The sequence below is a fragment of the Streptomyces sp. NPDC034043 genome, assembly GCF_055575675.1.
In genome coordinates this window covers 484,653-539,302 of record NZ_JBVISF010000005.1, presented here as the reverse complement: position 1 = coordinate 539,302, position 54,650 = coordinate 484,653, and the positions used below count along the sequence as shown (strand labels likewise).

Genomic DNA, 54,650 nt, shown 5'->3' with positions numbered 1-54,650 from the left:
CGCCTGGCTGCCGCGCGTCGTGCCCCGTTTCATTACCTGGACGACGATATCCCGGCGGGATCCCTAGGATGGCGGCCATGAGCATCGTGAAGATCAACGCACTGACCGTCCCGGACGAGCAGCGGGAGCTGCTGGAGCAGCGGTTCGCCTCGCGGGCGGGCGCCGTGGAGGGTTCGGACGGGTTCGAATGGTTCGAGCTGCTGCGGCCGATCGAGGGCACGGACCAGTACCTCGTCTACACCCGGTGGCGGTCGGAGGAGGACTTCCAGGCGTGGATGGAGGGTCCGATGAAGGCCGCGCACCAGGGTGGGGGCGCGGGCGGGGCCGGCGGTGAGCGGCCGAAGCCGGCTGCTTCCGGATCGCAGGTGTGGTCGTTCGAGGTCGTGCAGCAGGCGGCGCCGAAGAAGGCCTGACGGCCCCTTGGGGCGAGGGGCACGGAGGGACCCGGCGCGCCCGTCGGGGGCGTCGGGCCGGGGCCCCTCGGCGCCCGGGGCCCTCTGGTCCGGCTCGTTCGTGGCCGGGACCACCGGCCTCGGCCCGGCGCCTGACGCCTGACGCCCGACGCCCGACGCCCGGCGCTCCTGGTCGGTCAGCTCCAGAAGGCATCGCTCTCGTCGATGTCCTGGGTGCACTGGTCGATGTCGGTGATCTTGCCGCCGACGATGGTGAAGAAGAGCCCCTCGTGGATCTCGATGCCCCGGTCGCCGCGGTCGCCCTGGGCGAGGTGCACGGAGATCGCGTGGCCGCGGCCGTCCACCATGACGTTCTCCAGGCGGACCCGGAGGGTGCCGTTGGTCTCCTCGCCGAGGCGGCGGTAGAGCTCGAGGACGGCTTCCCGGCCCTTGTGGTGCCCGGAGAGCACGTTGTTGCCGGGCACGTGGTGGATGACGTCGGCCGTCATCAGCGTGCCCAGGGTCTCCATGTCGCCCTTGCCGAAGGCCTCGTAGCCGCGGCGGATCAGGGCACAGTCCGGATGCTCCGACATGACGGTTCAACCCTCCGCTTGTGCGATTTACACCTTTCCTCATCATCAGCCCGTGCCTGTGGATATTCCACGCGGGAGGTTCGGCGGGCGCTGCACAATGACGCCATGGACAGGAATTCGATCACCACGGCAGGCAGCACGACAGACGCCACGACAGGCGCCACGGCCACCGTGAACGGCAGGTGGGAGGTGGTCGCGGAGCCCTTCGCCACCCCGGACGCCACGGCGCTGCGCCGCGCCTATTACGCGGAGGTCGCCGGGCGGTACTGGGAGCGCTCCGTCACCGAGGCCGAGATCGACCAGGGGATGCTGGACGACCCGGCGGACGGGCTCGTGCCGCCAACGGGCCAGTTCGTGGTCGGCCGGCTCGACGGGCGGCCCCTGGCGTGCGGCGGAATACGCCTGCTCGACCCCGCCACCGCCGAGCTCACCAGGGTGTACGTGGACCAGCGCGCCCGCGGCACCGGCGGCGGGGCGGCCCTGCTCGCCGCCCTGGAGAAGGCCGCCCACGAACTGGGCGCCACGCGCGTGCGCCTGGACACCCGCTCGGACCTGGTGGAGGCCCGCGCCCTGTACGCGCGCCACGGGTACCAGGAGATACCCGCGTACAACTCCGGGCCGTACGCCGAGCACTGGTTCGAGAAGAACCTCGACGACGGCGGGACCGCCGCCGTCTCCTCCTAGGCGGGGGCGTGGTCCCGGCGCGGAAGCGCGTCGTAGGGCTCCTCGGAGTCGGATCCGCAGAGCTCCCGGTTGAGCTCCTCGACCAGCTTGACGAGGTCGGTGGGCCGGTCGGGCCCCCACCAGTCGCCGAGCAGCTCGGCGAGTGATTCCTGCCGCGCCTGCGCCAGCCGGGCCGCCACCTCCCTGCCCCGGTCGGTGAAGACGAGCTGGAGCCCTTCCCTGGTGGCGAGAGCGCGTTCCTCGATCTGGCGGGCCGCCTCCGTGATGGTCTTGAGCGGGACGGCGGTGCGTTCCGCGAGCACGGCCGGCTCGACGGAGCCGTACTTGTTGATCCGCAGCAGCAGCCAGCTCGCGGCGGGCAGCAGGTCGTAGCCCGCCTTCGCGGTGATCTTCTCGTAGACGTGGCGGCGGCCTTCGCGCGTGCCGAGCACGGACAGCGCGCGGGCGACCTCCTCGTGCGAGGAACGGTGCACGGGGTTGGACGCCAGGGTCTCCGTCACATCGGGTGCGGTGACGGACGCGCGCAGCTTGTCCTCCTTCAGGAACCAGGAGACGAGGAAGGCGAGCAGCACCACGGGCACCGCGTAGAGGAAGACGTCGGTGATGGCGGAGGAGTAGGCGTCCAGCACCCGCGGGCGCAGCTCGGGCGGGAGGGCGCCGATGGCCCGGGGGTCGGCCTCAAGCCGTGCCGGGGTCGCGGTGGGCGGCAGCGGGACCCCCGCGAGGGTGTCGGACAGTTTGTCGTCGAGCCGGTTGGTGAAGACCGTGCCGAAGACGGCGACGCCGAAGGAGGCGCCGATGGAGCGGAAGAAGGTGGCGCCGGAGGTGGCGACACCGAGGTCGGCGTAGCTGACCGCGTTCTGCACGACGAGGACGAGCACCTGCATGACCAGTCCGAGGCCGATGCCGAAGACGAAGAAGTAGACGCTCGTCTCCCAGTCGGAGCTGGTGCGGTTCAGCTGGTGCAGGAGCAGGAGGCCGAGGGCGGTGACGGCGGTACCGGTGATGGGGAAGACCTTCCAGCGGCCGGTGCGGCTGACGATCTGTCCGGAGGCGGTGGAGGCGATCAGCAGGCCGAGCACCATCGGCAGCATATGGACGCCCGACATGGTCGGTGATACGCCCCGGACCACCTGGAGGAAGGTCGGCAGGTAGACCATCGCCCCGAACATCGCGAAGCCGATGACGAAGCTGATCACCGAGCAGAGGGTGAAGGTGCGGATCCGGAACAGGCCGAGCGGCAGGACCGGTTCCGCGGCCCGCCGCTCGACGAAGAGGAACGCGACGAGGAGGACGGCGCCGAGGACCGCGAGTCCGATGATCCGGGCCGAGCCCCAGCCCCAGGTGCCGCCGAGCGAGGCGACGAGCACGAGGCAGGTGGCGACGGAGGCGATGAGGAAGGTGCCGAGGTAGTCGATGGTGGGCCGGGAGGAGCGCACCGGGATGTGCAGGGCGGCGGCGATGACGAGGAGCGCGACGAGACCGATGGGGAGGTTGATGTAGAAGACCCAGCGCCAGGAGAGGTGGTCGACGAACAGGCCGCCCAGCAGGGGCCCGAGGACGCTGGTCGCACCGAAGACGGCGCCGAAGAGGCCCTGGTACTTGCCGCGCTCGCGGGGCGGGACGATGTCGCCGACGATCGCCATCGACAGCACCATCAGTCCGCCGCCGCCGAGGCCCTGGATGGCGCGGTAGCCGATGAGCTGGGGCATGTCCTGGGCGAGGCCGCAGAGGGCGGATCCGATCAGGAAGATGACGATGGCGGCCTGGAAGAGCTTCTTGCGTCCGTACTGGTCGCCGAGCTTGCCCCACAGCGGTGTGGCGGCGGTGGCGGCCAGCATGTAGGCGGTGACCACCCAGGACAGGTGCTCCATGCCGCCGAGGTCGCTGACGATCGTGGGGAGCGCGGTGGAGACGATGGTCTGGTCGAGTGCGGAGATCAGCAGGCCCAGCAGCAGGGCCCCGATCGAGACGAGCACCTCGCGTGAGGCGTGTTCGGCGGCGGGCTTCGGGCCCCTGGCCGACGCGGTCACATCCTGAGCCATCGACTCCTCCTCTCCTCAGGCCGGATCAACATCTCCATCCTGAGCGGTGTGTCCCGTTATGGCCTCTCGGAAGGGTTGGGTGGGGCCGGAGGGGTCTGCATAATCGCTGGCAATGTCCAGGGGAGGGGTACCAGTGAGCACAGAGCGCTGTCCGGAGTGCGGCGCCGTGGGCGTCGGCTGTGAGTGCGCGCGGGGCGTGGGCTTCAACCCGCTGCGCATTCGGCCGTACGTGGCCATGCCGGGGGCCGACCAGACCCCGCCGTCCCCCCAACCGGTCTTCGGCGCCATGGCCCAACCGGACCCGGACCGGGGCGGGGTAGTGGGCGCGGACAGCGGCACGCACCCGGGCACGGACCCCGGCACGCCCTACCCGGCCGTCCCCCCGGCTGCCCAGGAACCCCCGGCGCCCGCTCCCACACCCGGCTTCCTCGCGAGCGTGCCGGGGGCCCGGCCGGGTGATGCCGGGACCGGCGCCGGCTCGACGGGCGCTCCCATGGACCCGCCCGGTGTTCCGTATGCGACCGAGGCGACTCCGTGGCCCGCCTACACCGCCGGGGAGGGCCCGGTGGCCCAGGGACCGGACATCGCACCGCACGGGCACGCCGCCGGGGGCGACGAGGCCGCGACGGCCATGCTGCCGCCCGTCCCCGCCGGACCCGGTCCCGTGGAGGGGACGGGCACCCCGCCGTACGGGACACCCGTGGCCGGACCCGTACCGCCGGCGGAGCAGACGGTGCAGCTCCGGGCCGTCCCCCTGCGAGGGCCCGACGGCCGCCCCGCCGAGCGGGCCCGCTCCCGGCGGCTGCCGCTGCTGGCCGCTACGGGTGCGGCGGTGGCCGTCGGCGCGGTGGCGGTGGCCCTCGTACTGTTCACGGGGTCCGGGGAGCACGACGCGGCGCTGGTGGACCCGAAGCCGTCGTCACCCGTCACCGAGTCCGCCCCGGCCGTGCCGTCCGAGGCGCCCTCAGGCCCGACGGCGAGCCACTCCGCCTCGGCCCCGCCTTCCCCGTCGGCGAGCGCCTCCCGCTCGGCGTCCGCGTCCGCTTCCCCGAGCGCGTCCCGTTCGGCGTCGCCCTCCCCCACCGCGACCCGCTCCCCGAGCCCCTCGGCCCCGGCGAAGTCGGCGAAGCCCGCCACGTTGCGTCCCGGCGACTCGGGCCCCGAGGTGGAAAAACTCCAGCGGCTGCTGTGGGAGCAGGGGCTGTACCGGGGCAGGTTCGACGGCCGGTACGGCCGCGGCGTGGAGCGGGCGGTGGCGGACTTCCAGCTGGAGAACGGGATCTACGAGGACGATTTCGGCGTCTACGGCCCGGCGACCCGCAGCGCCTTGGAGGGATAAGTCACTCGGCCGTCGGTGGCGCGCACCCCGCCAGGTTTTGTATCGTGAAGAAACAAAGTGGTTCCGTCCGCAATCCCTGACCGGTGGACGGAACCACTTGTTCTCTTTAACCACCCGTCTGGAGCCCCGCCGATGCCGGCCAGCACCACCACCGCCACCGCCGTCCTCACCGCCAGGGCGCTGCTCCTGGACATGGACGGGACCATCGTCAATTCCGACGCGGTGGTCGAGCGGTGCTGGCGCGAGTGGGCACTGTCGCACGGGCTGGATCCGCAGGAGGCCATGAAGGTGGTCCACGGCCGGCAGGGCTACGCCACGATGGCGATCCTGCTGCCCGAGCGCCCGATGGAGCTCAACCACGCCGAGAACGCGGTGATGCTGGCGCGGGAGACCGCCGACACCGACGGCGTGGTCCCCGTCGCGGGCGCCCCCGACTTCATGGCGTCGCTGGCGGGCCTGCCGCACGCCCTCGTCACCTCGGCCGACGCCGCCCTGGCCGAGGCCCGGATGACGGCCGCCGCGCTTCCGATGCCGGCCGTTCGGGTCACCGCCGAGTCGGTCGGGGCGAGCAAGCCCGACCCCGAGGGCTTCCTCAAGGGCGCCGCCGAGCTGGGTGTGGACCCGGCCGACTGCGTGGTCTTCGAGGACTCCGGGGCCGGTATCGCGGCAGGCCTGGCGGCCGGCATGCGCGTGATCGGTGTCGGCCCCCGTGCCGCCGCGCACGGCCCGACGGCCCACGTCCCCGACCTGACCTCGGTCCGCGTCGGCCCCGCCGGGGACGGCACGGTCCGCCTCACCCTCACGCTGCCCGTATGACCCTCACGCGCCGCCCGCTCCCGCCACGCGTCCGGCGCAGGTAGTAGGCCCGGGTCACCACCGCCAGGAGCGGCCCCCAGGCGAGTATCGGGGCGTAGCAGGCCCACTGGGCCCACGCGGCCGGGCCGCTGGTCGCGAAGGTCTCGCCGGTGTCGTTCAGCGGGGGGACGAAGCCGAACAGCTGGTTGAGAGTGGCGTACGCGGCGAGCGCCGTGACCAGGAAGGCGCCGACGGAAGCGCAGGTCACCACCGTGCGGAGCGGCACCGTCCGGCCTCCTGTGAAAGGCACCCAACGGGGCAGCCGCTCACCCCAGGGGGCGACCAGCCCCAGGGTGAGGAGCGCCAGGCACTCGGCGACCAGCGAGAGCGAGAGCACGTACCACCGCTCCCCGGGCAGCCATACGTGCCCGGGGTCCCAGTCGGGCCAGCCGGCGACGAGCGCTATCCGCCACAGCCCCGAGGGCAGGGCGCACAGGGGGACGGCGTAGGCCGCCCATCTGATGTGGCGGGGCACGCCGTGGAGGCTCCGGGGGTGGCCGGCGGTCATCGTCGTTCCTCTCGCTCGCTCTGGTACCGCCATGCTCGTCCCCGCGTAAAGGTCCCCACATCCCCCGCCAGTGGGGGCCCTCTCCCCCACGCGGGGGAGCCCGGAGGACAAGGGGTCGCGGCCGGATCGGCCCGGATCAGCCCGCGATCGCCTCGTACAGCGAGAAGCAGGCCAGTGCCGCCATGACCACCGCGGCGATCCTGGTGATGAGCCGCAGCGGTACGTACTTCATCAGCGTGCGCCCGCCCAGGATTCCGATGCCCGCGACCGCCCAGAGCGCCAGCACCGCGCCGAGGCCCACGGAGAGCGGGTCGTCGTACCGCGCGGCGAGGTTCGCCGTCATGATCTGGGTCAGGTCACCGAACTCGGCCACCAGGATCAGCATGAAGCCGGCCCCCGAGACCTTCCAGAAGGACTGGTCCGCCGGCGGCTTGACCTCCTCGTCTTCGTCGTTCTTCTTCAGGAGCAGCATGGCCGCGCCCGCGAGGAAGAGGAGACCGACGACGGCCTGGACGAGCCGGTGCGGGAGGAGCGTGAGGACGCTGCCCGCGGCGATGGCGAGGGCGACGTGCACGGCGAAGGCGGCGGCGACACCCGCGAAGACGTAGGAGGCGCGGTAGCGGGTGCCGAGCATCAGGCCGGCGAGGGCCGTCTTGTCGGGGAGTTCGGCCAGGAAGACGACGCCGAAGGCGATCGCGAGGACGCTGAAGCTGAACACGGGGTGGGAACCTCGATCGGTCGGTCGGGCAGGACGCCGTCGGACCGAGAGACCTGGGTTCTTCAGGGGTCGCTTCGGCTCGGCGGCGCCCTGGGAGGTGTGATCACGTCACGCGCCACGCATCAGCATGCGTCGCGCGTGCCACGTCACATGGACAGGGCACTGCGGCCGAAGGTCTCGCTGGCCGGCCGCTGACGCGGTCTGCCTCCGGGCGCCGGCTGGGTGACCCAGCAGTATGTCGACGGTCCGGCGAAGAGCTACTCCCCTTCTGCTCCGTCCAGGGTACGCGACGGCACCGACGGGGCCACGGCGTCCCGTATGTGAGTTTGACCCCACTCGCCCCCGCTTCAGACCCCGCTCCGAGCACCGGAATCCCAACTTCCCCTTGAGTGGGGGACGTTGTCGCCCTTGATGTGACGTGCCCATGTCGGCAATCTGTCACCTGGTGCCCGTCCCCGCGACATCTGGCGCCGCCACCATGGCCGCGCCCCGCCGGGGCCGCACGGCCACACCCCCCGCACCCAGGGAGCCCTCCATGGCCCTCATATCCGCCCCCACGCCCTCCGTCTACGCGCGTCGCATCGGGCGCGCGGCCGTCCTCGCGTCCGCCGTCGCCCTGGCCTCCCTCACCTCGCTCGTGAACGCTCCGGCCGCCCTGGCCGCTCCGCCCACCCCCATCACCGCCGCCGAGGCCCGCTCCTACCTGGCCACCGTCAACCCGGCGGCCGAGGGCTCCCTCACGGGCTACAGCCGCTCCCTGTTCCCGCACTGGAGCACGGTCTCCGGAACCTGCAACACCCGCGAGACCGTCCTCAAGCGCGACGGCGTGAACGTCGTGACCGACTCCTCCTGCGCCTCCGTGAGCGGCAGCTGGTACTCGGAATACGACGGCGCCACCTGGACCGCCGCTTCCGACATCGACATCGACCACATGGTCCCGCTCGCCGAGGCCTGGCGCTCCGGGGCCAGCTCCTGGACCACCACGAAGCGCCAGCAGTTCGCCAACGACCTCACGCGGCCGCAGCTCATCGCCGTCACCGACAACGTCAACCAGGCCAAGGGCGACCTCGACCCCGGCAAGTGGCTGCCGCCGCGCACCGAGTACCGCTGCACCTACGCCCGCATGTGGGTCCAGGTGAAGCAGCACTGGGGCCTGCGCATGGACTCCGGGGAGAAGACCGCCCTGGTGAACCTCCTGAACGGCTGCTGACCCGAAGCCCCGCCCGGTCCTGCCCCGGTCGCCGCCCGGCCCTCTCCTGGCCCCCTCGGGGAAGTCCCGGGGTTTTCACCCTCCCTATCCCCCGCCAGGGGGAGGCCCAGCCCCCTCCCGCCCCTTACCGTGATCGAAAGGGCTGCCGAGGAGGGGGAGTTGGATGGCCGGGCTGCGACTGGGACCACTGCTGCGCTACGTCGACTGGGACGCGGGCGATTCCGCCACGATATGGGTCGAGGCGGACCGCCCGTGCACGGCCGAGGTGCGGTGCGCCGACGGATCCGGCGGCAGCATCCGCACCTTCCAGGTAGCCGGCCACCACTACGCACTGGTACCGGTCACCGGCCTGACCCCGGGCACGACCACGGCGTACGAGGTGCTGCTCGACGGGCGCCTCGTCTGGCCGGCGGACGGCGACGGTTTCCCTCCGAGCACCATCAGCACCCCCGCCGTGGGGGGCGGCCCCGGGCGGCCCGCCCCCGGGCTGCGCGTCACCTTCGGCTCCTGCCGTCAGGCGGCCCCGCCCGCCGGCCGGCGCGGGCCGCACGGAGCCGACGCCCTCGACACGCTCGCGGCGCGGCTGGCCCACCACCCCCATGAGGTACGGCCGGACGTCCTGCTGCTGCTCGGCGACCAGGTGTACGCGGACCAACTCTCGCGCGAGACCCGCGAATGGCTCGCCGCCCGCCGCGACCTGCGGGAGGCACCCGGCGGGCAGGTCGCGGACTACGAGGAGTACACCCGGCTGTACTACGAGTCCTGGCTCGACCCGGAGATCCGCTGGCTCCTGTCGACGGTCCCCAGCCTGCACATATTCGACGACCACGACGTCATAGACGACTGGAACACCAGCGCGGCCTGGCTGGCGGAGATGCGGTCCACTCCGTGGTGGTCGGAGCGGGTGCTCAGCGGGCTGATGTCGTACTGGGTGTACCAGCACCTGGGCAACCTCTCCCCCGCCGAACTCGCCGAGGACACGGTGTACACGGCCGTACGTTCCACCCCGGACGGCACCGACGCGCTGCGCGCCTTCGCGGCCTCGGCGGACGCCGACCCGGCTTCGGCGCGCTGGAGTTACCGGCGGGACTTCGGCCGGTCGAGGCTGCTGATGGTGGACACCCGGGCGGCCCGGGTACTCGCCGAGGACGGACGGGCCATGCTCGACCCGGGGGAGCAGCTGTGGCTCCGGGAGAACGCGCTGGACGGCCACGGGAATTACGACCATCTGCTGATCGGGTCCTCGCTGCCGTGGCTGCTGCCGCCGCTGATCCATGACGCGGAAGTGTGGAACGCCGCGCTCTGCCGGGGGGAGCGCGGGGCGCGGTGGGCGCGCGTCGGGGAGGACCTGCGGCGGCGCAGCGATCTGGAGCACTGGGCGGCGTTCCCCGCGTCGTTCGCGGCGCTGAGCGACCTGATCGAGGAGGTGGGCACGGGCCCGAGGGCCCCGGCGACGGTTGCCGTCCTGTCCGGGGACGTCCATCACGCGTACGTGGCCGAGCCCCGAATACCGAGCACGGCCCGGGTGTTCCAGCTGACCTGTTCCCCCGTGCACAACTCCATCCACCGGGTGGTGAAGTGGGGGTTCCGGCTGGGCTGGTCGCGGCTGGGCCGGTGGCTGGGGCGCGGCTTCTCCCGGCACGGCCGGACGGGCAGGCCGCCGGTGAGCTGGCGCCGTACGGGTGGACCGTGGTTCGGCAACCAGCTGATGACGGTGGCCCTGGCGGGCCGCAGCGCCCGGCTGCGGCTGGACCAGGCCCGGTCGGGGCGGGCCGGGGCCCGGCTGGTGACGGTGCTGGACCGGGAACTCACCGCGGCGGAGTAGGCCAGGGCTTCCCCGGGCCGGCGCCGGGCGTACGCTGTATGGCTGTCAGCCGCCCCTGCCGCTCCCCGCGACGACGCGGCGCTTCGGACTGGGGAGTCCCGCTTTGCTTGAGACTCTGGGGTCGTTGACCACGAGCCCCTGGATCTACGCCGTGGTGGCGGTGTCGGTGGTGCTCGACGTGTTCCTGCCGGTGCTGCCGAGCGGGATGCTGGTGATCACCGCCGCGGCGGCCGCGGCCACGGGTTCACCCGCCCAGGCCCCCGACATCAGGCTCCTGCTGGTGGTCGCGGCCACAGCCTCCGTACTGGGCGACGCGGCGGCGTACCGGCTGGCCCGGCGCGGCGGGGACCGGCTGGACCGGGCCATCGCCCGCTCCCGCCGGCTGACCCGCGCCCAGGAACGCCTGGGCACCGCCCTGGCCAGGGGCGGCGGCGCCCTGGTGGTCATCGCCCGCTTCGCCCCGGCCGGCCGCTCGGTCGTCTCGCTGGGCGCGGGCCGGACGCGGCGCAAGGCGTCGGAGTTCCTGCCCTGGTCGGTGCTGGCGGGCATCAGCTGGGCGAGCTACAGCGTGTCGCTGGGCTACTTCGGCACCCAGTGGCTGGGCACGGCCTGGCTCGGCACCGCGGTCTCCCTGGCCGCCCTCTTCGCGGCGGGCTCCCTGGCCGCCTACCTCGTACGCCGCCGCCCCTCCCCCTCCCCAGCCCCGGCCTGACCCACCCCTTCCGGCTCGCCCGACCCGTACAGAACCGGGGGCGGCTCTGCCTCGCGCGCCGCTCGCTCCCGCAACGGCACCCGAGCAGACGTTGACAGGGATGCGCCACCCCCCGAAAGGAGCAGGCCGGTCACCCGTTCACCCGGCAGGGATCGCCGCCTCCCTCAGGGGCTTCTAGCGTCCAGAAGACGGCGCAACCCATCCGCGTCCCGACCCTGGCCGCGCCGTTTCGACGAGCCCGAGGAGTGCCCTCCATGTCCCCCACGCGCACGCGCAACCGGAGCCGCCTGACCGGGATCGCCGCCGCGACACTCGTCGTCGCGGCCGTCGCACCCGCCACGCTCGCCTCCGCCGCCCCCTCCGCCACCGTCTCCCCGAGCACCGTCGCCCCCGGCGGCCGCGTCAGTCTCAACGTCGACGGCTGCGACACCTCCACCGCCAGGGCCTCGTCCCGCGCTTTCGGCGACGTCTCGCTGGCTCCGGGCAGCCGGAACGCGAACAACCTCTCCGGCACGGCCACCGTCTACCGCGACGCCGCCACCGGCTCCTACCCCGTCACCTTCGAGTGCGGCGGAGCCGGGGGCCGCCGCGTCACGGTCACCCTCCACGTCAGCCCCGGCGCAGCCCGTGGCGGCCTCGGCGGCAGCGTCGAGTCCATGAGCCCGGGCCAGATCGCCCTGGGCGGCACCCTGGCGGCCGGCGCGCTCGGCACCGGCATCTGGCTGCTGCGGCGCCGCTGGGCCCACACGGGCTGACGGCCCGGTCAGACGGCGGCGGCCGTCCGGCCCCGGACCTGCACGCCGTCGAGCAGCGCGGCGGTCGCCTCCGCGACGGCGTCCACGGCGGCGTCGAACACCTCCTGGTTGTGCGCGGCCGGGGCACGGAACCCGGACACCTTCCGTACGTACTGGAGCGCGGCCGCGCGGATCTCCTCCTCGGTGGCCTTCTCGGGGATGGCGGGCGGGCGCAGGGTCTTAATGGAGCGGCACATACCTCCACTATGGCGCGGCCGGCGGCAGCTCGGCCCCGGAAAGCTTCATGATGAGCCCGGCCTGGAGCCTTCCGCGAAGCTCCGGGTCGGAGACCTCCTCCAGGAGCCCTATGGCCTGCTGGGTGCTCTCGGCGGCCCGCCGGTCCTCGCGCAGGGACGCGGTCTGGGCGGCCATGTGCCGCAGGGCCAGGTCGGCGCGCCGGTGGAACAGCTGCCCGACGAGGGTGACGACCAGGCCGGCGGAACTGGTGACGACCCCGATGTACGCGTCCCCCGTGCTCTCCGCCTTCCACACCGCGAGCCCGACCCCGAGGAGCAGCACGGCCGCGCCGACCCCGGCGAACCGCTGGCTGGTGGCGAAGCTGCTGCGCGCCTGCGTCAGGCCGTACGCGTAGTACTCCACGAGGATCGGCGTGAAGTCGTCATGCTGGTCCCCCAGCTCGGCCGTCGCCCCCTGATGCGCCCCGGCGTCCACCAGCCGCGGATCCCCCACCTCCCGCGGCCCCTCGCCCAGCCGCGCGAGCAGCCGCTTCCGCTCGGCGTCCCGCTCCCGCTCGAACCGGCCCTGCGCCATCAGGGCGACCACCAGCAGCCCGAGCCCCACCACCCCGAGCCCCGCGACCCAGACCCAATCCGCTCCCCCAGCCACACCTTCCAGATCCCCGCGTCACCGCGCGGGAAACCGGCCCGGAACCTAGACTGACGAACGCCCGGACCGTTCGGCACCAGGGACCCCGAGGGAGCCACACCATGGCCAAGCGAGGAAACAAGAAGCGCGCCCGCAAGAAGAAGAAGGCCAACCACGGCAAGCGCCCCAACGCCTGAACCCCAGACATGCAGAAGACCCCCCACCGTGACCGGCGGGGGGTCTTCGTCACGTGTGGGCGTGGACGGTTTCGAACCGCCGACATCTGCTTTGTAAGAGCAGCGCTCTACCCCTGAGCTACACACCCGTGGACGAGTGGACAGCCTACATGCAGGGCGGACCCCCCACGCAATCCCGTTCCCGTGGGGGAGAATGGACCGGGGCATGGGCGGACGCGGCACGGGAGAGGGATTGTGACGACGGCATCCCGGCGGTGGTTCGGTGGGCGGGACGAGAGTCGGCGGGCGGATGCGCAGGCGGCGAAGGACGCCGCGGCGGCCGCGTTCTACGAGCTGGACACCGCGCAGCGGGATCTGCGGATCTCCATCGAGACCATCGCCGCCGCCGACGGGTCTCCCGCGGCGCGGCAGGCGACCGAGGGGTTCGCCGCGCTCGGGCGGCGGATCGACGAGGTGAGCCGCGCGTACATCGAGGCCGTCGACGCGCACGACCTGGACCGGGTCGACCTGGAGGGCTCCGTCGCGCACCAGGCGCGGCAGCAGCTGACCCGGGCGCGGGACGAGCTGGTGCGGGTCAAGGGGGAGCTGGAGCGGTTCGCGCAGGGGCTGCAGCCGCTGCTGGACAAGGCGGAGACGCAGCTGGCCCGGGTCGCGCCCGCGCGGGAGCGGGCGAAGGCGGCGCTGCTGGCGGCGAGTGACGCGCTGGACGCGGTACGGGCCCAGGGGATGCGGGCCGACGACCTCGCGGCGCGGCTGGCGGCGCTGGGGCCGGAGCTGACGAAGCTGAACCAGGGGGCGGCCCGGCACGGGGTGCAGGAGACCGTGCAGCGTGCCGACCGGATCCTGCGGGACGCGGAGACCGTACGGGCGGAGGCGGTGCGGCTGCCGGAGCGGGCCGCGGAGATCGACCGGCGGCTGGTGAGCCTGCGGACCCGGGCGCAGGCGCTGCGCAACCGGGCGGACCGCGTGGATCCGGTGCTCAGCGAGCTGAGGCGCCGCTTCAGCGCGGCCTGCTGGCAGGACCTCCAGCACGTCCCCGATCAGGCGGTACGCGATGTCGCGCGGGCCGAGGACCGGCTCGGGGAGGCCGCCCGGGCGCGGGACGAACAGCGCTGGGGCGACGTATCGGCACTGGTCGGGGCGGTACGGGCCGCGCTGGACGCCACCGACGAGGCGGTGTCGGCCGCGCAGGACCGGCTCACGCGGCTGGAGGCGGTGGCGCGGGATCCCAAGGCGGAGGCGGAGCGGACCCGGTTCGCGATCCGGGACGCGCAGCGGCTGGCGATGGCCGGCCGGAGCGTGCCCGATCCGCGGCACGCGCGCCCGCTGGACGAGGCGGTGGCACGGATGGAGCGGGCGCTGGCCGGGCTGGAGGGTCGGCACCCGGACTACTGGCACTTCCTGCAGGAGATGGAGCAGGTCCGGGTGGCGGTGGGCCGGGTGGTGACGGACATCCGCGACCAGCGCGGGACCGGGTAGCCCGCCACCGGCCGGGCCCGCGGATGGTGGGCGACGGGCCGTGGAGAGCGGCGGCGCGGCGGGCGCACACGCCCGGGCTCGTGCCCAGGACCATCCCTGGATGGCGACGGCGCGGCGGGCGCACACGCCCGGGCTCGTGCCCAGGACCATCCGTGGTTGGCCGGGGCCGGGCGGCGGTCTGCAGGGCCGACACCGGGCCCGCGGCCGCGGTCGCCCCCGGGTTGCGGACGGGGCAGCACCTCCGGGTGCGCGCCGGAACAGCCGGCGGAAGCGCCACCAGCCGGGCCCGTGACCCCCGCGGTTGTCCGGGCGGGGGTGGCGGCGGATGCTGGAACGGAGCAGAGGAGGGCGTTATGGCCGCCCGCATGTTCCACCGGCCCCGCACCCGCTACGCGCCGCCGCCCCTACCCCCCGTACGTCACGAGCCCTACGTGGCGCACGCGGCGTACGGGTGCACGGAGCCCCACGAGCACTACGCGCCCTACGTGCCCCACGAGCCGTACGGGCCGCCGCCCGGACCTCAGGGCCCGCGTCTGGTGGAGCGCCTGCTGCACCCCGTCAATGCCCGGCTCGACGAGCACTTGCCCGCCGACCACAAGCTCAGCCAGGTCTACCGGGTCGGCGCGGGCCTGACCGGCCTCCTGCTGATCGCCTTCGGGATCCTCGGGCTGATCGACCGGATCGGCTTCTTCGACACCGGTGGCGACACGGTGCTGGCCCTGAACACCAACGGCGCGCTGAGCGTCCTGTCGATCTGCATCGGCGCGCTGCTGTTCGCCGGAATGGTGATCGGCGGAACTTTCGCCTCCACCCTGAACATCGTGCTCGGGCTGGCCTTCATCGCGAGCGGCTTCGTCAACCTGGCCCTGCTGGACTCCAGCCTGAACTTCCTGGCGTTCCGGATCCAGAACGTGCTGTTCAGCTTCGTCGTCGGCGTGATGCTGATGTGGTTCGGGATGTACGGGCGGGTCGGCAGCGCCCTGCCGCACGACAATCCGTACTGGCGCGCCCGCCACCCCGATCAGGCGGCGCGCGAGCAGCGGGTCCGCGAGGGATACCGGTCCGGCCGCGGCACTGCGTAGCCTGTGCTCATGCCTCGTTACGAATACCGCTGCCGGACCTGCGACGACACCTTTGAGGTCAGCCGGCCGATGTCCGAGTCGTCCGCGCCCGCCGACTGCCCTGCCGGGCACGCCGACACCGTCAAGCTGCTCTCCGCCGTCGCCGTCGGCGGGACCAGCAGTGCTCCCGCGCCGGCCGGCGGGGGCGGCTGCTGCGGTGGGGGCGGCTGCTGCTGACGCCCCCGGGACGGGCTCAGCGCTTGCGCGAGAGGGTCAGGCCGTCGGAGATCGCCAGCAGGACGGACTCCATGCGGGTGTCGGCCATGGCGTGCTCGTTGAACGCGCGGACGCTCGCCCCCCGGCCGGTGGGTGACTCGTCGAGCACCGTGCCGTGGAACAGGGTGTTGTCGGTGACGATCAGCCCGCCCGGGCGCAGCCTCGGCACCAGCTCCTCCCAGTAGAGGATCTGGTTCTCCTTGTCGGCGTCGACGTACGCCATGTCGATGTGCGGCTCCGCCGACATGGCGCGCAGGGTCTCCAGCGCGGGGGCGATGCGCAGCTCGATCCGGTCGGCGACGCCCGCCGCCCGCCACGCCTCGCGGGCGTACGCGGTCCACTCCTGCGACACGTCACAGGTGATCAGGCGCCCGTCGGCGGGGAGGGCCTGGGCCATGGACAGGGCGGAGAAGCCGGTGAAGGTGCCGACCTCCACGATGTGGCGGGCTCCGGTCAGCCGGACCAGGAAGGCCAGCAGCGGTCCCTGTTCCTCCGCGGACTGCATGCCGGCCGACTCGGGGAACTTCTCCCAGGTGGTCCTGACCAGCCCCCGCTGGACCTCGTCCAGCGGGGGGTTGTGGGCCAGGACATACTGGTAGAGCTCGTCAGTGATCTTGGTGCTGTTGCCCTTGGTCATGCGGTCAGTGTCGCAACCGCCCGGCCGAATTCCCGGACGATCTGCTCACCCGCCACGACTCCGGCCGCGCTCAGGGCCGTCACCGTGGGCGCGGTCCAGCCGGCGTCGGCCAGCTCCCCGTGCCCCGGCCGCCAGGCCCGGTCGGCCGCCAGCAGCAGGTCGGCGTCCAGCAGCGAGTCGCCGGCGGCGAGGGTGGTGGAGGCGCCCGTGCGGCGGGCGATCTCCCGCATGGCGGCGCTCTTGGTCAGCGGCCGCGGGACGGCGTAGATCTTGCGGCCCTGGAGCGAGACCGTCCAGCCGCGCGCCCCGCACCACTCCGTCAGGGCCTTGAGCCACTCCTCGGGCACCAGCGCCCGCTCGACGACCAGGTACGCGAAGAGGTCCTCCGCCACGCGTGTCTTGCGCAGCCACACCGGGTCGGACACGGCCAGCAGGTGCTGGTGCACCTCCTCCAGCGGGGCGCATTCCGCCGCGAGGCGTGCGGCCACCGCGCGCCGCCAGTCCCGGTCCGGGACGCCGTCCACCAGCAGCTGGCCGCCGTTGGCGCAGATCGCGTACCGGGCCGCCGGGCCGGGGAAGCGGATCCGCTGGTACTGCTTGCGCGTGCGGGTGGTGGTCGGGACGAACACCGCCGCCGGGTCGGCGGCCAGCCCGGCGAGCAGCGCCGCCGCCGTCTCCGTCATGTAGGACAACGGCCTGCTCTCGTGCACCTCGACGCACAGCAGCCGGGGGGCCTCGGGGTCGGGCATGGTCAGGGCGAGGGCTGCCGACGAGTAGATGAGCGTACGGTCGAGGTCACTGGCTACGAGGACGGTCACTTGGAGGCCACGGCCTTTCCGTCGGCGCCCGTGGCGCCGCGCGTGAAGCGCGGGTGGATCAGTCCCACGCACATGTAGGGCAGGTCGTCGACCTCCTCGACCGGCACGCCGCGCTGCTCGGCGAGCAGGCGTACGTGGTCCAGGTCGGAGCCGGCCCCGCGCTGGGCCAGGATCTTCCACGGCACGCGGCGCAGCAGCACCCGGGTCGTCTCGCCGACGCCCGGCTTGACCAGGTTCACGTCGTGGATGCCGTACTCCTCGCTGATCCGTTCCACCGCCGCCCAGCCCGCCCAGGTCGGGGTGCGGTCGGCGGCGAGGAGCTCCTTGACCTCGGCGGCGACCTCGTCGGCGACCTCGTCGAAGCGGGCGGCCACGGTGTCGACGAAGGCGGCGGAGACGTCGGCTCCGGCCAGCTCCCGGTAGAACTTCGCGCCGTGGAAGTCGCGGGGGCCGACCAGGTCGGACCTGAGCACCGTACGCGAGACGAGTCCGGAAACGGTGGAATTCAGGCAGGCGGAGGGGATCAGGAAGTCCTCGCGGGTGCCGTACGTGTCCACGCAGGACCCCGGGTCGGCGAGGACGACGATCTCCGGGTTGAAGCCTTCGAAGCCGGTCAGGGCCTCCCGCAGCTCGCGGGTGATGGCGCCCTTGCCGGTCCAGCCGTCGACGAAGACGACGTCGGCCGGGTCGTGGTGGGCGGCGAGCCAGCGCAGGGCGTTGGCGTCGATGCCGCGGCCGCGCACGATGGAGACGGCGTAGTGCGGCAGGTCCAGGCCGTGCCGGGCGCGGGCCCAGCGGCGCATCAGCACGCCGACGGGGGTCCCGGCGCGGGCCAGGGAGACCAGCACGGGCGAGGGGGACCGCTCGGCGAGCACGGTCTCGGTGACGGTGCCGACGGCACGGGCGATGCGCGCCGCCGAGGCGTCCAGGGCGCTGCGGTACAGCTCCTGGTACTGCGGTGAGGGCTGGTACTCGACGGGCAGGGACTCGGCGTAGTGGGCGCCGCCCGCCTGGATGGCCTCCTCGCGTTCCTCGGTCGGGGCCTCCAGCCGCACGCCGGAGAGGTCCTGGAGGAGCCAGCCGACGTCCTCGGGGGCGTACGAGGAGAAGGCCGGCCCCCGCAGCGGTTCGGGCAGCGGCGGCTCGGTCACGGTCGGCTCCTGCCGGTCGGGGACGTAGGACGGGACGACGGCCAGGACGACCCGGCCGGTGTGCGGGGCGAGCCCAGCGAGCAGTCCCGCGTGGAGCCGGGGCGTGTCCCCGGCGGAGTCGACAACGGCGACGACGGTGTCGAAGCCGGCCCCGGCGACGTTGTAGGCGTAGCGGTCCCCGGGCCCGTCGGCGGGGTCGTCGTGGGCCGGGAAGACGAGCCGGGTCCGGATCGCGTAGCCGGGGTCGTCCACGGCGAGCACGGGCGAGCGGGTGGTGGTGGAGAACCGCACCTCGCGGGCCGCGCCGGATTCCTCCAGGGCCCGCGCGAGGCGCAGCGGCGCGTACATCAGCTCCTCGTTGCCGAGTACGAGGACCCTCCCGGGCCGTTCGCCCAGCGCGCCGGCGAGCCGCGCGGCCATGCCGGGCAGGGCGGCCTCCAGCGTCTCGCGGTGCGCGGGGGTGAAGCCGTGGCGGCCGCCGTCCGGCAGCCCCGCGGGCCAGCCGAGCCGGACCCGGGTGACCGTGGGCGGCACGCCCGGCCCCGTCCCGGCATCGGCGACGGCATCGGCATCGGCGGCCTCGTGCTCCTCGACCAGGGCCCGCCCCTTGGCCAGGACCCCGTCCGGGAGGGAGACCGTCCCGGACGCCAGGGCGATCAGGTCGACCCGCGCGCCGAGCTCGGCGGCGAAGGCGGTGAGGCGGTCGCGGTCGGCGGCCGAGCGCATGTCGACGAGGGCGACGACCACGTAGTGCGCGCGGGGGTGGCGGGCGTGGAGGTCGCGGATGGTGTTCAGGACGGTGTTGCCGGTGGAGAACTCGTCGTCGACGAGGACCAGCGGCCCCTGCCCGGCCAGCAGGGCGGGGTCCTCGGGCAGCAGGAGGTGCGAGGTGGCGTGCGAGTGGGCCTCCTCGAACCCGCCGGCGGGCCGCAGCCCGGGCACCGGGCGGCGCGTGGAGTGCAGGTAGGTGGCGGTGCCCAGGCCGTCGGCGACGCAGTGGCCGAGGCCGGTGGCGGTTTCGGCGTAGCCGAGGACCACCGCGGCGGCGGCGGAGTCCCCGAGCAGCTCGCGGACCCGTACGCCCAGCCCGTGGCCGGCGGCGTACACGGCTTCGGGGGACTGCGGGACGTGTTTGCCCAGGACCTGCGAGACGAGCAGGTGCGCCCGCTTGGGATTGTGCCTCAGGGCCAGCCCGAGCAGCTCCTTCAGCCGCGGCGATGTCTCGCCGGCGGCTTGGCTCAGGTCCACGCCCAGCCGCTCGGCGACCCAGGTTCCCGACCACACCGTGTCGATCGTCTTGCCCTTCCTCGTCATGGCCGGCCGGCTCACACCTGGAGCCCGGCCGTCAGGAGGTCGACGAAGCCGACCTCCTCCTTCGCCACACCGAAGACCTCGGCGCGCAGCATGGTGCGCTCGGCCCAGGCCCGGTGGGGCTTCACCTCGTTCATCTTGTTCGTGTAGGCGGAGCGCATCACGCCGCCGCCCCCGCGCTCGGGGCGCAGGATGTCCTGGGCGTCGCTGAACTCCTCGTGGGAGACCACCGACAGCGCGTGCACCGGAGTGACGTGGGCCGGGTGGATGCAGGTCTTGCCGAGCAGCCCGTTGGCGCGGTCGAGCTCGATCTCGCGCAGCAGCCCGTCGAGGTCGTGTTCGATCAGGGCGGTGCGCAGTTCCTCCACGCCCTCCTCGAGGAAGGGGCTGCGGCGCAGCTGCGGCTTGAAGAGGCGCTGCTGGCTGCGGAAGTACTCCCAGACGGGGCCGGTGACGGTGAAGCCGGTGCCGTCGGCGCGGCTGAGGACGTTGACGACGTCGGCGATGACCCCGGCGACGATCTGGACGTCGTAGGCGGTCATGTCGGGAGTGCGGCGCAGTCCGTAGAGGGAGCAGAAATCGGTGACGCCCAGGCGCAGGGCGAGGACCCGCTCGCGGTAGCGGTTGACGGTGCGCGAGATGCCGGCGAGGGCCTCGACCCGGGTTTCGAGGTGGAGGAGGTCGGGGGTCTCCAGGACCGGCATGGCGTACAGCCGGGGCAGTCCGGCGGCCGCCTCGGCGTGGGCGACGGCGTCGAGGAAGGCCGTTCCACGGCTTTCGGTGAATTTGGGTAGTACGAATCCGGCCAGGTTGTGCACCGAGCGGCCGAGCCGCCGGACGAGATCGGGTATCTGCTCGGGGGTGCGGACGCGGATGAAGAGGAGCGGCAGCCCGGCGGGGCCCGCCCCTTCGGCGTCGAGGGCCGCGAACTGCCGGACGAGGTTGTCCTCGCCGTCCACGACGTCGGCGTCGCTGATGGAATCCTCCAGGCAGAGGACCATGGAGACGACGCCCCGGCCGGCCTGCTTGCGGATGTCCTCGGCCAGCTTCGGCCGGGTGGCGGGGCTGTAGAGGGTCGCTCCGAGGGCGGCGGCCAGGGTGCGGGCGGGGGAGGCCAGGGTGAACTCGGCCGGCTCCTGGTGGAAGAGGTCCTTGCGGACGGTGGGCGATATGTGCCCGAAGTGACGCATGTGCTTCCCCCGTACTGCCTCGGCGGCCCAACTGGCGTGGCCGGTAATAGTACGTACGAACGCGAGTCAAGAGTTCCTCAAGCACATGAAGTTCAGGTAACCCTCTCGCACCATGCCCAGCTCCCGCTCTCGGGACAAGACCCTACGGGGGGCCGCATTGTCCCGGTCGGCCCCGGGAGGGCAGGATGACGGGCATGACGCACGCGATGCAGAAGGGCTCCAACATCCCGGTGGCCGCCACGGCGGTACGGGCGGTGCTGCGCTGGACCACCGGACCCGAGGTGCCGGACGTGGACGCCTCCGCGCTGCTCGTGGGAGCGGACGGGCGCGTGCGCTCGGACGAGGACTTCGTGTTCTACAACCAACCCCGGCACCCCTCGGGGTCCGTGTGGCGCCTGGGCAAGAAGCAGGTGGGCAACGGGGTCACCGACGCCGTCCAGACGGACCTGCGTGCCGTTCCTCCGGCCGTGGACCGGATCCTGGTGGTGGCATCCGCCGAGGACGTGCCCTTCGAGCAGGTCCGCGACCTGCGCATCCAACTGTACGACGCCACCCCGGGCGGCGCTCCCGAGCCGCTGGCCCACTTCGACGTCCGCCCGGAGACCGGCGCCGAGACGGCGCTGATCTGCGGAGAGCTGTACCGCCGCGGCGAGACGTGGAAGTTCCGCGCCCTGGGCGAGGGCTACTCCGACGGCCTGGTGGGGCTGGCCACCGACCACGGCATCTCCGTCGACGAGAACGCCGCCGAGGCGGCCGGCTCCGCCGCGGAGGCGGCCCCCGCCACCGCCCCCGCCCCGGGGTCGGAGCAGACCGCCGCCATGCGCCCTCCGGTGCCGGCGCCGGTCACGCAGGCCCCGCCGGCCGCCCCGCCGGCCTACGGCTACCCGCAGCCGGTGTCCCCCGCCCCGGTGCCGGCTCCGGGCGGCGACCCGTCCTTCCGGCTGCCGGTGCAGGGTCCGCAGTTCATCCGCCGCTGACCGGACGGCGCCGGCGGGGGCCGCGCGGCCCCCGCGCTCAGGCCTTGGTGCTCTTGTAGCCCCGGCCCCACTGGAGCCCCCAGCCGTACAGCCGGTCCAGCTCGGCCTGAAACCCGTACACGAACTTCACCTCGCGGCGGACGAGCAGCTCCCCCTTGACGTTCTCCAGGGAGAGGACCGCGCACGAGCGGGCCTGCGGGTGCCGCTCGTCCAGCGGGATCTCGATCCTGGGTCCGGCGGTCGGATAGAGGGTGACCAGGGCGTGGGTCCGGTCGAAGGCCGGGGTCTGGTCGTAGATGTAGACGAAGACGAGCAGCCGTTTGATCTCTGCGGCGTGGTCGAGGTTGATGTACAGGGTCTCCCCCGAGCCCGAACCGAACCGGTCGTCGCCGCTGAGCTTCACGTACGGCGGGTCGTTGAGGTCGCCGAGCAGGTTGCCCAGGGGCTGTACGGCGCCCCGGGTGCCGTCGGTCAGCTCGTAGAGGCAGCCCATGTCCAGGTCCACGTTGACCATGCCCTGGGTGTGGGCCTGCACGATGTCCGGTTTGAAGAGTTTGAACGGATGCCGGAAGAGCTGGCCGCTCTGGCCGGAGCGGCCGCCGAAGTCGGAGGTGCGCATCCGCCAGGAGAGGTTCACGCGCATGTTGCCGTGGACGGCCTGCTGTTTGGTGAGCGACACCGTCGGGTGCCGTTTGGTCAGCTCGATGGCGTTCGACGAGGCGTTGCCCGAGTCGAAGCCCATGGCGCGAGCGCCCCTGATCCCGTCGAAGAACCCCATGTGTTCCAACCCCCCGGGTCGGTCGGTGCGGAAATGCGGCGGGGCGGCCGCGCGGTCCAGTGGATCCGCGCGGCCGCCCCGTCGTTACTGGAAGCGTTCCGCAATCAGCGCCGGGTCACACCCCGGCGCCGACCTCCGCGGCGCTGTCGCCGCCCTCGGCCGCCAGCCGCTTGTTGCGGCGTACGGAGGACCAGAAGGACCAGGCGATGAGCAGGACGCCGACGAGGCCGGTGATGACCTCGTGGATCTCGTACTGGATGGTGACGAGCAGGATCACGGCGAGGGCGCCGATCGCGTAGTGCGCGCCGTGCTCCAGGTAGACGTAGTCGTCGAGGGTGCCCTGGCGGACCAGGTAGACCGTGAGCGACCGGACGTACATGGCACCGATGCCGAGGCCGAGGGCCATGAGCACGATGTCGTTGGTGATGGCGAAGGCGCCGATGACGCCGTCGAAGGAGAAGGAGGCGTCGAGGACCTCGAGGTAGAGGAACATGAAGAACGCGGCCTTGCCGGCCATGGCGACGGCCGAGACGGGCTTGCCGCTCTTCTTGGCCGCTTCCTCCGCCTCGTGCTCGGCCTCCTCCTCTTCCTCGAGCTTGTTCTCGAAGTATCCGGAGAGACCGCCGACGACCATGTACGTGATCAGGCCGAGGACTCCGGAGATCAGGACCGTCTGCGCCTTGTCCACATGGGTGCCGCCGTGCTGGTGGGCGTTGGCGGCGAAGGTCACCGAGGTGATGACCAGGACGATCAGCGCGATGCACGCGGACAGCATGTCGATCCTGCCCAGCTTGGCGAGCGGGCGCTCGATCCAGGCGAGCCACTTGATGTCACGGTCCTCGAAGATGAAGTCGAGGAAGATCATCAGCAGGAACATGCCGCCGAAGGCGGCGATGGACGGGTGGGCGTCCGTGACCAGCTGCTTGTACATGTCCTTGTCGGTCATCGCCAGATCGACGGCCTCGATGGGGCCGACCTTGGCGCTGATCGCCACGATGACCACGGGGAAGACCAGGCGCATGCCGAACACGGCGATGAGGACGCCGATGGTGAGGAAGATCTTCTGCCAGAAGGCATTCATCTTCTTCAGGATTCCGGCGTTGACCACCGCGTTGTCGAAAGACAGCGAGATCTCGAGGATCGACAGGATCGCCACGATCCCAAAAGCGGTCCACCCCCCGTAGAACACCGCTGCGACCAGACCGAGCGCAGTGACTGCGAACGACCAGCCGAAGGTTTTGAGAACCACTGGCACCCCATCGTGTTGTACGGCTTTACGAAACGTTGACCCCGAAGTCTAGAGCGATGCCCCGCAGCCCCGACGCGTACCCCTGTCCTACCGCGCGGAACTTCCATTCTCCGCCGTAACGGTAGACCTCGCCGAAGATCATCGCCGTCTCGCTGGAGGCGTCCTCGGTCAGGTCGTAGCGGGCCAGTTCCTGGTCGTCGGCCATGTTCACCACGCGGATGAAGGCGTTGCTCACCTGGCCGAAGCTCTGGCGGCGGGCGTCCGCCTCGTGGATCGAGACCGGGAAGACGATCTTGTCGACCTGGGCGGGCACCTTCGTGAGGTCGATGATGATCGACTCGTCGTCGCCGTCACCCTCGCCGGTGAGGTTGTCCCCGGTGTGTTCGACGGAGCCCTCGGGGCTCTTGAGGTTGTTGTAGAAGACGAAGTACTCGTCCCCCAGCACCCGGCCGCTGTTGCACAGCAGTGCGCTGGCGTCGAGGTCGAAGTCCGCCCCCGTGGTCGAGCGCGCGTCCCATCCGAGACCGATCAGAACCCGGGTGAGGTTCGGTGCGGCCTTGGAGAGGGAGACGTTGCCCCCCTTGGCGAGTGTGACGCCCATGATGTGTCCTCCCCGTACGACGTGGTGGTGGTGGCCGAGCCACCCGCCCATGGTGGCAAAGCCGGTCCGGCGCCGTACACAGAGGTGCACGGCGCCGGACGGACGAACTTGCTCTCGATTTCGGCTCAGACGTTGACGCCGAAGTCCTGCGCGATGCCGCGCAGGCCCGAGGCGTAGCCCTGGCCGATGGCGCGGAACTTCCACTCGGCGCCGTTGCGGTACAGCTCGCCGAAGACCATGGCGGTCTCGGTCGAGGCGTCCTCGGAGAGGTCGTAGCGGGCGAGCTCGGTGTTGTCGGCCTGGTTCACGACGCGGATGTAGGCGTTGCGGACCTGGCCGAAGCTCTGCTGGCGGCTCTCGGCCTCGTAGATCGAGACGGGGAAGACGATCTTGGCGACATCGGCAGGGACGCCGGCGAGGTTGACCTTGATGGCCTCGTCGTCGCCCTCGCCCTCACCGGTGGTGTTGTCACCGGTGTGCTCGACGGACCCGTCCGGGCTCTTCAGGTTGTTGAAGAACACGAAGTTCGAGTCGTTGGCGACCTTGCCCTGGTCGTTGGTCAGGATCGCGCTGGCGTCGAGGTCGAAGTCGACACCGGTGGTGGTGCGAGCGTCCCAGCCCAGACCGACGATGACCGCCGTCAGGTTAGGCGCGGCCTTGGTCAGCGAGACGTTGCCGCCCTTGCTGAGGCTGACTCCCACGGGTCCTCCATTGGTATGTGTGCGGGGCGGGGCCCCGTCGTGCGTTCTACCGGATCAACGTTCCGATCCTAGTGACGGGTTCCCGCCCGCAGGCGGTTTTCGTACGGAACCGGCCGCCGGGCCGGTTCCGGTGCGGGAGCCGTCAGAGGCTGTCGAGGGCCTTGATGTACTCGTTCAGGTCGCGCGCGTCGGGCAGTCCGTTGACGACGGTCCAGCGCACGATGCCGTCCTTGTCGATGACGAAGGTGCCGCGGACCGCGCAGCCCTTGTCCTCGTCGAAGACGCCGTAGGCGCGGGAGGTCTCGCCGTGCGGCCAGAAGTCGGACAGCAGCGGGTACTCCAGGCCCTCCTGCTCCGCGAAGACGCGCAGGGTGGGGACCGAGTCGTTGGAGACGGCGAGCAGCTGCACGTCGTCGTTCTGGAAACGGGGCAGCTGGTCGCGCAGCTCGCACAGCTCGCCCGTGCAGACGCCGGTGAAGGCGAAGGGGTAGAAGAGCAGCACCACGGCCTTCTCGCCGCGGAAGTCGGAGAGCCGCACGGTGGCGCCGTGGTTGTCCTTGAGCTCGAAGTCCGGGGCCTTGTGTCCGACCTCGATCGCCATCTCTCGCATCCCTTCGTATTCCTGCGTCCCCGCACGGGGCCGTTCGGGTGAGGCCCAGCCTACGGCCCGTCGCCGCGGACCACGCCGGGCCGACGCGCCGGAGGTGCCGCGCACGACCCCGCCGGAACGCGCACACCCCGCCGGCCGGGGTGGTCCCGGTCGGCGGGGTGTGCTCTTCCGCTTGGCTGCGGGGCGCAGATCAGCGCTTGGCCTTGGCGGCTTTCGGCGTCACCAGCTTGGTGGAGGTCCACTCCTTGCCGATGGGCCCGCCCTTGGCAAGCGAGAGGCCGGCCGTCTCGGCGGCCTCGCTGATGTCGCTGGCCTCGACGTAGCCGTCACGGCCCGTCTTGGGGGTCAGCAGCAGGATCAGTGCGCCGTCCTCGACCAGCTCGGTCGCGTCGACCAGGGCGTCCGTCAGATCGCCGTCCTCGTCGCGGAACCACAACAGCACCGCGTCGGCGACGTCGTCGTAGTCCTCGTCGGCGAGCTCGCTGACGAGACTCTCGACGGCGTCACGGAATTCCTGATCGACGTCCTCGTCGTAGCCGATCTCCTGGACCACCTGTTCGGACTGGAAACCCAGCCGGGCGGCCAGGCTCTCCGCGTGGTCCGCGGTCGCGCTCACGGGGTGCCTCCTGCTCATGTTCGGTGAATGTCTTTCGGCGGCGCGCGTACGCGCAGCATTGGGCGTAGTCCACACGGGCGCGGCGGATCGCGCAAGTACCCGGCCGCCGAGACCGTCGAAACGGTGACGATTGCGGCCGTCTCGCCGCAACTTTCAGGCTTCCCCGGTGGACCACCGGTGATTCATCCCACACCATTCCAGCTCATTCGGCACCGCAGGAGGACTTTCCTCTCTGTTTGAAGGGCGAACGTCTTTGCGAACCCGATGATCGGCCTGGGCGTATGGTTGCGATTTGGCCCGGCTCCGCCCAGGGCCCGCCGGGCCGCTCCTTCGCCGCTCCAGGTGTTACCCAGTGGTAGAGGTGAAGATTTCGGCCGGGCGTAAGACCATGGGAGGCGGCGACCCAAGGCACGACTCCCCCGACAGCGAAGGAACAGCGTGGCTTCCGCATCCGATCGCAACCCGATCATCATTGGCGGTCTTCCGAGCCAGGTCCCGGACTTCGATCCGGAGGAGACGCAGGAGTGGCTCGACTCCCTGGACGCCGCCGTCGACGAGCGGGGCCGCGAGCGCGCCCGCTACCTGATGCTGCGGCTCATCGAGCGTGCCCGCGAGAAGCGCGTGGCCGTGCCGGAGATGCGCAGCACGGACTACGTCAACACCATCGCCACCAAGGACGAGCCGTTCTTCCCCGGCAACGAGGAGATCGAGCGCAAGGTCCTCAACGCCACCCGCTGGAACGCCGCGGTCATGGTCTCGCGCGCCCAGCGCCCCGGGATCGGCGTCGGCGGCCACATCGCCACCTTCGCCTCCTCCGCCTCCCTCTACGACGTGGGCTTCAACCACTTCTTCCGGGGCAAGGACGAGGGCGACGGCGGCGACCAGATCTTCTTCCAGGGCCATGCCTCCCCGGGCATCTACGCCCGCGCCTACCTCCTGGACCGGCTCTCCGAGCAGCAGCTCGACGCGTTCCGGCAGGAGAAGTCGAAGGCTCCGCACGGCCTGTCCAGCTACCCGCACCCGCGGCTGATGCCGGACTTCTGGGAGTTCCCGACCGTCTCGATGGGCCTCGGCCCGCTCGGGGCGATCTACCAGGCCCGGATGAACCGGTACATGGAGGCGCGCGGGATCGCGGACACCTCCAAGTCCCACGTTTGGGCGTACCTCGGCGACGGCGAGATGGACGAGCCGGAGTCGCTGGGCCAGCTGTCGATCGCGGCCCGTGAGGGCCTCGACAACCTGACCTTCGTCGTCAACTGCAACCTCCAGCGCCTCGACGGCCCGGTGCGCGGCAACGGGAAGATCATCCAGGAGCTGGAGTCGATCTTCCGCGGTGCCGGCTGGAACGTCATCAAGCTGATCTGGGACCGCTCCTGGGACCCGCTGCTGGCGCAGGACCGCGACGGCATCCTGGTCAACAAGATGAACTCCACTCCCGACGGGCAGTTCCAGACGTACGCCACCGAGTCGGGCGCGTACATCCGCGAGCACTTCTTCGGCGGGGACCAGCGGCTGCGCGCGATGGTCGAGAACATGACCGACCAGCAGATCCAGCACCTGGGCCGCGGCGGCCACGACCACAAGAAGGTGTACGCCGCGTACGCGGCGGCCAAGGCCCACAAGGGCCAGCCGACGGTCATCCTGGCGCAGACGGTCAAGGGCTGGACGCTGGGCCCGAACTTCGAGGGCCGCAACGCCACGCACCAGATGAAGAAGCTGACGGTCGACGACCTCAAGCGCTTCCGCGACCGCCTGCACATCCCGATCACGGACGCCCAGCTGGAGAACGGCGCCCCGCCGTACTACCACCCGGGCCGCAATTCGCCCGAGATCCAGTACATGCACGACCAGCGCAGCGCCCTGGGCGGCTACGTGCCCACCCGGGTGGTGCGCGCCAAGCCGCTGCAGCTGCCGGACGAGAAGGCGTACGCGGCGGCCAAGAAGGGCTCGGGGCAGCAGTCGATCGCCACCACGATGGCCTTCGTCCGCATCCTGAAGGACCTGATGCGGGACAAGGAGATCGGCAAGCGCTTCGTGCTGATCGCGCCCGACGAGTACCGCACCTTCGGCATGGACGCCTTCTTCCCGAGCGCCAAGATCTACAACCCGCTGGGCCAGCAGTACGAGGCGGTCGACCGCGACCTGCTGCTCGCCTACAAGGAGTCCCCGACCGGCCAGATGCTGCACGACGGCATCTCGGAGGCGGGCTGCACGGCCTCGCTGATCGCCGCGGGCTCGGCGTACGCGACGCACGGCGAGCCGCTGATCCCGGTCTACGTCTTCTACTCGATGTTCGGTTTCCAGCGCACCGGTGACCAGTTCTGGCAGATGGCCGACCAGCTGGCGCGCGGTTTCGTCCTGGGCGCGACCGCCGGCCGGACCACCCTGACGGGTGAGGGCCTCCAGCACGCCGACGGCCACTCCTTGCTCCTGGCGTCGACGAACCCGGGCTGCGTCGCGTACGACCCGGCCTACGGGTACGAGATCGCGCACATCGTCAGGGACGGTCTGCGACGGATGTACGGGCCCGACGCCGAGGACGTCTTCTACTACCTGACGGTCTACAACGAGCCGATCCAGCATCCGGCCGAGCCGGCGGACGTCGACGTGGACGGCATCCTCAAGGGCCTCCACCGGGTCTCGCAGGGCACCTCGGGCGCGGTCGGCGCTCAGATCATGGCCTCGGGCGTGGCGGTGCCGTGGGCGCTGGAGGCCCAGCGGATCCTGGCCGCCGAGTGGAACGTACGGGCGGACGTCTGGTCGGCGACCTCCTGGAACGAGCTGCGGCGCGACGCCGTCGAGGCGGAGGAGCACAACCTGCTCCACCCGGAGGAGGAGCAGCGCGTCCCGTACGTGACGCGGAAGCTGTCGGGTGCGGAGGGGCCGTTCGTGGCGGTCTCGGACTGGATGCGCGCGGTGCCGGACCAGATCTCGCGCTGGGTGCCGGGGACGTACACCTCGCTCGGCGCGGACGGCTTCGGCTTCGCCGACACGCGTGGCGCGGCGCGGCGCTTCTTCCACATCGACGCCCAGTCGGTGGTGCTGGCGACGCTCACCGAGCTGGCCCGCGAGGGCAAGGTCGACCGCTCGGTGCTGAAGCAGGCCGTCGACCGGTACCAGCTGCTGGACGTGACGGCCGCCGACCCGGGCGCGGCCGGCGGCGACGCCTGACGCCTGACGCCTTCGGCGGGCCGCCGGACCGGGGGCCCGCCGGGTGAGCCCCGTCCGGATGCCGGGCGGGGCTCACCCGTGCCCCGTCCGGACCGGCTGCTCCCGGCCGTGGATCCGGCGGGCACCGGCGCCGGCCCGTTCCCTACGATGCTGCGCATGAAGGAAACCTCCCGCCAGCTGCTGTGGGAGCGGCGGAGCCAGACCCCGCTGCTCCTCCTCGCCGTGGCCTTCGCCGTGGCGTACGCCGTGCCGATCGTCGCCCCGGACGCGGAGCCGTCCGTGCACAGGGCGTGCGCGTACGCGGAGTGGGTGGTCTGGGGGGCCTTCGCCGTCGACTACCTCGTGCGGCTGGGCCTCTCGCGGGACCGGCTGCACTTCGTGCGCACGCACTGGCTGGACCTGGCCGCGGTGGTGCTGCCGCTGGTGCAGCCGCTGCGCCTGCTGCGGCTGGTGGCCACCCTGATGCTGGTGGGGCGGCGGGCGCGGATGGCGCCGCAGATCCGGCTGACCACGTACGTGGCGGGGGCCGTGGTGGGACTGCTGATGTTCGGCTCGCTCGCGGTGCTGAGCGTGGAGCGGGACGCCCCTGACGGGAACATCAGGAACCTGGGCGACGCGGTGTGGTGGTCGTTCACCACGATGACCACGGTCGGGTACGGGGACCACTCCCCCACCACGGGTCTGGGCCGGGTGCTGGCGGTCGGGCTGATGCTGTCGGGGATCGCCCTGCTCGGTGTGGTGACCGCCAACATCGCCGCCTGGTTCATCGCCCGCTTCGAACGGGACGACCAGGTGGAGCGGCTCCAGCTGGCCGCGGTCCTGGAGCTCCAGGCGGAGGTACGGGCACTGCGCGCCGAGGTCGCGCTGCTGGGCGGCGGCGGCCTGGGCGCGGTGCCCGCCCCGGCCGCCGCCGGGTCCGTCCGCGAGGAGCCGACGGGCGCTACCGTTCCCAGATCTTGAACGCCTTGATCTGGAAGGCGGACTGGGGCAGCCAGGTCCCGTCGCCCGGATAGGTCTGGAACTCCCCGGTCTCGGCGCACTCGGCCGACTGGTAAGTGGTCACGGGGCGCCCGGTCCGGTTGATCAGGGACTGGTAGGCGGGCCCCGCGGGCAGGGCGGTGCAGCTGTTGATGTCGAGGGTGCTCAGGTCGTGGACCTGCTTGGTGCCCTTGAAGTCCGGTTTCGCCCACAGGCACAGCTGCCCGGTGGCACAGGGCGGCCCGGCGGCGTGGGCGCCGGTGGCGGTGCCCGGGACGAGGGCGGCGGCGGCCAGCAGGACGGCGGCGAGGGTGGTGGATCGAGCGGTGCTCCACGTACGCATGACGGGGTCAACTCCTCCTTGACGGACGGGCCCCGGACCGTTTCCGGTGCTCCGTCGACACCACGCTGACCTGCGCAGACGGTGGTGCGGAAGGGGCTGTGGACGGGTCCACCCGGATAGGCGACAGCCCCGCCGGAACCGTCCGGCGGGGCTGTGGCGGGCGCGGGGTTGACCTGTCCGTAACGCGGGCGCGGGCTGCTCAGATGTGGGCCGCGCCGCCCGCTGCGGCCTCGGCGTTCTGGCCGCGCTTGGTGAAGCAGGCCACGATCGCGGCGAGGACGGCGACGATCCCGGCGCAGGTGAAGGCCGTGCTCATGCCGGACACGAAGGTGTCGTGCGCGACGCCGGCGATGGTCCGCGCCACCGCCTCGGGGGTGCCGGGCGGGACCGGGGCGATGCCGACCTGGACCCCCTTGCCGGCCTGGTCGAGCTGTTCGGGGGTGAGCGGGGGCAGCCCGGCGCCCTGCCAGTTGTCCCCGAAAGTGTCACTGACCTTGGCCGCCATGACCGCTCCGAGCACGGCGGTGCCGAGGCTTCCGCCGACCTGCATGGCGGCCTGCTGGAGGCCGCCCGCGACACCGGACAGCTCCAGCGGCGCGTTGCCGACGATGACCTCGGTGGCGCCGACCATGACGGGCGCGAGGCCGAGGCCGAGGAGGGCGAACCAGAGCGACATGGTGAGCGTGCCGGTGTCCGGGGTGAGCCGGGCCATCCCGAAGCAGGCGGCGGCGGTGGCGGCCATGCCGGCGACGAGCGGGACCCGCGGGCCCACCTTGGTGATGGCGGCGCCGGCCAGCGGCGAGCCGACGATCATCATGCCGGTGAGGGGCAGCAGGTGCAGGCCGCTGTCGACCGGGCTCATGCCGTGCACGTTCTGCAGGTAGAAGGTGACGAAGAACAGGCCGCCCATGAACGCGAAGGCCATCAGCACCATCAGCACGGTGCCGGCGGACAGCGGGAGCGAGCGGAACATGCCGAGCGGGATCAGCGGCTCGGAGACCTTGGTCTCCCAGACGGCGAAGAGCACGAAGCACAGCACGGAAGCGCCGAGGAAGAGCAGGGTCTTGGTGTCGCCCCAGCCCCATTCGGCGGCCTTGATCAGCGCCCAGATCAGGGAGAACATCGCGGCCGACAGGAGCACGATGCCCGGCAGGTCGAAGGAGCGCGGGGCGTTCTCGGCGCGGTGGTCGAGCAGGATGAACAGGCCGAGGAGCAGCGCGACGACACCGACCGGCACGTTGACGAAGAAGACGGACTGCCAGCTGACGTGTTCGACGAGGAGGCCGCCGACGATGGGGCCGGCGGCGGTCGAGGCGCCGATGACCATGCCCCAGATGCCGATGGCCATGTTGAGCTTCTCGGCGGGGAAGGTGGCGCGCAGCAGGCCGAGGGCGGCGGGCATCAGCAGGGCGCCGAAGAGGCCCTGCGCGACGCGGAAGCCGATGACGAGCCCGACGCCGGTGGACAGGCCGATGGCCGCCGAGGAGAGGGCGAAGCCGGCGATGCCGATGAGGAAGGTCTGCCGGTGTCCGAAGCGGTCGCCGAGCTTGCCGGCGGTGATCAGGGAGACCGCGAGGGCCAGCAGGTAACCGTTGGTGATCCACTGGACCTGGGCCAGGCTGGCGCCGAGGTCCTGCTGGATGGCGGGGTTGGCGACGGCGACGATCGTGCCGTCGAGGGTGACCATCATGACCCCGACCGCCACGGCGAAGAGGGTCAGCCACGGGTGACCGCGCAGTCCGGCACGTGCCGGAGCCGGGTCTGGTTCCTTGGCGAGCGTGATCTGACTAGTCATGCGATCAGGCTAATGACAGCGACTGACACTTCACAAACGGCTTAACGCGACAGTAGCTGTCAGGTCGGTCACAGGTACCCTGACCGCTTACTCAGCGTCAGATCGACACGTCCCACCCATGAACCACGCCCCACCCATGGACGTCCCATCCGTGAACAGAGAGGACCCCGCGGCGATGACCGACCAGCGGCCCGCCCCGGCGGCCGGACTGCGCGAGCGCAAGAAGCGGCGCACCCGGGACGCGCTGCTGCGCGCCGCCCTGCTCCTGTTCCTCTCCCAGGGCTACGAGCGGACCACGGTCGACGAGATCACCGACGCCGTCGAGGTCTCCCAGCGCACCTTCTTCCGCTACTTCGCCAACAAGGAGGAGGTCGCGTTCGCGGTGCAGGACCTGGTCGAGTCCCACTTCGTCGCCGCGCTACGGGCCCGGCCGGCCTCCGAGGCCCCGCTGGAGGCCATGCGCAACGCGGTGCTCGCCGCCTGGGACACCGTCGAGGAGGCCATCTCCGACGTGGTGCCCATCGACCTCTACATGCGCGGCTACCAGCTGATCGAGTCCACTCCGGCCCTGCTCGCCGTGCACCTGCGGCGCTCCACGGAGCTGGAGGAGGAGATCGCCCGGCTGATCGCCGCCCGCGAGGGGCTCGACCTGGACGCGGACCCGCGGCCCCGGGTGGCGGTGGCCGCGTTCTGCGGGGTGATGCGGGTCACCGGCCGGCTCTGGGGCCAGGGCGAGGACACCAGCGTGTCCGCGATCCGGCGGATGACCGGGGCCTACCTCGACCAGATCGGCCCCGCCCTGGCGGCGGACTGGCGCCGGGAGGCCGCGGCGGGCTAGACCTGCCGTCACGCGGCCCCGGCCGGCCCGCGCCCTTCGACGACACGCCGTACGGGCGGCACCGGGCGCTCCCGCGGCACCCGCCCGGGGCCCGACCGCGAGCCCGTGGCGGCAACGGAGCGTGATCGGCGGGGAGATGTGTCCCACGACCGGCCGTGAGCCCGGTCACGCGGGACGCCACCGCCTCCGGCGGTCTCCTAGTCTGGCTCCAGTGAACCTGCCCGGCCGCCCCGCCCCCACCACCCCGGACGCCCCCGCGCGCCCCGCCGCCCTGCGCACCCTGCTCGCGCTCGCGGTCGTGTTCCTGATGCTGGCGACCACCGGCTGGACCGCGGTGCACCGCCCCGACACCGGGATCCAGGCACGGGCCGCCGAGCTGGTCGCGTGGGCCTCGGTCCGGGTGGCGGGGCAGGCCGTACCGCCCGCCGACGCCCCCGTACGGACGGTCGCCCGCTTCTTCGCCGGCCTCGACGGCGCCCAGCGGGCCCACCTAGCCGACGGCTACCCGCTCGTGGTCGGCAACCTCGACGGGGTGCCCGCCGAGATCCGCTACCGGGCCAACCGCCGTGCCCTGGCGCAGGCCGCGCGGCTGGAGCGGGCCCGCGGCCGGGACGTCGCGCTGACCCCCGCCGACCGCGGCACCGCCGTCCGGCGCGCCCACCGCTTCGAGTCCCTCGCCGAACCCGGCCGGCAGATCCTCGTCTTCGACCCCACCGGCAGCGGCCTGGTGGCCGAGGTCTTCGGCGACCTCGCGGCGGCCCGGCGGGTCTCGGTGGTCGTCCCCGGCGTCGACACCGACGCGCTCACCTTCGAGCGCTCCCAGCGCCGCCTCACCGCCCCCGCCGGCATGGCGCGCTCCCTCTACGAGGCCGAGCTGGCGACCGCGCCGGCCGGCCGTACCGCCGTCATCGCCTGGGCCGGCTACACCGCCCCCACCGGGGTCGGCGTGGACGCCGCCACCGGCAGGCTCGCCGTGCAGGGCGCCGTGCGCCTGGAGTCCCTGGCGGCGGCCCTGCCCGGGGACGCGAGCGTGGCCCTGTTCTGCCACAGCTACGGGTCGGTGGTGTGCGGCGTGGCCGCGCGCCGGCTGCCGGACCGGGTGACCGACCTGGTGGTGGCGGGCAGCCCCGGCATGCGCGCCGAGAACGCCGCCGCGCTGCACACCTCCGCGCGGGTCTGGGCGATGCGCGACGAGGGCGACTGGATCTCCGGCGTACCGCACGTCGAGGTCGGCGGGGTGGGCCACGGCGCGGACCCGGTGGCCCCGGAATTCGGCTCACGGCTGCTGTCCTCGGAGGGGGCCGGGAGCCACACCGGTTATTTCGAGCCAGGTACGGCTTCCCTGGACAACTTCGCCAAGATCGGAACCGGCGCCTTCGGTTCCGTCGCGTGCGCGAACGGCGGAGACGACTGCCGGCTCGGAATTTCCGGCACGGACGGTGACTAACGGGGCCGTCCCCCGCCCCGCAGCCGTAGCAAGTCGAAAATCGGGCCGGGAGACGAGGGGGACGCGCGGGGGCACGTCCCTTTACGATGTGCCGCATGGGTGACGTACTGGCCGGAAATCATGCCGTCTGGGAGTTCGACTCGGACTCGGTGCTCATCCGCTTCGCACGGGGGATGCGAACTCCACGGCTCTGGCACGCACTGGGCGAGCGCCGGATCCCCCTGGAAGCGTTGTCCGGGGTGAACGTGAGCGCCGCCGCCGGGGCGATGGGCCGGCGGGACACGGTGGTGCTGCGCGCCGTTCCGCGCGCGGGCGCCGATCCGCTGATGGAGGCTGCCGCCGGGCAGCTGAAGGAGGGCTGTGACCCGTACCGCCTCGTGCTGCCCGGGGACCGGGCACCGCAGGCCGTGGCCTTCGCCGACGCGCTGCGCGAGCGGCTGGGGCCCGGCTCCGACGAACCCGCCGACCGCTTCCTGGTCGAGGTGCCGCAGCCGCCGGTCCACCTGAAGGCGTACGACGCCCGGGTGGGCTTCGACGGCTCGGCGGTCACCTTCCACTGGTCGCGCACCGGTGCCAGCAGCGCCAAGTGGCGGGCCGGCGACCAGCGTTTCGGGCTGGCAGGTCTGGCCGGCGTCGAGTGGGCCTCCCCGGACCGCCCCGGCGGCGGGTACCTGCGGCTGCGGCCCCGGGACGCCGCCGGGGACCCCGGCCCGCCGGACCACGACCTCGCGGCCGCGGTGTTCGGGGTCGGGTACGGGGCGGTGCACGAGTCCCTGCCGTTCGCGGCCGCCGTGCTCGCAGCGCTGCGCGAACGGGCCCCCGTGGCCTCGGTCCCGCGCGCCCGGACGTCCGACGACCGGCTGACGCACCTGAGCGAGCTGCACAGCACGGGCCTGCTCACGGACGCCGAGTACGCGATGCTGCGGGACCGTTTCGCCGCCGGGGCGTGAGCGCGCCGGGGCGTGAGCGCAGCGGCGCACGCGCGGCCTATGCCTCGCGGGAGTCCGAGGTGAAGGCCATGTCCGGGTAGCGCGCGCCCGCGACCCGGCCGGCCAGCGGCTCCAGCAGGGCCAGCTCCGCCCCGGTCAGGGTGATCCGGGTCGCGGCGGTGTTCTCCCGCAGCCGGCCCGGCTTGCGGGTGCCGGGGATCGGGACCACCGTCAGGCCGTGCACCGCCGCCCGCTGCTGCACCCACGCCAGCGCGACCTGCGCCGCCGTGACCCCGCGCGCCGCCGCGATCTCCCGGACCGGAGCCAGCAGGGCCGCGTTGGCCCTGGCGTTCTCGCCGGTGAAGCGGGGCTGGCGCCGCCGGAAGTCGTCGGCCGGCAGCTCCGCCGCCGCGTCCGCGAAGGCCCCGGTCAGGAAGCCGCGCCCGAGCGGGGAGTACGGCACGAAGGCCACGCCCAGCTCCGCCGCCGCGCCCACCGCACTGCGCTCCACGTCCCGGCTGAACAGCGACCACTCCGACTGGACCGCCGCGATCGGGTGCACCGCGTACGCCTCGCGCAGCTCGGGCCCGGTGACCTCGCTGAGGCCGAGGTGGCGCACCTTCCCCTCCCGCACCAGCTCGGCCATGGCGCCCACCGACTCGGCGAACGGCACGTCCGGGTCGCGCCGGTGCATGTAGTACAGGTCGATCACCTCGACGCCGAGCCGCCGCAGGCTGTCCTCGACCGCGTGCCGGACGTACGCGCGGTCGTTGCGGACGCCCCGGTACAGCGGGTCGTCGTTGCGCTCGATGGCGAACTTGGTCGCCAGGGTGATCTCGTCCCGGTGGGCGGCCACGAAGGGCGCCAGGAACTCCTCGTTCGCGCCGCGCCCGTAGACGTCCGCCGTGTCGAAGAGGGTGACGCCGGCGGCCAGCGCCGCGTCCAGGGTCGCGCGGGCGGCCGTCTCGTCGGTCTCCCCGTAGAACTCGCTCATGCCCATGCAGCCGAGGCCCTGGACGCCGACGACCGGTCCGCCCCGGCCCAGTTCGGCCCGCGCGATCGGGGTGCCGTGCTCCGTCATGACCGTGCCTTCCCGGCGACCGCTTCGGCGCCTGCCGCCGGGGTGCCCGTCGATTTCGTGCCGTACATGTTGATCTTCACGTCGAGTACGCCGAGCGCGTCCGTCAGCTCCGCGAGCCGCGCCCGCACCTCGCGGCGTGTCCGTTCCAGCAGTTCGCGGCGCTCGTCGACGGTGTGCTCCCCCTCGCGGACGAGTTCGGCGTAGCGGACCATGTCCGCCACCGACATCCCGGTGGCCCGCAGCTTGCCCACGAAGGCCAGCCAGCCGAGGTCCTTGTCGGTGAACCGCCGCTGCCCCGAGTGGGAGCGGTCCACGTGCGGCATCAGGCCGATCCGCTCGTACCAGCGCAGCGTGTGCTGGGTCAGCCCGGTCCGGGCCTCGACCTCGCTGATCGTGTACCGCGTCTCCGTCAGGCTCATGGCCCTACGCTAAAACCCTGGAGCGCACTCCAAGCAAGTAGGCTCGGCGGCATGGAGACCATGCAGAGCCTGCGGGCCATCGAGACCTGGCCGGTACCCGCCGCCGCCGCGGCCGTCGTACGCGCCGACGGGAGCCTGGCCGGCTCCCACGGGGACACGGCCCGCCGTTTCCCGCTCGCCTCGGTCACCAAGCCGCTCGCCGCGTACGCCGTCCTCGTCGCGTACGAGGAGGGGGCCCTGGAACTGGACGAGCCGGCCGGACCCGAGGGGTCGACGGTCCGTCACCTCCTCGCGCACACCAGCGGCCTTGCCTTCGACGAGCACCGGGTGACGGCCCCGCCCGGCGAGCGTCGGCTGTACTCCAACGCCGGCTTCGAGGTGCTCGGCGACCACCTCGCCAAGGCCACCGGGATCCCCTTCTCCGAGTACCTGCACCAGGCCGTCTTCGAGCCGCTGGGCATGACCTCCTCCAGCCTGGAGGGCTCCCCCGCCAAGGACGGCGTCTCCACGGTCGCCGACCTGATGCGCTTCGCCGCCGAACTCCAGGCGCCCCGGCTGCTCGACGTCCGCACCGTCGCCGAGGCCACCTCCGTGGTGCACCCCGGTCTCAAGGGCGTCCTGCCGGGCTACGGACACCAGTCCCCCAACGACTGGGGCCTCGGCCTGGAGATCCGCGACGGCAAGTCCCCGCACTGGACGGGCCTGACGTCCTCCCCGCGCACCTTCGGCCACTTCGGCCAGTCCGGCACCTTCCTGTGGGTGGACCCCGACGTGCGCGCCGCCTGCGTGGCGCTGACCGACCGGGCCTTCGGCCCCTGGGCGGTGGAGGCCTGGACCCCCTTCACCGACGCGGTCCTCGCGGAGCTGCGCGGCCGCTAGGCCCGCCGGCGACGGCTACGCGGGCAGCTCCCAGATCAGCAGTTCGCCCGGGGACCCGGCGGTGATCTCCAAGCCCTTCTCGCCGGTGATCCGCGCCGAGTCCCCGGGGCCCAGCTCCTGCCCGTCGAGCCGCAGGTCGCCGCGCACCACGTGCAGGTAGACCCGCTCCGCGTCCGGTACGGGGACCCGCTCGCCCGCGCCCGGCCGCCGGACGTACAGCACCGCGCCCGCCGCGGGGACCTCGTACGGGGCGCCGTCCGCGAGGCCCCGTACCACCTCGTACGCGGGCTCCCCGCCCGCGGTCAGCGGCGCGAGCCACATCTGCACGAACCGCAGCGGGACCGGGCCGTCGTTGCGCTCCACGTGCCGCGCCCCGGAGCCGGCGCCGAGCCGCTGGACGTCCCCGGGCCGGACCGTGCCGGTGTGCCCGCCGGTGCTGTCCTGGTGGGTGAGCTCGCCCTCCACCACCCAGGTGACGATCTCGGTGTGGCTGTGCGGGTGCTCGTCGAAGCCGGCGCCGGGCGCGAGGCTCTCCTCGTTGCAGGCCAGCACCGGACCGAAGCGGATGTTGTCGGGGTCGTAGAAGGACCCGAAGGAGAAGGCGTGGCGGGTGGTGATCCCGGCGTCCGGATCCCCTCCCGCGTACCGGTCGGCGGCGCGGCGTACATCGATCATGCGGGCCACCGTAGCCGCCCCCGGGGGACGGCGTGCGGACCCGAGTCCGAGCCGGGCCGCCGATAAGGCAGTCTTGTCCCGTGCCCCAACCCGAACGTGAGCAGCCCCCCGAGACGCGTCCCGCGCATCCGGTCCACCCGCACACCGCGACGCTGCGCCGACTGGAGAAGTCGTCCGGCCGGCTCGCCGCCAACGCCATCGCGCGGATGGACGAGAACCTGCCCTGGTACCGGGCGATGCCTCCGGAGAACCGGTCGTGGATCGGTCTGGTCGCACAGGCCGGCATCGCGGCCTTCACGGAGTGGTTCCGGCACCCGGAGACCCCGCAGGCCATCTCCACCGACGTCTTCGGGACCGCTCCGCGCGAGCTGACCCGGGCGATCACCCTGCGCCAGACCGTCGAGATGGTCCGTACGACGATCGAGGTCATGGAGGCCGCGATCGACGAGGTGGCGGCCCCGGGCGACGAGTCGATCCTGCGCGAGGCGCTGCTCGTGTACGCCCGGGAGATCGCCTTCGCGACGGCCCAGGTCTACGCCCAGGCCGCCGAGGCGCGTGGCGCGTGGGACGCCCGGCTGGAGTCCCTGGTCGTGAACGCCGTGCTGTCGGGCGAGGCCGACGAGGGCGCGCTGTCCCGGGCCGCCGCGCTCGGCTGGAACTCCCCGGAGCACGTCTGCGTGGTCCTGGGCACCGCCCCGGAGGGGGACAGCGAGCTGACGGTGGAGGCGATCCGCCGCGCCGCCCGCCACCACAAGCTCCAGGTGCTGACCGGGGTGCTCGGCGACCGTCTGGTGGTGATCGCGGGCGGCAGCGACAACCCGATGCAGGTGGCGAAGTCCCTGATCGGGCCGTTCGCGGCCGGTCCCGTGGTGGCGGGGCCGGTGGTCCCGGACCTGCTGAACGCGACGAAGTCCGCGCAGGCCGCGGCGGCCGGCCTGAAGGCGTGCACGGCCTGGCAGGACGCGCCGCGCCCGGTCCTGGCGGACGATCTCCTGCCCGAGCGCGCGATCGCCTCGGATCCCTCGGCCAGGGAGCAGCTGGTGGAGGAGATCTACAGACCGCTGGAGGAAGCGGGCTCGGCGCTGCTGGAAACGCTGAGTGTCTACCTTGAGCAGGCCAGCAGCCTGGAGGGGGCCGCGCGGATGCTGTTCGTGCACCCCAACACGGTGCGCTACCGGCTCCGACGTGTGACCGACGTCACCGGCTGGTCACCCTCGGACGTCCGTTCGGCGTTTACGCTGCGAATCGCCCTGATCCTGGGGCGTCTGGCCGACGGAGATCAACAGTCCTAGACTTTTGTCGGACATCAACAATTACCCCGACCGTTCTTCGTCCCTGTCCCCACGGGCGGCGGAGACCATCCACAAGAGAGAGTGTGAGGGTGCTCGTACTCGTCGCTCCAGGCCAAGGCGCTCAGACGCCCGGCTTCCTGACTCCCTGGCTCGAACTCCCCGGCGCCGCCGAGCGCGTCGCGGGGTGGTCCGACGCCATCGGGCTCGACCTCGCCCACTACGGCACGAACGCCGACGCGGACGAGATCCGCGACACGGCGGTGGCCCAGCCGCTGCTGGTCGCGGCCGGGCTGCTGTCCGCTTCCGCCCTCGGTGCGCCGACGGCCTTCGGTGCCGTCGCGGGCCACAGCGTCGGTGAGATCACCGCCGCCGCCGTCGCCGGTGTACTGAGCGAGGGCGACGCACTGTCCTTCGTCCGTACCCGCGGTCTGGGCATGGCCGAGGCCGCCGCCGTCACCGAGACGGGCATGGCCGCGGTGCTGGGCGGCGACCGTGACGTGGTCGTCGCGCACCTGGAGAAGCTGGGCCTGACCCCGGCCAACATCAACGGCGCGGGCCAGATCGTGGCCGCCGGCACCATGGAGCAGATCGCCGCCCTGGAGGCCGACAAGCCCGAAGGCTCCATGAAGGTCGTCGCCCTCAAGGTCGCGGGCGCCTTCCACACGCACCACATGGCCCCCGCGGTCGCCACCCTGGAGAAGGCCGCCGAGGCGCTCGCTCCGGCCGACCCGACGCTGAAGTACGTTTCGAACAAGGACGGCCTCGTCGTCTCCTCGGGCGCCGACGTCGTCGCCCGTCTCGTGGGCCAGGTCGCGAACCCGGTCCGCTGGGACCTGTGCATGGAGACGTTCGCCGAACTGGGCGTCACCGGGATCATCGAGCTGTCCCCCGGCGGCACCCTGACGGGTCTGGCCAAGCGCGCGCTCAAGGGCGTGCCCAGCGTGGCGCTCAAGACGCCGGACGATCTCGACAAGGCCGCGGCGCTCGTCGCCGAGCAGACGGCCTGAGAGAAGGAGCCCACACAGCATGTCAAAGATCAAGCCGGCCAAGGGCTCCCCGTACGCCCGCATCCTCGGTGTCGGCGGTTACCGCCCGACCCGTGTGGTGCCCAACGAGGTCATCCTCGAGACGATCGACTCCTCCGACGAGTGGATCCGCTCCCGCTCCGGCATCGCGTCCCGGCACTGGGCCTCGCCCCAGGAGACCGTCGCCGCGATGTCGGTGGAGGCTTCCGGCAAGGCGCTCGCCGACGCCGGTGTCGCCCCCGAGCAGATCGGTGCGGTGATCGTCTCGACGGTCTCGCACTTCAAGCAGACCCCGGCCATCGCGACGGAGATCGCGCACCGGATCGGCGCGGGCAAGCCGGCCGCGTTCGACATCTCGGCGGGCTGCGCCGGTTTCGGCTACGGCCTCACGCTCGCCAAGGGCATGGTGGTGGAGGGTTCCGCCGAGTACGTGCTCGTCATCGGCGTGGAGCGGCTCTCGGACCTGACCGACCTGGAGGACCGCGCGACGGCCTTCCTGTTCGGCGACGGCGCCGGTGCCGTGATCGTCGGCCCCTCGGACGAGCCGGCCATCGGCCCCACGGTGTGGGGTTCGGAGGGCGACAAGTCCGAGACCATCAAGCAGACCGTGCCGTGGGACGAGTACCTCGGCAAGGACGGCGGCGAGAAGTTCCCGGCCATCACGCAGGAGGGCCAGGCGGTCTTCCGCTGGGCCGTCTTCGAGATGGCCAAGGTGGCCCAGCAGGCGCTCGACGCCGCCGGGATCACCCCGGATGACCTGGACGTCTTCATTCCGCACCAGGCCAACATGCGGATCATCGACTCGATGGTGAAGACTCTCAAGCTGCCGGAGCACGTCACGGTCGCCCGTGACGTGGAAACCACCGGCAACACGTCGGCCGCCTCGATCCCGCTCGCCATGGAGCGGCTCCTGGCGACCGGAGCGGCGAAGAGCGGCGACACCGCGCTCGTCATCGGCTTCGGGGCGGGGCTCGTCTACGCCGCGACGGTCGTTACCCTCCCCTAGGGCCCGGGATCACTTCCCGCCCTGATCCACCAGTTAGCTACAGAAGGAGCGCCACATGGCCGCCACGCAGGACGAAATCGTCGAGGGTCTCGCGGAGATCGTCAACGAGATCGCGGGCATCCCGGTCGAGGACGTCGAGATCGGCAAGTCCTTCACCGACGACCTGGACGTCGACTCGCTGTCCATGGTCGAGGTCGTCGTCGCCGCTGAAGAGCGCTTCGACGTGAAGATCCCGGACGAGGACGTCAAGAACCTCAAGACGGTCGGCGACGCCGCCGACTACATCCTGAAGCACCAGGCCGCCTGAGCCTGACGAGCGTTTGTCGCCACCTGGCGGTGGCGCCGTGACAATTCAGCACCCCCTTAGACGTGGAGAAAGAATTCCTGTGAGCCCGACCAATCGCACCGTGGTCGTCACCGGTATCGGCGCAACCACTCCGCTGGGTGGCGACAGCGCTTCGACCTGGGAAGGTCTGCTCGCCGGCCGGTCCGGCGTCTCGCCCCTGGAGGGTGAGCGCTTCGCCGAACTGCCGGTCCGGATCGCCGCCCAGGCCGCCGTGGACCCGAGCGAGGTACTGCCCCGCCCGCTGGCCCGCAAGCTCGACCGCTCGGCGCAGTTCGCCCTCATCGCGGCCCGTGAGGCCTGGGCCGACGCGGGTTACACCGCCCCGGCCGGCGAGGACGGGACCGTGGTCCCCGAGCGTCTGGGTACCGTGATCGCCTCCGGCATCGGCGGTGTCACCACCCTGCTCGACCAGTACGACGTACTGAAGGAGAAGGGTGTGCGCCGGGTCTCCCCGCACACCGTTCCCATGCTCATGCCGAACGGCCCCTCGGCCAACGTCGGCCTCGAGGTCAACGCCCGCGCCGGTGTGCACACCCCGGTCAGCGCGTGCGCGTCCGGCGCCGAGGCCATCGGCTACGCCGTGGAGATGATCCGTACCGGCCGTGCCGACGTGGTCGTCGCCGGCGGCACCGAGGCGGCGATCCACCCGCTGCCGATCGCGGCGTTCGCCAACATGATGGCGATGTCCAAGAACAACGAGAGCCCGACCACGGCCTCCCGCCCGTACGACAAGGCCCGCGACGGCTTCGTCCTCGGCGAGGGCGCCGGTGTCGTGGTCCTGGAGTCCGCCGAGCACGCCGCCCAGCGCGGCGCCCGCGTCTACTGCGAGGTGCTGGGCCAGGGCCTGTCCGCGGACAGCCACCACATCGCGCAGCCGGAGCCGACGGGCCGCGGTGTCGCGGCCGCCGTGCAGAACCTGCTCGACAACACGCAGCTGGACCCGGCCGAGCTGGTCCACGTCAACGCGCACGCCACCTCCACCCCGCAGGGTGACACGGCGGAGCTGAAGGCGCTGCGCAAGGTGCTGGGCGACGACCTCGACCACATCGCGATCTCGGCGACGAAGTCGATGACCGGTCACCTGCTGGGCGGCGCGGGCGGTATCGAGACCGTCGCGACCGTGCTGGCGCTGTACCACCGGATCGCCCCGCCGACGATCAACGTCGACGAGCTGGACGAGGACATCGACGCGGACATCGTGCGCGGCGAGCCCCGCAAGCTGCCGGTCGACGGCCCGATCTCCGCGATCAACAACTCCTTCGGCTTCGGCGGCCACAACGTCTCGCTGGCGTTCCGCACTGTTTAGTGCGCCTGAACCGGCGCCGCTCTCGCGGACGTGGTTGCTCGCCGTTCTGCTGCTCAATTGATGGTTGCGGTGTTCGTCGTCTCGAACACCGCAACCGGTACGACGAAGGCCCACCCGGACGCCGGGTGGGCCTTCGTCGTACCGGGCGGCTAGACCACCTGGTGGAGCCAGCGGACCGGGGCGCCTTCGCCGGCGTGGCGGAAGGGCTCCAGCTCGTCGTCCCAGGGCTTGCCGAGCAGTTTGGCGATCTCCGCCTCCAGGTCGGTCTCGCCGCGCGCGGACCGGGCGAGCGCGGCGCGCAGCCGGTCCTCGGGGATCAGGATGTCGCCGTGCAGACCGGTGACGGCGTGGTAGATGCCGAGCTCCGGCGTCGAGCTGTAGCGCTCGCCCTCGGCGGTCGGGCAGGGTTCGGCGGTCACCTCGAAGCGGAGCAGGTGCCAGCCGCGCAGGGCGGAGGCGAGTTTCGAGGCGGTGCCCGCCTCGGCCTGCCAGGAGAACTCGGCTCTCCAGGTACCGGGGGATGCGGGCTGCCTGATCCAGTCGAGGTTCACCCGCACCCCGAGCACACCCGCTACGGCCCATTCCACGTGCGGGCAGAGCGCACGCGGTGCGGAATGCACGTACAGGACTCCACGTGTCGTCACCTGGACCTCCAGTATGGGACGAGGTCGGGAATAAACTCCAGAAAACGGACAGTATGTGACGTGATGTAATGTAACGGAAATTATTGGACATTGCGCTACGGCACCTGCGGCCGAAACGCCACGGGAAAAAGCTACCGTGCGCCAAGGGTCATGGTGTGACGTACGGTCGCTCCAAGACCCGTAAACCCAGAGCATTCACTCAGCAGGACGCCCCTTGGAGGACCGGGGGCGACGAGGGAGGACCACCCCATGCGCTCCACCGCCGCCCGCCGTCGCGCACTCCGGTCCGCGGGCGTGGCGGTGGCCGTCCTGGCCGCGACGGTCACGGGCTGTGACTCCGGCGGTCCGCCAGCCGGTGGTGAGCGGGGGGCGCAGGCCGCGCCGCGCTGGAACACCGCGCCCGCCTCGGTCGCCGCCGTCGGGGACTCCATCACCCGCGGTTTCGACGCCTGTTCGGTGCTGGCCGACTGTCCCGAGGTCTCCTGGGCCACCGGCAGCGATCCCGCCGTCCGCTCCCTGGCCGCCCGGCTGCTGGGTGATGCCGAGGTGCCCGCGCGCAGCTGGAACTACGCGGTGACCGGCTCGCGCATGGCGGACCTTCCGGGACAGCTGGCCTTGGCGGCCCGGCACAAGCCCGGCCTGGTCACGGTCATGGTCGGGTCGAACGACGCCTGCCGGCCCACCGCTTCGTCGATGACCCCCGTGGCGGAGTTCCGCGCCGGTTTCGAGCGCGCCCTGAAGGAGCTGCGGAGCGCGTCGCCCGACTCGCAGGTGTACGTGTCCTCCGTGCCGGACCTCCAGCGGCTGTGGGAGCAGGGCAAGGACATCCCGGTCGTGCGGCAGGTCTGGAAGCTGGGGATCTGTCAGTCCATGCTGGCCGACCCGCTGTCGGCCGAGGCGGTGGCGACCGCCCGCCGGGAGAAGGTGCGGGCGCGGGTGGTCGAGTACAACGAGGTGCTGCGCGAGGTGTGCGCGACGGACGCGCTGTGCCGCTACGACGGCGGCGCCGTCTTCCAGTACCCCTTCGGAGCGGACCAGCTGAGCCGCTGGGACTGGTTCCACCCGGGCCGGGACGGGCAGGCGCGGCTCGCGGAACTCGCGCACCGACAGGTGACGGCGGCGGCGCCGCCACGTTGACGCGTACCGGGTCCGAGGCGGTCCCAGGGGCCGCCCCCGGCCCGGTGCACGGGTCTTTTCCAGCCAATTCCGCACTACGGCGTGTCGCGCCGCCCCGCCGTCACGGGCGGAGGGTCGCCGTCAGCCGGGTGTCGGCGTGCGAGCGGCCCGCGCGGACCTCGTGGGCGCCGCCGGGCCGCCGCCAGCCGTGCGCGTCCTCGTCCCAGACCTCGAAGGCGCGGGCGGGCAGCTCGATCTCCGCCTCGACGCTCTCGCCGGGGCCGGCCTCCACGCCCGCGAAGCCGGCCAGCCGGCTCGGCGGGTGCCCGTCCCGGCCGGCGAGGGGCGCCAGGTAGACCTGGACCACCTCGCGGCCCCGCCGGGTCCCGGTGTTGGTGAGGCGGACCCGGACCCGGTCCGCGGTCGCCTCCAGGGACTCGTACGCCCAGTCCGTGTAGCCGAGGCCGTGCCCGAAGGGGTAGGCGGGCTTCACCCCCAGGGCCTCGTAGGCCCGGTAGCCGATGAGCAGCCCCTCGCGGTACTCCAGCCGCCCGTCGGCGGGGACGACCTCGGTGACGGGCGCGTCGGCGAGGGTGGCGGGCCAGGTGGTGGGCAGCCGCCCGCCGGGCTCGGTCCGCCCGAGGAGTACGTCGGCCAGCGCGGCCCCGCCCTCCTGCCCGGGGAACCAGGTCAGCAGCACGGCGGCGACGTCCTCGCGCCAGGGCAGCTCGACGGGGGAGCCCGCGTTGACCACGACCACGGTGTTCGGGTTGACGGCGGCGACGGCCCGCACCAGGTCGTCCTGGCGGCCGGGCAGGGCGAGGTCCGCGCGGTCGAAGCCCTCGGACTCCACCCGCTCGGTGGTGGCGACGACCACGACGGCCGTGCCGGCGGCGCGCGCGGCCTCCACCGCTTCGGCGATCAGTTCGTCGGCGTCGCGCCGCGGCCCGAGGTGGAGCAGCGAGAACATCACCGCCCGCAGCGGCAGCGCGCTCGTGTCGGGGACCCGGTAGGTCAGGGACACCTCGACCGGTTCGCCCTCGGTGAGGACGGCCCGGGCGCGCTCGGCGGGCGCTCCGAAGAAGGCCTCGAAGGGGTCGGTCTCGTCGCCCGTCTCCTGGACGCCCTCCCAGAGGGTGCGGCCGGCGACGGCGAGGGTGAAGGCGCCGAGTCCGCGGGTGCCGAAGGCGTGCTCGCCGCTCTCGCGCGGCAGGTAGGTACCGGTGACCTCGATGGTGGCCATCGCCTCGTAGGAGGCCCCCTGGGGCAGGTCGTCGCCGATCCACTGGACCTGCCCGCTCGGCAGGGTGCCCTCGCCGATGACGGCCCCGGAGGCGTCCCGGCAGACGGCGCGCAGCGCGAAGCCCTGCCCGGCGGGGGCGAGTTCGTCGCTCGGGTCGGCGCCGACGGCGTAGGTGAGGGCGCCTTCGGGCAGCGCGGCGGTGAGCCCGTCGAGCGGGGACACCACCCGCTCGGGGAAGACGGTCGCGGATCCGCCGCCGAGGACGCGGGCGTCACGGGCGGCGGCGCCGATCAGGGCGACGGTGTGGCCGGGGCCGGCGTCCAGCGGCAGGGCGCCGGCTTCGTTGCGTACGAGGACGGCCCCGCGGGCGGCCAGCTCGCGGGCCAGCGCCTGCCCGTCGAGCGGGGCGGGCGGTTCGGCGACGGCGGCGGGGGCGTCCTCCAGGAGGCCCACGCGGGCGGCGAGGCGCAGGACGTTGCGCACGGCCCCGTCGACGGCGGCCTCCGGGACCTCCCCGGAGCGGACGGCCTCGGCGAGGGCGGGCCCGTAGACGGTCCGCGGGCCGGGCATGGCGACGTCGAGGCCGCCGAGGAGGCACCCGGCAGTGGAACGGGCGGCCGTCCAGTCGGAGACGTTGCAGCCGTCGAAGCCCCACTCGGCGCGCAGGACCTCGTTCACCAGCTGCCGGTGCTCGGTCATGGTGGTGCCGTTGACGCGGTTGTAGGCGGTCATGACGGCCCAGGGGCGGGCGTTCCCGACGATGGCCTCGAAGGGTGCGAGGTAGGCCTCGCGCAGCGGGCGCGCGGCGATGACGTTGTCGACGGTGAAGCGCTCGGTCTCGGCGTCGTTGCCGACGAAGTGCTTGACGGTGGCGGCGACCCCGCCGTCCTGGACGCCGCTGACGTAGCCGCTGCCGATGGCGCCGGTGAGGTACGGGTCCTCGGAGTAGCACTCGAAGTGGCGGCCGCCCAGCGGGGAGCGGTGCAGGTTGACGGTGGGCGCGAGGAGGACGTGCACGCCCTTGCGGCGGGCCTCCTGGGCGAGGAGCCGGCCGGCGCGGCGGGCGAGGGCGGGGTCCCAGGCGGCGGCGAGGGCGGTCGGGGAGGGCAGCGCGACCGAGGGATCGTCGGCGGTCCAGCGCACGCCCCTGACCCCGACGGGGCCGTCGGACATGACCAGGGACCCGAGTCCGATCCCGGGGAGGGCGGGCAGGGACCACATGTCCTGTCCGGCCAGCAGGCGGGCCTTGGTGTCGAGGTCGAGCTTGCCCAGCGCGGCCTCCACGGCGTCCTCGCGGGCCCGGTCGTCGCGGTCCTCGCGGGGCTCGCGGTCCTCGTGCTGCTCGCGTAGCTGATCGGCGTCGGTCACGGCCGTGCCTCCTCGTCGATGTGCGTGCGGGTGCGGTGCGGATGGCCCCCATCGTGGACCCGTTGCCTGTAGGACGGTAGGTCTCGTAATCTTTTCGTGATGTCATCATGCCGTACGGTCCTGCTGGCAGGTGTGAGCGGAAGGAGCGCCGGGCGATGGCCAGAGCGAAGAGCGAAGAGCGGCGCGGCGAGATCGTCCGCGCGGCGGTCGAGGTGATCGCCGAGCGCGGCTACCGGGGCGCGTCCCTGGGGTCCGTCGCCGAACGCGTGGGCCTGACCCAGCAGGGGCTGCTGCACTACTTCCCCACCAAGGAGGCCCTGCTGGTCGCGGTCCTGGAGGAGCGCGACCGCTGGGACACCGGCGGCGGCTCCCGCGCGGCCGCCGACGCCTGGCGCCTGGACCTGCTGGAGTCGCTGGTGGAGTACAACGCCATGCGTCCCGGCATCGTGCAGACCTTCTCGGCGCTGCTCGGCGAGAGCGTCACCGACGGCCATCCGGCCCGCGAGTTCTTCACCGACCGGTACGCGCAGGTGCGGGCTGAGATGGCCACGCTGCTGCGCGCTGAGTTCGGTGCGCGCCTCCCCTCCGGCCTCACCCCGGAGGAGGCCGCTCCGCTGCTCACGGCGGTGATGGACGGCCTCCAGTACCAGTGGCTGCTCGCCCCGGAATCGGTGGACATGCCCGCCGCGTTCCGCTCCTTCCTCACCCTGCTGAGGGGTCCGGGCGCATAGCCGCCCCGTCCTGCCGGGCATCCCCTCCCCGAACTCCGAGCGGGGGGACACGAAATGGAGTCGCTGGATCCGGACGTCGCGGCCCGCGGGACGAGGCCTGGGGCAGGAGAGACCGGAGAAGAAGGTCGCCTGGTCGGAGCTGTTCTTCGACCTGGTGCTGGTCTTCGCCGTCACCCAGGTCTCCGCCCTGCTGCACCACGACCACGGGTGGGCCGGTACCGGCCGCGCCCTGATCGTCTTCGTGCCCGTCTACTGGGTGTGGGTGGGCAACACCGTCCACGCCAACACCCATGACGCGGTCCGGCCGCTGAACCGGATCGCCCTCTTCACGGCCGGGCTGTGCGGCCTGCTGATGGCCCTGGCCCTGCCGGAGGCCTTCGGGGACCGCGGGCTCCTCCTCGCCGGCGCCTACTTCTGCGCACGCCTGGTGCTCGCCGTGCTCGCGCACGGCCGCAGCCGCCGCCTCAGGCCCACCCCGGTCACCCTGTCGGTGCTGATCAGCGGACCGCTGCTGCTGGCCAGCGCCTTCCTCGACGGCGGACTCCGCGTCGCGCTGTGGGCCCTGGCCGCCGCCGTGGACCTGGCCGCGCCCCGGCTGACACGCTCCAGCATGGTCCGGCTGAACCTCGACTCGGGCCACCTCGCCGAGCGGTTCGGCCTGTTCGTGATGATCGCGCTGGGCGAGTCGATCGTCGCGGTCGGCGCCCCGGTCGCCGCCGCCCCCGAGCTGGGCACCGGCTCCCTGGCAGCCGTCGCCGTGGCCTTCGTCCTCGTCTGCGGTCTGTGGTGGGTGTACTTCCACCTCGCCGCCGGAGCCGTCCGGCACGGGCTGGAGACCGCGGCCGTACGGGCGGACGTGGCCCGGCAGGTCCTCTCGTACGGGCACCTCTCGCTGATCGCCTCGGTCATCGCGGTGGCCGTCGGCATGGCCGAGGCCGTCGCCCATCCCGGGACGCGGCTCCCGCTCGGCGTCGCCGCCCTCCTCCACGGCGGCTGCGCCCTCTTCCTCGCCACCTTCGGCTACACCCGCTGGTACCTGTTCCGCTCCTGGTCCGTGACCCGGCTGGCGGCCGCCGCGGCCGTCCTGGCCCTGCTGCCGGTGGCCGTGCTGCTGCCCTCCCTCGGGGCGCTCGCCCTGCTGACCGCCGTGGTCACCGCCCTGAACCTGGTGGAGCTGGGCCTGGTGCGCCGCCGGGACCGGCTCCCCGGCGGCCGGAGCCGGGAGGCGGCCGAGGGGCTGGCATCCTGAGCCCATGAAGATCGCCGCCGCCCAGCTGACCTGCGTCCCCGCCGACGTCACCGCCAACGCCGCGGCCGCCGCCGCCCTCGCCGTCCGGGCGCGCGGACAGGGCGCGGAGCTGGTGGTGTTCCCGGAGTTCACGCTCACCGGGTACGAGCTGGAGGCCCTCGCCGACGACCCCGGCCTGTGGCTGGCCGACGCCGAGGACCCCCGCCTGGACGGGCTGCGCTCCACCGGCACGGCGGTGGCCGTCAACGTCGCCCTGCGCACCGGCGGGCCGCTGCCCGCCATCGCGACGCTGGTGTACGACGCGGACGGCGCGCACGTGACGACGTACGCCAAGCAGCACCTCTACCAGCACGAACGGGGCGCCTTCGCCGCGGGCACCGCCGACGGCCGCTTCGAACTCGGCGGCATCCGCTTCTCCCTGGGCGTCTGCTTCGACAACCACTTCCCGGAGCTGACCGGCCGGGCCGCCGCCGACGGCTGCGCGGTGCACCTGGCGAGCTCCCTGTACGGCACGGGCGACGGGATCGCCGAGCGGGCGAGCGTGTACCCCGGGATCGCGAGGGAGCACGGCCTGTACGTGGTCCTCGCCAACCACGTCGGCCCGGCGGGTCCCTGGACGGGCTGCGGCGGCGCGGCGGTATGGGCCCCGGACGGCGCCCTGCTGGCCGAGGCCGGCGACCGCGGCCCGGACGTGGTCACGGTCGAGGTCCCCGCCTGACGGCCGGCCGCCCGGCGGTCTCCCTCAGGCGGAGTCCGGGAGGAGGTGCTTGGCGCCCCACTCCCCCAGGGCCTCCAGGGCCCCGTTCAGCTCCTCGCCGAGCGGGGTCAGGGAGTACTCGACGCGCGGCGGGACCTCGTCGTACACCTCCCTGCGGACGATGCCGTCGGTCTCCAGCTCGCGCAGCTGCGCCGCGAGCACCTTCTCCGACACCCCCGGGACGAGCCGCCTCAGCTCGCCGAAGCGGCGCCGCGGGCAACGCTCCAGCTCCCACAGGAGCGAGACCTTCCACTTGCCCTCGATCACCGACATCGCCGCGGCGATCCCGCAGTGGTCCGCCCCGGGCCGTCCTGTAACCGCCATCACGTACTCCCCTCCCCACCTGCTCGCTCACCTCGGGGTAACCACCCACTCCGAAGTGCGTACTTGAGCGCGTCACCGCCTGCCACCAGGCTAAACGGCATGACCGACACACACGTGACGAAGCGTCCGCTCACCCTGCTCGGACTCGGCGACATGGGCACCGCCCTCGCCCGCACCTGGCTCGCCGCCGGGCACCCGCTGACCGTCTGGAACCGCACCGCCGCCAAGGCCGCCGCCCTGGCCCCCGAGGGCGCGGCAGTCGCCGGGAGCCCGGCCGCGGCCGTCGCCGCGAACACCCTCATCGTGCTCTGCCTGCTGGACGACGCCAGCATCGAATCCACCCTGGACGGCGTCGACCTGGCCGGCAAGGACCTGGTCAACCTCACCACCGGCACCCCCGCCGAGGGCCGGGCGCGGGCCGCCTGGGCCCAGGAGCGCGGCGCCCGCTTCGTGGACGCCGGGATCATGGCGACGCCGGACATGATCGGCGCCCCCGGTTCCGGTGGGTACGTCCTCTACAGCGGCTCCCGCGCCCTCTTCGACACCCACCGGGCCGCCCTGGAGGTCCCGGCCGTCGCCCGCTTCGTCGGCGAGGACCCGGGCCACGCGGCGCTGCACGACGTGGCGCTGCTCAGCGCGATGTACGGCATGTTCGCGGGGATCTCGCACGCCTACGCGCTGATCGAGGGCGAGGACATCGCCCCCGAGGACCTGGCGCCGCTGCTGTCCGAGTGGCTGGGCGCGATGGGCTTCTTCGTCGGCAACGCCGCCGAGCGGCTGACCTCGCGGGACTTCACCAGCGGGGTGGTGTCCGGGCTGGCCATGCAGGTCGCCGCCAGCGGGACGCTGCTGCGCACCGCCGCCGACCAGGGAGTCAGCGCCGAGCTGATCAGCCCGTACCTGGACCTGATGCGCGAGCGCCTGGATGCCGACCCGGCGGCCCACGGCAGCGAGGACACCGTCGCGGCGCTCACCCTGCTGCGGCGGCGGTAGCCACGCCTCGGGCCGGCGGCAACGCGCGGGGTCCGGGCCCGGTCAGCCCTGGGCGTAGGGGTTCGGGGTCTGGCCGTAGGGGTTCGGAGCCCCGCCGGGGGACTGGCCCGGACCCTGGCTGTAGGGCCCCGGGCCGTACGGACCCTGGCCGTGGGACTGGCCGTACGGGCCCTGCGCCCCCGGGCCCGTGCCGGGCCCCGGTTCGCGCTCGCCCTCCCCCCCGCCCTCGGGGGAATCGGCGGAGTCGGCGCCCACCAGCTCCCGCGCCATCAGGGTCGCCCCCGCCACCGCGCCCGGCATCAGGAAGACCGCGACGAACGGGATCAGGAACGCCAGCACCAGCGGCACGCCGAAGCCCAGGGCCTGCGCCCGCCGCCCGCGCAGCAGGACCAGCTGCTCGGCCAGGTCCACCCGGCGCCGCTGGAGGGCGACGGAGGTGAGCTCCTGGGTGAGGAAGAAGCCGGAGACGCAGAACCCGATCACCGGCACCACGGTCTGCCCGATGACGGGGATGAACCCGAGGGCGAAGAGCAGGATCCCGTACAGCACCACCCGTACCAGCAGCCGCACGCTGTCCCGGGCGGAGATCCACAGGTCCTCCCAGAACGAGCGCCCCGATTCGGGGACCTCCCCGCCCTCGGTCCGGTCGACCTGCTCGGAGAGGGACTCGTAGAAGGGCTGCCCGACCAGCAGGGTCACGGCGGTGAAGGTGATCACCGAGAGGAAGAGCCCGAGGGAGAGGGTCAAGGCGGTCAGGAAGCCGCGGAACAGGCCCAGCCAGGGCGAGGACCAGTCCGAGGCGAAGGGCGTGGCCCACTCGACGAAGTCGTCGGCGCCGTAGAGGAGGCCGGCGAGCGCGGCCGCGTACAGCGCCAGCGCGACGAGGCCCGGCAGCAGGCCGAAGCCCAGCCAGCGGCCGTTCCGGAACACCCATCTCTGTCCGGCCAGCAAGTACCGGAAACCCCCCGCAAGATCACGCATGGGGCCAGTTTATGGGGCCGGGTACGGCGAAGGCCGCACCCTGGGGGGTACGGCCTTCACCAGGCGTGCGACGCGGTCAGGCGACGTTCAGCTCGACCGTGATGTTGCCGCGGGTGGCCTTGGAGTACGGGCAGATCTGGTCGGCCTTCTCGACCAGGTCCTTGGCGGTCGCGGCGTCCACGGTCGGGATCGAGGCCGTGAGCTTGACGATGATGCCGAAGCCGTCGTCGTTCTTGCCGATGCCGACCTCGGCGGTCACGGTGGAGCCGGTGACGTCGAGGTTCTCGTTGCGCGCGGCGACGCTGAGGGCACCCTGGAAGCAGGCGCTGTAGCCGGCGGCGAACAGCTGCTCCGGGTTGGTGCCGGCGCCGCTGCCGCCGAGCTCCTTCGGCGGGTTCACGACGACGTCGAGCTGGCCGTCGTTGGTGGCGACGCGGCCGTCACGGCCGTTCTCGGCGGTGGCGACGGCCGTGTACGCGACGTCGGTCTGCGTGATGGACATGAAGAACTTCCTCCAGATGAATCGCCGCGATGCGCGCCCACGATCGCGACGGTCGTGGAGTGAGCCTAACCGGTGAAAGAAACGATCATCTTGCCGGTGTTCTCTCCGCGCAGCATTCCGAGGAAGGCGTCGGTGGCGTTCTCGACGCCCTCGACGACCGTCTCGTCGTAACGGAGCTCCCCGGAGGCCAGCCAGCCGGCCACGTCCTTGACGAACTGCTGCTGCAGTCCGTAGTGGTCGCCGACGAGGATGCCCTGGAGGCGCAGCCGCTTGCCGATGACCATCATGAGGTTGCGCGGGCCGGGGGCGGCCTCGGTGTCGTTGTAGCCCGCGATGGCGCCGCAGAGGGTGGCGCGGCCGTGGACGTTCATGCTGGTCACGGCAGCCTCGAGGTGGTCGCCGCCGACGTTGTCGAAGTAGACGTCGATGCCGTCGGGGGCGGCCGCGGGCAGCTGCTCGGCGACGGGGGCGTTCTTGTAGTTGAAGGCGGCGTCGAAGCCGTACTTCTGCGTGAGCAGCGTCACCTTCTCGTCCGAGCCGGCGGAGCCGATCACCCGGGAGGCGCCCTTGATCCGCGCGAACTGGCCGACGAGGCTGCCGACCGCGCCCGCCGCGCCGGAGACGAAGACGGAGTCGCCCTCCTTGAAGGAGGCGACCTCGAAGAGGCCCGCGTAGGCGGTCAGGCCCGGCATGCCGAGGACGCCGAGGTAGGCGGAGAGCGGGGCGAGGGAGGCGTCGACCTTGACGGCCTGCCCGGAGTCCACCTCGGCGTACTCGCGCCAGCCCAGCATGTGCAGGACGTGGTCGCCGGCCTGGAAGCCCTCGGCGTTGGAGGCGACGACCTCGCCGACGGCGCCGCCCTGCATCGGCTCGTCGAGCCGGAAGGGCGCGATGTAGGACTTCGTGTCGTTCATCCGGCCGCGCATGTAGGGGTCCACGGACATGTGCAGGTTGCGGACCAGGATCCGGCCGGGGGCGGGCTCGGCGGAGACGGGCACCTCGCGCAGGGCGAAGTCCTCGGCCACGGGCCAGCCCTGCGGGCGGCGGACGAGGTGCCACT

General features: G+C 72.5%; 56 protein-coding genes and 1 tRNA gene (1 of these 57 only partly in view). 29 read left to right on the top strand and 28 right to left on the bottom strand.

Annotated features, from left to right (window positions below):
- Positions 1 to 77 precede the first annotated feature (77 nt).
- Complete coding sequence (locus ACZ51S_RS16255; protein WP_388936087.1) at positions 78 to 413, top strand: antibiotic biosynthesis monooxygenase family protein; 336 nt, start codon at positions 78 to 80, stop codon at positions 411 to 413.
- A gap of 176 nt (positions 414 to 589) precedes the next feature.
- Here the strand turns inward: ACZ51S_RS16255 and ACZ51S_RS16250 are convergent, their stop codons facing one another.
- Positions 590 to 985 carry a nuclear transport factor 2 family protein gene (locus ACZ51S_RS16250; RefSeq protein WP_388936090.1) on the bottom strand — a complete coding sequence of 132 codons (396 nt, stop codon included), beginning with the start codon at positions 983 to 985 and terminating at the stop codon, positions 590 to 592.
- A 105-nt stretch (positions 986 to 1,090) separates the two neighbouring features.
- On the opposite strand from ACZ51S_RS16250, the gene ACZ51S_RS16245 reads away from it, so the two are divergent.
- The gene (locus tag ACZ51S_RS16245) at positions 1,091 to 1,669 is read left to right on the top strand and encodes a GNAT family N-acetyltransferase (RefSeq protein ID WP_468961130.1); all 579 of its coding nucleotides are present in this window, start codon (positions 1,091 to 1,093) and stop codon (positions 1,667 to 1,669) included.
- Here the strand turns inward: ACZ51S_RS16245 and ACZ51S_RS16240 are convergent.
- On the bottom strand, positions 1,666 to 3,714 hold the full coding sequence (locus ACZ51S_RS16240) for an MDR family MFS transporter (protein WP_468479636.1): 2,049 nt from the start codon (positions 3,712 to 3,714) through the stop codon (positions 1,666 to 1,668). The two genes, ACZ51S_RS16245 and ACZ51S_RS16240, sit on opposite strands and share 4 nt — an antisense overlap.
- A 133-nt stretch (positions 3,715 to 3,847) precedes the next feature.
- On the opposite strand from ACZ51S_RS16240, the gene ACZ51S_RS16235 reads away from it, so the two are divergent.
- On the top strand, positions 3,848 to 5,053 hold the full coding sequence (locus ACZ51S_RS16235; protein WP_468803982.1) for a peptidoglycan-binding domain-containing protein: 1,206 nt from the start codon (positions 3,848 to 3,850) through the stop codon (positions 5,051 to 5,053).
- 132 nt (positions 5,054 to 5,185) lie between these two features.
- Positions 5,186 to 5,869, top strand: coding sequence for an HAD-IA family hydrolase (locus tag ACZ51S_RS16230; RefSeq protein ID WP_468961128.1), 684 nt, complete (start codon positions 5,186 to 5,188; stop codon positions 5,867 to 5,869).
- Here ACZ51S_RS16230 and ACZ51S_RS16225 read toward each other — a convergent pair.
- Complete coding sequence (locus ACZ51S_RS16225) at positions 5,853 to 6,416, bottom strand: hypothetical protein (RefSeq protein WP_468961125.1); 564 nt, start codon at positions 6,414 to 6,416, stop codon at positions 5,853 to 5,855. The genes ACZ51S_RS16230 and ACZ51S_RS16225 overlap by 17 nt on opposite strands.
- Positions 6,417 to 6,552: 136 nt before the next feature.
- Complete coding sequence (locus tag ACZ51S_RS16220; RefSeq protein ID WP_468479632.1) at positions 6,553 to 7,134, bottom strand: TMEM165/GDT1 family protein; 582 nt, start codon at positions 7,132 to 7,134, stop codon at positions 6,553 to 6,555.
- 535 nt (positions 7,135 to 7,669) lie between these two features.
- Between ACZ51S_RS16220 and ACZ51S_RS16215 the strand changes: the two genes are divergently transcribed.
- The 4 genes from ACZ51S_RS16215 (at position 7,670) to ACZ51S_RS16200 (ending at position 11,636) form a co-directional block, all read left to right on the top strand.
- Positions 7,670 to 8,344, top strand: coding sequence for an HNH endonuclease family protein (locus ACZ51S_RS16215; RefSeq protein WP_468961122.1), 675 nt, complete (start codon positions 7,670 to 7,672; stop codon positions 8,342 to 8,344).
- Positions 8,345 to 8,507: 163 nt separating this feature from the next.
- A complete protein-coding gene (locus ACZ51S_RS16210; RefSeq protein ID WP_468961119.1) occupies positions 8,508 to 10,169 on the top strand; it encodes an alkaline phosphatase D family protein in 1,662 nt (553 codons plus the stop codon).
- 103 nt (positions 10,170 to 10,272) lie between these two features.
- Positions 10,273 to 10,881: a DedA family protein gene (locus ACZ51S_RS16205; RefSeq protein WP_468961117.1), complete on the top strand. Its 609-nt coding sequence runs from the start codon at positions 10,273 to 10,275 to the stop codon at positions 10,879 to 10,881.
- Between the two features lie 254 nt (positions 10,882 to 11,135).
- Positions 11,136 to 11,636 carry a hypothetical protein gene (locus ACZ51S_RS16200; protein WP_468803978.1) on the top strand — a complete coding sequence of 167 codons (501 nt, stop codon included), beginning with the start codon at positions 11,136 to 11,138 and terminating at the stop codon, positions 11,634 to 11,636.
- An 8-nt stretch (positions 11,637 to 11,644) separates the two neighbouring features.
- Here the strand turns inward: ACZ51S_RS16200 and ACZ51S_RS16195 are convergent, their stop codons facing one another.
- Together ACZ51S_RS16195 and ACZ51S_RS16190 are read right to left on the bottom strand one after the other, a co-directional pair.
- Complete coding sequence (locus ACZ51S_RS16195; protein ID WP_388936116.1) at positions 11,645 to 11,872, bottom strand: DUF2277 domain-containing protein; 228 nt, start codon at positions 11,870 to 11,872, stop codon at positions 11,645 to 11,647.
- Positions 11,873 to 11,879: 7 nt separating this feature from the next.
- Positions 11,880 to 12,521, bottom strand: coding sequence for a TRADD-N-associated membrane domain-containing protein (locus tag ACZ51S_RS16190; protein WP_468961115.1), 642 nt, complete (start codon positions 12,519 to 12,521; stop codon positions 11,880 to 11,882).
- Between the two features lie 101 nt (positions 12,522 to 12,622).
- Between ACZ51S_RS16190 and ACZ51S_RS16185 the strand changes: the two genes are divergently transcribed.
- Positions 12,623 to 12,697 (top strand): 50S ribosomal protein bL37, encoded by a 75-nt coding sequence (locus ACZ51S_RS16185; RefSeq protein ID WP_099895366.1) that lies wholly within the window; start codon positions 12,623 to 12,625, stop codon positions 12,695 to 12,697.
- A 56-nt stretch (positions 12,698 to 12,753) separates the two neighbouring features.
- On the opposite strand, the gene ACZ51S_RS16180 is transcribed toward ACZ51S_RS16185, so the two are convergent.
- Positions 12,754 to 12,825 (bottom strand) — tRNA-Val (locus ACZ51S_RS16180).
- A gap of 106 nt (positions 12,826 to 12,931) precedes the next feature.
- Between ACZ51S_RS16180 and ACZ51S_RS16175 the strand changes: the two genes are divergently transcribed.
- The 3 genes from ACZ51S_RS16175 (at position 12,932) to ACZ51S_RS16165 (ending at position 15,474) form a co-directional block, all read left to right on the top strand.
- Entirely contained in the window at positions 12,932 to 14,176 is a 1,245-nt protein-coding gene (locus tag ACZ51S_RS16175) for a hypothetical protein (RefSeq protein WP_468883970.1), read from the top strand.
- 353 nt (positions 14,177 to 14,529) lie between these two features.
- The gene (locus ACZ51S_RS16170) at positions 14,530 to 15,258 is read left to right on the top strand and encodes a DUF4383 domain-containing protein (protein ID WP_468961112.1); all 729 of its coding nucleotides are present in this window, start codon (positions 14,530 to 14,532) and stop codon (positions 15,256 to 15,258) included.
- Positions 15,259 to 15,267: 9 nt separating this feature from the next.
- The gene (locus ACZ51S_RS16165) at positions 15,268 to 15,474 is read left to right on the top strand and encodes an FmdB family zinc ribbon protein (protein WP_468479625.1); all 207 of its coding nucleotides are present in this window, start codon (positions 15,268 to 15,270) and stop codon (positions 15,472 to 15,474) included.
- Between the two features lie 16 nt (positions 15,475 to 15,490).
- Here the strand turns inward: ACZ51S_RS16165 and ACZ51S_RS16160 are convergent, their stop codons facing one another.
- From ACZ51S_RS16160 to ACZ51S_RS16145, 4 genes are read right to left on the bottom strand one after another with little or no spacing between them, the layout of a single operon-like run.
- Positions 15,491 to 16,150, bottom strand: a complete 660-nt coding sequence (locus ACZ51S_RS16160) for an O-methyltransferase (protein ID WP_468961109.1) — start codon at positions 16,148 to 16,150, stop codon at positions 15,491 to 15,493.
- Positions 16,147 to 16,968, bottom strand: a complete 822-nt coding sequence (locus ACZ51S_RS16155) for an HAD family hydrolase (protein WP_388936132.1) — start codon at positions 16,966 to 16,968, stop codon at positions 16,147 to 16,149. Before ACZ51S_RS16155 ends, ACZ51S_RS16160 begins: the two co-directional genes overlap by 4 nt.
- Entirely contained in the window at positions 16,965 to 19,433 is a 2,469-nt protein-coding gene (locus tag ACZ51S_RS16150; RefSeq protein ID WP_468883975.1) for a phosphoribosyltransferase, read from the bottom strand. Before ACZ51S_RS16150 ends, ACZ51S_RS16155 begins: the two co-directional genes overlap by 4 nt.
- 11 nt (positions 19,434 to 19,444) lie before the next feature.
- A complete protein-coding gene (locus tag ACZ51S_RS16145; RefSeq protein WP_468479622.1) occupies positions 19,445 to 20,620 on the bottom strand; it encodes an HpcH/HpaI aldolase/citrate lyase family protein in 1,176 nt (391 codons plus the stop codon).
- Positions 20,621 to 20,814: 194 nt separating this feature from the next.
- Here ACZ51S_RS16145 and ACZ51S_RS16140 point away from each other — a divergent pair, with 194 nt between their 5' ends.
- Positions 20,815 to 21,597, top strand: a complete 783-nt coding sequence (locus ACZ51S_RS16140; protein ID WP_468479621.1) for a TerD family protein — start codon at positions 20,815 to 20,817, stop codon at positions 21,595 to 21,597.
- A gap of 37 nt (positions 21,598 to 21,634) precedes the next feature.
- Here ACZ51S_RS16140 and ACZ51S_RS16135 read toward each other — a convergent pair whose 3' ends face one another.
- The 6 genes from ACZ51S_RS16135 to ACZ51S_RS16110 form a co-directional block, all read right to left on the bottom strand.
- Complete coding sequence (locus ACZ51S_RS16135) at positions 21,635 to 22,375, bottom strand: TerD family protein (protein ID WP_388936142.1); 741 nt, start codon at positions 22,373 to 22,375, stop codon at positions 21,635 to 21,637.
- A 115-nt stretch (positions 22,376 to 22,490) separates the two neighbouring features.
- Entirely contained in the window at positions 22,491 to 23,624 is a 1,134-nt protein-coding gene (locus ACZ51S_RS16130) for a DUF475 domain-containing protein (protein WP_468478334.1), read from the bottom strand.
- A gap of 25 nt (positions 23,625 to 23,649) precedes the next feature.
- Complete coding sequence (locus ACZ51S_RS16125; RefSeq protein WP_388936147.1) at positions 23,650 to 24,225, bottom strand: TerD family protein; 576 nt, start codon at positions 24,223 to 24,225, stop codon at positions 23,650 to 23,652.
- 125 nt (positions 24,226 to 24,350) lie between these two features.
- The gene (locus tag ACZ51S_RS16120) at positions 24,351 to 24,926 is read right to left on the bottom strand and encodes a TerD family protein (RefSeq protein WP_249765901.1); all 576 of its coding nucleotides are present in this window, start codon (positions 24,924 to 24,926) and stop codon (positions 24,351 to 24,353) included.
- A 142-nt stretch (positions 24,927 to 25,068) separates the two neighbouring features.
- Positions 25,069 to 25,527 carry a peroxiredoxin gene (locus tag ACZ51S_RS16115; RefSeq protein WP_007263894.1) on the bottom strand — a complete coding sequence of 153 codons (459 nt, stop codon included), beginning with the start codon at positions 25,525 to 25,527 and terminating at the stop codon, positions 25,069 to 25,071.
- A gap of 199 nt (positions 25,528 to 25,726) precedes the next feature.
- Complete coding sequence (locus ACZ51S_RS16110; RefSeq protein WP_388936151.1) at positions 25,727 to 26,152, bottom strand: DUF3052 domain-containing protein; 426 nt, start codon at positions 26,150 to 26,152, stop codon at positions 25,727 to 25,729.
- A 438-nt stretch (positions 26,153 to 26,590) separates the two neighbouring features.
- Here ACZ51S_RS16110 and aceE point away from each other — a divergent pair, with 438 nt between their 5' ends.
- Both aceE and ACZ51S_RS16100 read left to right on the top strand, forming a co-directional pair.
- Complete coding sequence (aceE, locus tag ACZ51S_RS16105) at positions 26,591 to 29,323, top strand: pyruvate dehydrogenase (acetyl-transferring), homodimeric type (RefSeq protein ID WP_388936154.1); 2,733 nt, start codon at positions 26,591 to 26,593, stop codon at positions 29,321 to 29,323.
- 156 nt (positions 29,324 to 29,479) lie between these two features.
- A complete protein-coding gene (locus tag ACZ51S_RS16100) occupies positions 29,480 to 30,283 on the top strand; it encodes a potassium channel family protein (RefSeq protein WP_468801966.1) in 804 nt (267 codons plus the stop codon).
- On the opposite strand, the gene ACZ51S_RS16095 is transcribed toward ACZ51S_RS16100, so the two are convergent.
- Complete coding sequence (locus ACZ51S_RS16095) at positions 30,264 to 30,644, bottom strand: peptidase inhibitor family I36 protein (protein WP_468478332.1); 381 nt, start codon at positions 30,642 to 30,644, stop codon at positions 30,264 to 30,266. The genes ACZ51S_RS16100 and ACZ51S_RS16095 overlap by 20 nt on opposite strands.
- 199 nt (positions 30,645 to 30,843) lie before the next feature.
- A complete protein-coding gene (locus tag ACZ51S_RS16090) occupies positions 30,844 to 32,439 on the bottom strand; it encodes an MFS transporter (RefSeq protein ID WP_468961104.1) in 1,596 nt (531 codons plus the stop codon).
- Positions 32,440 to 32,614: 175 nt separating this feature from the next.
- On the opposite strand from ACZ51S_RS16090, the gene ACZ51S_RS16085 reads away from it, so the two are divergent.
- The 3 genes from ACZ51S_RS16085 to ACZ51S_RS16075 all read left to right on the top strand — a co-directional run bounded on the left by ACZ51S_RS16085 (position 32,615) and on the right by ACZ51S_RS16075 (position 35,674).
- The gene (locus ACZ51S_RS16085; protein ID WP_468478338.1) at positions 32,615 to 33,277 is read left to right on the top strand and encodes a TetR/AcrR family transcriptional regulator; all 663 of its coding nucleotides are present in this window, start codon (positions 32,615 to 32,617) and stop codon (positions 33,275 to 33,277) included.
- A 217-nt stretch (positions 33,278 to 33,494) separates the two neighbouring features.
- Positions 33,495 to 34,724, top strand: coding sequence for an alpha/beta hydrolase (locus ACZ51S_RS16080; protein WP_468478337.1), 1,230 nt, complete (start codon positions 33,495 to 33,497; stop codon positions 34,722 to 34,724).
- Positions 34,725 to 34,819: 95 nt separating this feature from the next.
- Positions 34,820 to 35,674, top strand: coding sequence for a DUF4429 domain-containing protein (locus ACZ51S_RS16075; RefSeq protein ID WP_468478330.1), 855 nt, complete (start codon positions 34,820 to 34,822; stop codon positions 35,672 to 35,674).
- A gap of 37 nt (positions 35,675 to 35,711) precedes the next feature.
- Here ACZ51S_RS16075 and ACZ51S_RS16070 read toward each other — a convergent pair whose 3' ends face one another.
- The gene (locus tag ACZ51S_RS16070) at positions 35,712 to 36,734 is read right to left on the bottom strand and encodes an aldo/keto reductase (protein ID WP_468478329.1); all 1,023 of its coding nucleotides are present in this window, start codon (positions 36,732 to 36,734) and stop codon (positions 35,712 to 35,714) included.
- Positions 36,731 to 37,153 (bottom strand): MerR family transcriptional regulator, encoded by a 423-nt coding sequence (locus tag ACZ51S_RS16065; protein ID WP_388939119.1) that lies wholly within the window; start codon positions 37,151 to 37,153, stop codon positions 36,731 to 36,733. Before ACZ51S_RS16065 ends, ACZ51S_RS16070 begins: the two co-directional genes overlap by 4 nt.
- Before the next feature lie 60 nt (positions 37,154 to 37,213).
- Between ACZ51S_RS16065 and ACZ51S_RS16060 the strand changes: the two genes are divergently transcribed.
- Positions 37,214 to 38,032, top strand: coding sequence for a serine hydrolase domain-containing protein (locus tag ACZ51S_RS16060; protein ID WP_468961152.1), 819 nt, complete (start codon positions 37,214 to 37,216; stop codon positions 38,030 to 38,032).
- 15 nt (positions 38,033 to 38,047) lie between these two features.
- Here ACZ51S_RS16060 and ACZ51S_RS16055 read toward each other — a convergent pair whose 3' ends face one another.
- On the bottom strand, positions 38,048 to 38,707 hold the full coding sequence (locus tag ACZ51S_RS16055; protein ID WP_468883990.1) for a pirin family protein: 660 nt from the start codon (positions 38,705 to 38,707) through the stop codon (positions 38,048 to 38,050).
- Positions 38,708 to 38,787: 80 nt separating this feature from the next.
- On the opposite strand from ACZ51S_RS16055, the gene ACZ51S_RS16050 reads away from it, so the two are divergent.
- The 5 genes from ACZ51S_RS16050 (at position 38,788) to fabF (ending at position 43,682) form a co-directional block, all read left to right on the top strand.
- On the top strand, positions 38,788 to 39,999 hold the full coding sequence (locus tag ACZ51S_RS16050) for a PucR family transcriptional regulator (protein ID WP_468478327.1): 1,212 nt from the start codon (positions 38,788 to 38,790) through the stop codon (positions 39,997 to 39,999).
- 89 nt (positions 40,000 to 40,088) lie between these two features.
- Entirely contained in the window at positions 40,089 to 41,006 is a 918-nt protein-coding gene (locus tag ACZ51S_RS16045; RefSeq protein WP_468801970.1) for an ACP S-malonyltransferase, read from the top strand.
- Between the two features lie 19 nt (positions 41,007 to 41,025).
- Complete coding sequence (locus ACZ51S_RS16040; protein WP_388939115.1) at positions 41,026 to 42,030, top strand: ketoacyl-ACP synthase III; 1,005 nt, start codon at positions 41,026 to 41,028, stop codon at positions 42,028 to 42,030.
- A gap of 55 nt (positions 42,031 to 42,085) precedes the next feature.
- The gene (locus ACZ51S_RS16035) at positions 42,086 to 42,337 is read left to right on the top strand and encodes an acyl carrier protein (RefSeq protein ID WP_361604153.1); all 252 of its coding nucleotides are present in this window, start codon (positions 42,086 to 42,088) and stop codon (positions 42,335 to 42,337) included.
- Between the two features lie 79 nt (positions 42,338 to 42,416).
- Positions 42,417 to 43,682, top strand: a complete 1,266-nt coding sequence (gene fabF / locus ACZ51S_RS16030; RefSeq protein ID WP_388939114.1) for a beta-ketoacyl-ACP synthase II — start codon at positions 42,417 to 42,419, stop codon at positions 43,680 to 43,682.
- A gap of 149 nt (positions 43,683 to 43,831) precedes the next feature.
- Here the strand turns inward: fabF and ACZ51S_RS16025 are convergent, their stop codons facing one another.
- Positions 43,832 to 44,326 (bottom strand): DUF3145 domain-containing protein, encoded by a 495-nt coding sequence (locus ACZ51S_RS16025; RefSeq protein WP_468961101.1) that lies wholly within the window; start codon positions 44,324 to 44,326, stop codon positions 43,832 to 43,834.
- A 249-nt stretch (positions 44,327 to 44,575) separates the two neighbouring features.
- On the opposite strand from ACZ51S_RS16025, the gene ACZ51S_RS16020 reads away from it, so the two are divergent.
- Positions 44,576 to 45,463 (top strand): SGNH/GDSL hydrolase family protein, encoded by an 888-nt coding sequence (locus ACZ51S_RS16020; RefSeq protein WP_468478324.1) that lies wholly within the window; start codon positions 44,576 to 44,578, stop codon positions 45,461 to 45,463.
- A gap of 100 nt (positions 45,464 to 45,563) precedes the next feature.
- On the opposite strand, the gene ACZ51S_RS16015 is transcribed toward ACZ51S_RS16020, so the two are convergent.
- Positions 45,564 to 47,969, bottom strand: a complete 2,406-nt coding sequence (locus tag ACZ51S_RS16015) for a beta-glucosidase (RefSeq protein WP_468961150.1) — start codon at positions 47,967 to 47,969, stop codon at positions 45,564 to 45,566.
- Positions 47,970 to 48,208: 239 nt separating this feature from the next.
- Between ACZ51S_RS16015 and ACZ51S_RS16010 the strand changes: the two genes are divergently transcribed.
- From ACZ51S_RS16010 to ACZ51S_RS16000, 3 genes are all read left to right on the top strand, one after another.
- Positions 48,209 to 48,784: a TetR/AcrR family transcriptional regulator gene (locus ACZ51S_RS16010; protein WP_468478323.1), complete on the top strand. Its 576-nt coding sequence runs from the start codon at positions 48,209 to 48,211 to the stop codon at positions 48,782 to 48,784.
- 154 nt (positions 48,785 to 48,938) lie between these two features.
- Entirely contained in the window at positions 48,939 to 50,033 is a 1,095-nt protein-coding gene (locus ACZ51S_RS16005) for a low temperature requirement protein A (protein WP_468961100.1), read from the top strand.
- Between the two features lie 4 nt (positions 50,034 to 50,037).
- A complete protein-coding gene (locus ACZ51S_RS16000; protein WP_468961098.1) occupies positions 50,038 to 50,751 on the top strand; it encodes a carbon-nitrogen hydrolase family protein in 714 nt (237 codons plus the stop codon).
- Positions 50,752 to 50,775: 24 nt separating this feature from the next.
- Here the strand turns inward: ACZ51S_RS16000 and ACZ51S_RS15995 are convergent, their stop codons facing one another.
- Positions 50,776 to 51,114 (bottom strand): winged helix-turn-helix transcriptional regulator, encoded by a 339-nt coding sequence (locus tag ACZ51S_RS15995; RefSeq protein WP_388939136.1) that lies wholly within the window; start codon positions 51,112 to 51,114, stop codon positions 50,776 to 50,778.
- Positions 51,115 to 51,213: 99 nt separating this feature from the next.
- Here ACZ51S_RS15995 and ACZ51S_RS15990 point away from each other — a divergent pair, with 99 nt between their 5' ends.
- On the top strand, positions 51,214 to 52,107 hold the full coding sequence (locus tag ACZ51S_RS15990; RefSeq protein ID WP_468961096.1) for an NAD(P)-dependent oxidoreductase: 894 nt from the start codon (positions 51,214 to 51,216) through the stop codon (positions 52,105 to 52,107).
- A gap of 42 nt (positions 52,108 to 52,149) precedes the next feature.
- On the opposite strand, the gene ACZ51S_RS15985 is transcribed toward ACZ51S_RS15990, so the two are convergent.
- The 3 genes from ACZ51S_RS15985 to ACZ51S_RS15975 all read right to left on the bottom strand — a co-directional run.
- Positions 52,150 to 53,088 (bottom strand): EI24 domain-containing protein, encoded by a 939-nt coding sequence (locus tag ACZ51S_RS15985; RefSeq protein ID WP_468961094.1) that lies wholly within the window; start codon positions 53,086 to 53,088, stop codon positions 52,150 to 52,152.
- Between the two features lie 76 nt (positions 53,089 to 53,164).
- Entirely contained in the window at positions 53,165 to 53,590 is a 426-nt protein-coding gene (locus ACZ51S_RS15980) for an organic hydroperoxide resistance protein (RefSeq protein ID WP_468171525.1), read from the bottom strand.
- Between the two features lie 65 nt (positions 53,591 to 53,655).
- Positions 53,656 to 54,650, bottom strand: the 3' portion of a protein-coding gene (locus ACZ51S_RS15975) for an NADP-dependent oxidoreductase (RefSeq protein WP_468961091.1). Its footprint extends 28 nt past the window's final position; 995 of the gene's 1,023 nt are visible here — the last part of the coding sequence; the start codon falls outside the window, past its right edge; it ends in the stop codon at positions 53,656 to 53,658.

Bases quoted from the DNA above. Each gene is read 5' to 3' on its own strand.
- ACZ51S_RS16040 (WP_388939115.1), top strand. From the start codon at position 41,026: ATGTCAAAGATCAAGCCGGCCAAGGGCTCCCCGTACGCCCGCATCCTC.
- ACZ51S_RS16255 (WP_388936087.1), top strand. From the start codon at position 78: ATGAGCATCGTGAAGATCAACGCACTGACCGTCCCGGACGAGCAGCGG.
- ACZ51S_RS16125 (WP_388936147.1), bottom strand. From the start codon at position 24,225: ATGGGCGTCACACTCGCCAAGGGGGGCAACGTCTCCCTCTCCAAGGCC.
- ACZ51S_RS16145 (WP_468479622.1), bottom strand. From the start codon at position 20,620: ATGCGTCACTTCGGGCACATATCGCCCACCGTCCGCAAGGACCTCTTC.
- ACZ51S_RS16160 (WP_468961109.1), bottom strand. From the start codon at position 16,150: ATGACCAAGGGCAACAGCACCAAGATCACTGACGAGCTCTACCAGTAT.
- ACZ51S_RS16010 (WP_468478323.1), top strand. From the start codon at position 48,209: ATGGCCAGAGCGAAGAGCGAAGAGCGGCGCGGCGAGATCGTCCGCGCG.
- ACZ51S_RS16195 (WP_388936116.1), bottom strand. From the start codon at position 11,872: ATGTGCCGCTCCATTAAGACCCTGCGCCCGCCCGCCATCCCCGAGAAG.
- ACZ51S_RS16170 (WP_468961112.1), top strand. From the start codon at position 14,530: ATGGCCGCCCGCATGTTCCACCGGCCCCGCACCCGCTACGCGCCGCCG.
- ACZ51S_RS16240 (WP_468479636.1), bottom strand. From the start codon at position 3,714: ATGGCTCAGGATGTGACCGCGTCGGCCAGGGGCCCGAAGCCCGCCGCC.
- ACZ51S_RS16165 (WP_468479625.1), top strand. From the start codon at position 15,268: ATGCCTCGTTACGAATACCGCTGCCGGACCTGCGACGACACCTTTGAG.
- ACZ51S_RS15980 (WP_468171525.1), bottom strand. From the start codon at position 53,590: ATGTCCATCACGCAGACCGACGTCGCGTACACGGCCGTCGCCACCGCC.
- ACZ51S_RS16020 (WP_468478324.1), top strand. From the start codon at position 44,576: ATGCGCTCCACCGCCGCCCGCCGTCGCGCACTCCGGTCCGCGGGCGTG.
- ACZ51S_RS16250 (WP_388936090.1), bottom strand. From the start codon at position 985: ATGTCGGAGCATCCGGACTGTGCCCTGATCCGCCGCGGCTACGAGGCC.
- ACZ51S_RS16215 (WP_468961122.1), top strand. From the start codon at position 7,670: ATGGCCCTCATATCCGCCCCCACGCCCTCCGTCTACGCGCGTCGCATC.
- ACZ51S_RS16085 (WP_468478338.1), top strand. From the start codon at position 32,615: ATGACCGACCAGCGGCCCGCCCCGGCGGCCGGACTGCGCGAGCGCAAG.
- ACZ51S_RS16200 (WP_468803978.1), top strand. From the start codon at position 11,136: ATGTCCCCCACGCGCACGCGCAACCGGAGCCGCCTGACCGGGATCGCC.
- ACZ51S_RS16135 (WP_388936142.1), bottom strand. From the start codon at position 22,375: ATGGGGTTCTTCGACGGGATCAGGGGCGCTCGCGCCATGGGCTTCGAC.
- ACZ51S_RS16035 (WP_361604153.1), top strand. From the start codon at position 42,086: ATGGCCGCCACGCAGGACGAAATCGTCGAGGGTCTCGCGGAGATCGTC.
- ACZ51S_RS16150 (WP_468883975.1), bottom strand. From the start codon at position 19,433: ATGACGAGGAAGGGCAAGACGATCGACACGGTGTGGTCGGGAACCTGG.
- ACZ51S_RS16065 (WP_388939119.1), bottom strand. From the start codon at position 37,153: ATGAGCCTGACGGAGACGCGGTACACGATCAGCGAGGTCGAGGCCCGG.
- ACZ51S_RS16225 (WP_468961125.1), bottom strand. From the start codon at position 6,416: ATGACCGCCGGCCACCCCCGGAGCCTCCACGGCGTGCCCCGCCACATC.
- ACZ51S_RS16230 (WP_468961128.1), top strand. From the start codon at position 5,186: ATGCCGGCCAGCACCACCACCGCCACCGCCGTCCTCACCGCCAGGGCG.
- ACZ51S_RS16000 (WP_468961098.1), top strand. From the start codon at position 50,038: ATGAAGATCGCCGCCGCCCAGCTGACCTGCGTCCCCGCCGACGTCACC.
- ACZ51S_RS16210 (WP_468961119.1), top strand. From the start codon at position 8,508: ATGGCCGGGCTGCGACTGGGACCACTGCTGCGCTACGTCGACTGGGAC.
- ACZ51S_RS16055 (WP_468883990.1), bottom strand. From the start codon at position 38,707: ATGATCGATGTACGCCGCGCCGCCGACCGGTACGCGGGAGGGGATCCG.
- ACZ51S_RS16140 (WP_468479621.1), top strand. From the start codon at position 20,815: ATGACGCACGCGATGCAGAAGGGCTCCAACATCCCGGTGGCCGCCACG.
- ACZ51S_RS16070 (WP_468478329.1), bottom strand. From the start codon at position 36,734: ATGACGGAGCACGGCACCCCGATCGCGCGGGCCGAACTGGGCCGGGGC.
- ACZ51S_RS16100 (WP_468801966.1), top strand. From the start codon at position 29,480: ATGAAGGAAACCTCCCGCCAGCTGCTGTGGGAGCGGCGGAGCCAGACC.
- ACZ51S_RS16095 (WP_468478332.1), bottom strand. From the start codon at position 30,644: ATGCGTACGTGGAGCACCGCTCGATCCACCACCCTCGCCGCCGTCCTG.
- ACZ51S_RS16060 (WP_468961152.1), top strand. From the start codon at position 37,214: ATGCAGAGCCTGCGGGCCATCGAGACCTGGCCGGTACCCGCCGCCGCC.
- ACZ51S_RS15990 (WP_468961096.1), top strand. From the start codon at position 51,214: ATGACCGACACACACGTGACGAAGCGTCCGCTCACCCTGCTCGGACTC.
- ACZ51S_RS16115 (WP_007263894.1), bottom strand. From the start codon at position 25,527: ATGGCGATCGAGGTCGGACACAAGGCCCCGGACTTCGAGCTCAAGGAC.
- ACZ51S_RS15995 (WP_388939136.1), bottom strand. From the start codon at position 51,114: ATGGCGGTTACAGGACGGCCCGGGGCGGACCACTGCGGGATCGCCGCG.
- ACZ51S_RS16245 (WP_468961130.1), top strand. From the start codon at position 1,091: ATGGACAGGAATTCGATCACCACGGCAGGCAGCACGACAGACGCCACG.
- ACZ51S_RS15985 (WP_468961094.1), bottom strand. From the start codon at position 53,088: ATGCGTGATCTTGCGGGGGGTTTCCGGTACTTGCTGGCCGGACAGAGA.
- ACZ51S_RS16090 (WP_468961104.1), bottom strand. From the start codon at position 32,439: ATGACTAGTCAGATCACGCTCGCCAAGGAACCAGACCCGGCTCCGGCA.
- ACZ51S_RS16075 (WP_468478330.1), top strand. From the start codon at position 34,820: ATGGGTGACGTACTGGCCGGAAATCATGCCGTCTGGGAGTTCGACTCG.